The organism is Blastopirellula retiformator, assembly GCF_007859755.1.
GTDB lineage: Bacteria > Planctomycetota > Planctomycetia > Pirellulales > Pirellulaceae > Blastopirellula > Blastopirellula retiformator.
Genome location: NZ_SJPF01000005.1, coordinates 1 through 57,671 on the forward strand (window position 1 = coordinate 1; position 57,671 = coordinate 57,671).

Consider the following 57,671-nt stretch of genomic DNA (forward strand, 5'->3'; position numbering starts at 1 on the left):
TCAACCGAACCAGCAGCGTCCCAAGATCAACCGTTAACCTACAAGCCCCTTCCCCTGCAAAAAAGAAAGAAGGGCGAAGGCCCGGAGAGGGTCTGCCTTGACAGGGGACTTCCTATAGGTGGCGCCAGAGAATTGTCATATGGCAACCCGCTAGTGTCGTACAAATAACTTCCGCTTTCCGCTTTCGGCTCTCCGCTTTTCTGCTCGTCATGCTCGTCGAGCAGATGCGTGATTCCTTTCCCTTCGACGCCGGCGTAGAAGACAAGGATCTCCGCATCGACCTTGCCGTCGTTCTGACCCCAGTGCGGTTTGTCGACTAGCTCGATCAGCGAGTCGCCCTCTTTAATCTTCAACGTCTTTCCTTCCTCGGTATGCACGACCAGTTCCCCTTTCAGCAGCACCCCGGCGTTGATCACGCTATGCGTATGCAGCGCGGTTCGCTCACCAGCCGGGATAATGATCCGCAAGATGGTGATCTCCGGCTGCCCTTCCGGATAAGCGGGCAGCGGCGCGCCGTCCCATTGCTTGGTCGACTTGGCGACCGTCGTGACCTTGAGCACGTCACCATCTTCATGCGCCAAGGCGACGCCAAAACCGACCAGGGCGATCAGGCCAAGAGCGAGCAGAACGGGTAGGGTGAATCGATTCATGAGTCAGCCGCGCCTTTGCAAGGGAGAAACGAACGTTGGGAAAGTCTACGCCACACAATGGGGGCGTCTCTCTGAAGGTAGCATGGTTTTTTGGAAAAGTTGCAACTTGTTGCTCCCAACGGTGATTTGAATGCTATGCGTTCCTCACAACCGTGTGGTCGTTTTCTTCCTCCGCTTTTCTTCCCGCCCGCATTTCCCTCGCTGGCGCGTCGGGCTACGATTGGGGCGGGACTGTTGGAAACGGCGTTTGTCAAGCGAGGGAGAAACATGCCGATTCAAATTCAATGCACGGCGGTCGTGATTCGCAATGATGCATTGGAGCGCGTCTTAGAAGATGGCGCCGCAGGCTTCGCCGCGATTGCGCCCAATGCGATGAGCTATGGCGATGAGAAACTGTCGCAGGCCAGCTTTATGGCGCCGGTCGATGCCGAGGAGTTCGCCAAGCTGCTCGAGTTGCATGGCTTGGACCGCAGCGGCGATTCGCCTGACTTTGTGATCGTGCAGACCCGCAATCAGGCGGTTGAGCCGGAGTGCGATTGGCTGTTTCTGTTTGAGTACGAAGGGCGGCTGATTGCTACCTTGCGGGGCTGGGATTCGCGCAAGGTGATCGCCCCGGCCGACGACTCTCCCTTTAATCCCGATGCGATTCAGCATTACAGCGACGAAGAGATCGCCGAGAAGTTTGAGTTCGTCGAGCGGAAGGATGGGATCGATACCTATCGCGAGAAGGCGACCGGCAAGCTCGTCTATCAGGCCCGGCAGAGCGAGACGCCGGATGAGATCTTCGCTCGCGCGTTTGAAACGGTATGGCAATTGCGCCGTGAGCCGGGAATGCCAGCCAAGACCGGCGACGAAGCGGCGCAGGTTGAAGACGCCATCGATGAACTGCAGCCGCTCGCGGCCAAATATCCGGATGCGGCCAACGTGGCGCTCGCCCTAGGAATGGCCTGGTACACGATTGGCAAAGAGGAAAAGGGGCAGCGGCAACTGGTGCGGGCGGTCGAACTGGAGCCCGAGAACACGATCCTGCACAAAGAGCTGGGAGCGATCTGCCTGGCTCGGAAAGATTATCCAGTCGCCCTCGACACGGCGATCAAAGCGGTCGCCGTGAAACCGGACGACGCCGAATTGCTGGGCAATCTGGCGGTGATTCAGATGCTGAGCGGCTCGGTTGATCAGGCCGAAGCGACGATCGAACATGCAGTGCGACTGTCGCCAGAGGATGTGGTCAATCGCAACGTGCAGGGAATTATCGCCGATGTGGTGAGCGGCAACCGAAAGCGACCCGAAACGCTGGAAGAGATGATGGCGCCGCCGGAGTAAAAAATCTCGCCAGCCGGTGCGGCGGCATTGTGGCTTCTCGGTGGTCTGTCTGGCTAAAATGGGAAGCGTCCCCTCCCCATTTCGCATTCCCTCATGAGATTTGCCATGCGCCGACTTTCTCTCCTTGTGGTCGCTATCTTGTTGGCCCCGATTTCTTTCGGTTCTTCCCTGCTGGCTGAAGAGAAGCGGCCGAACGTGTTGTTTATCGCGGTCGACGACCTGCGGACCGAGCTGGGCTGTTATGGCGACGATTGGATCAAGAGCCCCAACATCGACAAGCTGGCCGCCTCCGGCACCGTCTTCTCGCGGGCCTATTGCCAGCAGGCGGTTTGCTCGCCGTCGCGGACCAGCTTGATGACTGGGCTGCGTCCCGATTCGACCCGGGTGTATGACCTGGTGACCCACTTCCGCAAGAACGCGCCGAACGTGGTGACGCTGGGTCAGCACTTCAAGCAGAACGGCTATTACAGCGTCAGCATGGGGAAGATCTATCACGGCGGCTATGACGACGCGCCGACCTGGAGCGAACCGGCCCGCAAGCCGAAAGGTGGTGGCGGCTATGCGCTGCCTGAGAACCGCGCGATGATCAGCCAGAAACGGGCCGCTGCGAAGAAGCAAGGTTTGACGGGAACCAAGCTGAGCCGCGCCGCTCGTGGTCCGGCGACCGAGATGGCCGACGTCAAGGACAACGCTTACACAGATGGCGCGATCGCTGACCTGGCGGTCAAGTCGCTGCAGGAACTGAGCAAGCGAGACGAGCCGTTCTTTTTGGCGGTTGGTTTCACCAAGCCGCACCTGCCGTTCAACGCGCCGAAAAGGTATTGGGACATGTACGACCCGGCCGAAATCGAACTGGCCGACAATCCTTTTCCACCGAAGAACGTGACCCCCTACTCGCTGACCAGCTGGGGCGAGATGCGAGTCTATGAAGGGATCCCGAAAAAGGGAGACCTGACCGAGGAGAAGGCCCGCGAGTTGAAACATGGCTACTATGCCTGCGTCAGCTTTACCGACGCCAACGTTGGCCAATTGCTGAACGAACTCGACAAGCTTCAGCTTGCGGACGACACGATCGTCGTGCTGTGGGGAGACCATGGTTGGAAGTTGGGAGAGCACAACGGCTGGTGCAAACATACGAACTTTGAAAATGACGCCAACGCCCCGCTGATCATCCGGGCGCCCGGTCAAAAGGCGCCAGGCAAGCCGAGCGACGCGTTGGTCGAGTTTGTCGACATCTACCCGACGCTCTGCGATCTGGCGGGCCTGGACAAGCCGCAGCATTTGGAAGGATCAAGCGCCGCGCCCCTGCTCGACAAACCGGGTGCGAAATGGAAACCGGCCGCGTTCAGCCAATACCCGCGCGGCGCCGTGATGGGCTACACGATGAAGACCGATCGCTATCGCTTCACCGCTTGGAAGAACAAGAAGACGGGCGAAGTGCTGGAGACCGAGCTGTACGATCACCAGGTCGATCCGGCCGAAAATGAAAACGTCGCCGGCGAGGCGAAAAATGCGGAGCTGGTTGCGCAGTTGCAAAAGCAGTTGGACGCTGGTTGGAAGGCTGCACGCCCGGAATGAGAATCGCCGCGTACATTACCGCCGCGTTATTCGTGTTGACCGCCGTTATGATCATTGTGGCGCTGGTCGTCGGGTTTTCCAGCGGCATTGTCCAGATCGACGGTTGGGAGATGACGGTCGCTTGGAATGGAAGCGCCGATGTGGGCGCAATGGGAGGAGATCCCGTTCTGCATCAACACTACTTCTTCGTCACGACGCCGATCTATGTTGTCGCGATTGTGGGGATCGCGCCGCTGGCGATCTTGGCCGCGATTGCCGCCGTATTGTTCGGGCGGAGCGCTAAGCCTGCCGACTCGTAGATCGCCTACGCCGCCAACCGCGGCTTCTCGCTCGGCGGCAAGCCCATGTCGGTCTGAAGATCGTCAAACAGCAACGCCAGCGCCGCGGTGCTCTTGCCCCAGTCGAACCATTGGCCTGGGATGATCGTTTCGGCGCCGACCAGCGTCCCTGTTGGTAGCTGGACGATCGAGACTTTCAGCTCTCCCTTCATCGCCCAGATCGAAGAAGGAAACTCGGCCGTAATCACGCAGCCGCCGTCTCCTTGCTGGACGCTTTCGATCTTCTGGCCATGCTTGGCCAGGCTGCAGACGACCCGGGCGATGGTGCGACCGATCGGGGCCGCGATTTCTTCGACCCGCTCTTGGCCGGTCTTCATTCCCATTTTCGCGTACATCGACTGGGAGATCTCGGCCAGCGCACCGTAGGAGACCGGGGAGTCGACCACCTTTTCGCAGATCGAAAGAAACGTCTCGGCCGACATCCCCTTCGCGGTGCCTTGAGCGCAGCAATCAATCGCCGCCCGAACCTCCGGTACATGGATGATCGCTTCGTAGCGAACGTCGTTTTCCCAGTCGTCTGTCTGCGGCGCAATCTTGTGCCCGCAGTTAGAACAGAATTTACCCTGGGCCTTCGCCCCGCACTCGCAGCAGAACATCCTTGTTCTCCGGTGCTAGCAGTTGTGAGAGAAACGATTCGCGTTGTTCTCATTCCATCGGCAGGGGAGGGGAAAGAAGTGCACCCACAAGAAAAGCCGCCGGCAACTCGCCAGCGGCTTTCCTGTTTTCTCACGATTGTTGGCTCAGTTTCTTAGAACTGATGCCCCTTTTTCGGCCCGTCTTTGGTTTGCGTTAGGATCTCGGGGCCTTCTTCGGTCATCAGGATCGTGTGCTCGAACTGGGCGCTGAGCTGGGCGTCTTTGGTGCGGACCGTCCAGCCGTCGCGGCGGTCGAGGACCGTTTCGTGCGTGCCGAGGTTGATCATCGGCTCGATCGTGAAGCAGACGCCGGCCGGCAAGAAGACGGACTGGGTGGCCCGTGTCGGGACGTGAGGGATCGACGGTTCTTGATGGAAGCGGCGCCCTAAGGCGTGGCCGACATATTCTTCGACGACGCCGTAGCCGTACTTTTTCGCTTCGGCGACGACGGCGCGGCCGATGGTGGCGACGCTGCAGTCGGGCGAGATCGCATCGATCGCGGCGTGCATCGCGTCGAAGGCGCACTGCGTCACGCTGCGGGCTTCGTCCGAGACGTCGCCAATCAAGAACGTCTCGGACTGATCGCCATGCCAGCCGTCGACAATGCTGGTGATGTCGACATTGACGATATCCCCATCGTTAAGGACGTAGCTGCCTGGGATACCGTGACAGATGACTTCGTTAACGCTGGTGCACGAGCTTTTGGGGAATCCGTGGTAACCCAAACAAGCCGGTACGTGTCCATGATCCAGTGTGTACTCATGGATCAGGCGATCGAGTTCGCCGGTCGTGATGCCTGGTTTGACGTACGGACGGATGAAATCCATCAGCTGAGCGTTGAATTTGCCCGCAATTCGCATTGCGTCGCGATCGGTGTCTACCAGTCTCAAGTTCCTTCGACCATCGAGCATGCAGGAAAACCTTCCGAATTCTGCGGTTGGGGGGCGTCTCGTACATCGCAACGACTTGGACAGGCGACGCACGAAGATATGAAGAAGTTTAACAACCGCCCGGCCCGCAGCCTACGCATTGGGCGACAAAACTTCAGCGAAATACGGGGATCAACGAGATGTTTTCGTCCTTTTTTCGGGAACTAGCGGTTGTATCGATCGAGGTGCGTCGATTGCGATAAACCGGGTAAAGAATTAGAATCACGGCTTTCTTGGGGGATGGCGAAAGCCGAACAAAGATAACGGCTTAGGTAGAAATCCGGCCCTCCCCGCTTCACTAAAAACACGATAGACCGATGCCGCGCTACAATCCCGCTGAAATCGAACCGAAATGGCAGCAGTTCTGGCAGCAGAATCGCACCTTCGCGACGCCCGAAATGCCCAGCGGCGAAAAGATGTATGTGCTGGACATGTTCCCCTATCCCAGCGGCGAAGGGCTGCATGTCGGTCACCCCGAAGGGTACACGGCGACCGACATCGTCTGCCGCTTTGCCCGGATGCAGGGCAAGAGCGTGCTGCACCCGATGGGTTTCGACTCGTTTGGCTTGCCGGCCGAAGAGCACGCCATCAAAACGGGCACCCCCCCGCGAGTGCAGACCGAAAAGAACATCGCCAACTTCACCCGACAGCTGAAGATGCTCGGCTTCAGCTACGACTGGGATCGTCAGATCGCGACGACCGACGTCGAGTACTTCCGCTGGACGCAGTGGATCTTTTTGCAGGTCTACGATACCTGGTATGACCGTGAGCAGCAGAAAGGGCGCCCGATCGCCGAGCTGCCGATTCCGGCCGACATCAAAGCGGAAGGCGCCGACGCGGTTCGCCAATATCAAGACGAGCACCGCCTGGCCTATCTCAGCGAAGCTCCGGTTAACTGGTGTCCGGCGCTTGGTACGGTGCTGGCCAACGAAGAAGTCATCGACGGCAAGAGCGAGCGGGGCAGTCACCCGGTGCAGCGGATTCCGCTGAAGCAATGGATGATGCGGATCACTGACTACGCCGACCGCCTGGAGAAAGACCTCGACGGCTTGGATTGGTCGGACGGCATCAAGGCTCGCCAGCGCAACTGGATCGGCCGTAGCACCGGCGCCGAAGTCGACTTCTACATCGGCGCCGCCGACAAGCTGAGCGATTGGAAAAAGACCCGGGCCGCCAGCGGATTCCCCCGCAAGCCCGGCGACGACATCCTGCGGGTCTACACCACCCGCCCCGATACGCTGTTTGGCGCCACGTACATGGTGATTGCGCCGGAGCATCCGCTGGTTGATACCTTGACCACCGCCGAACAAGCGGACGCCGTCAAAGCGTATTGCGACAAGGCGGCCAGCAAGAGCGATCTGGAACGGACCGAGCTGGCCAAGGAAAAGACCGGCGTCTTCAGCGGTTCGTACGCGATCAACCCGGTCAATGACGAGCAGACCCCGATCTGGATCGCCGACTACGTGCTGATCAGCTACGGCACCGGCGCCATCATGGCCGTTCCGGCGCATGACGATCGCGACTTTGAGTTCGCCCAGACGTTCGATATTCCGGTCATCGCCGTCGTCGACCCTGGCGAGTCGAGCGACGTCGACCGGGCCGAAGTCTTGGCGGGCAAGGTTTGCTCGACTAGCGACGGCGTCGCGATCAACTCCGGCAAGTACGACGGCACGCTGACTGCCGAGTTCAAGTCAAAGATCGCGACCGATCTGACCGAAGCCGGACTCGGCCGCACCGCGGTCAACTACAAACTGCGCGATTGGCTCTTCAGCCGTCAGCGCTTCTGGGGCGAGCCGTTCCCGATCCTGAAAGAGCTGGACGAAAACGGCGAGCCGAACGGCAAGATCTTGCCGGTGCCGGTCGATCAATTGCCCGTCAACCTGCCCGAGCTGGAAGACTTCAAGCCGATCGGCCGTCCCGAGCCGCCGCTCGAAAAAGCGGACGACGATTGGCTCTACCCGGTCATCGACGGCGTGAAATACAAGCGCGAAACGAACACCATGCCGCAATGGGCCGGGTCGTGCTGGTACTACCTGCGGTTTATCGATCCGAAAAATGACCAGATGCTGATCGATCGCGAAAAAGAAAAAGCCTGGATGCCGGTCGACCTTTACATCGGCGGCGCCGAGCACGCGGTGCTTCACCTGTTGTATGCCCGGTTCTGGCACAAGGTGCTGTTCGATCGGGGCGTGGTCACCACGGCTGAGCCGTTTCAAAAGCTGGTGAACCAGGGAATGATCCTGGGCGAACTGGAGTACACCGGCTATCAAACGGCCGAAGGTCGCTGGGTTTCGCACAACAAGACCAAGACCAACGTCGACGGAGAGCGGATCGACGCCAAGACCAGCGAACTGGTCAACGCGGTCAAACTGTCGGCCGACGATGTCGAGAAGCAGGGAGACGCCTTCGTCCTGAAGGCCGACGCCAAGGTCAAGATCGACGCCCGGGCGATGAAGATGTCGAAGAGCCGCGGCAACGTGGTGAACCCCGATATCGTGGTAAAGGATTTTGGCGCCGACAGCTTGCGGCTGTACGAGATGTTCATGGGCCCGCTCGAAGCGACCAAACCGTGGAGCATGGCCGGCGTGAGCGGCGTGCGGAACTTCCTGGATCGGGTTTGGCGGTTGGTGGTCGACGATTTCGCCGACCAGGCGACGCTGCTTGACGCGGTGCAAGACGTCGAGCCGACCGCCGAACAAAACAAGGCGCTGCACCGTACGATCGAGGCGGTCACCCGCGACCTGTCGCGGTTAGAGTTCAACACGCCGATCGCCCGGATGATGGAGTTCACCAACTTCTTCACCAAAGAAGAGGTCCGCCCCAAGTCGGCGATGAAATCGCTGGTGCTGATGCTGTCGGCCTATGCCCCGCACATTGCGGAAGAGCTGTGGTCGATCTTGGGAGAGACCGAGTCGCTGGCCTACCACCCTTGGCCGCAATTTGACGAAAAATTCACCAAGGATGACGAAATCGAGATTCCGGTCCAGATCTTGGGGAAGGTTCGCAGCAAGATCGTCGTCGCGGCCGATATTTCTAAGGCCGACCTCGAAAAGGCGGCCCTCGCCGACGAGAAGATCCAGAGCATGATCGCCGGCAAACAGGTGGTCAAAGCGATTGTGGTCCCTGGTCGCATGGTCAATTTTGTCGTCAAATAAACAAGGAGTTCGCCGTCATCGGCGTTCCCCTTTCATGCCCACCGCCCACTTTTCTTGTTTTGATAATTAGGACGAACGATGACGCACTCTTGGCACGACGTCAGCCCGGGCCATCGTATGCCGCTCGAATTTTGCGCGGTGATCGAAATTCCGACCGGTTGCAGCCTGAAATACGAACTGGACAAGCCGACCGGGCTGCTGCGGATGGATCGCATCCTCTACTCGGCGGTCCACTATCCGGCCAACTACGGCTTTATCCCGCAAACGCTGGCCGAAGACGACGATCCGCTCGACGTGCTGGTCCTTTGCCAAGAGTCCGTTTATCCGTTGTGCCTGATCGAGGCCCGCGTCGTGGGTCTGATGACGATGGTCGACAGCGGCAAACTGGACCATAAGATCATCGCCGTCGCGGTGAACGACCCCGAATATTCTTCCTATCGGGAAGCGGTCGACCTGCCGAGCCATCGCCGCAACATGCTTCGCCGCTTTTTCCAGGATTACAAACAACTGGAAGGAAAAACGGTCGAAGTCGACGAAATGCAGCCGGCCGAGACGGCGGTTCCGGTGATTGAGCAGGCGTTGCAGCGGTATAGCGAGCAGCGCCGCCGCGGCTTTTATCAAAAAGCGCCGAGCTAGCTTTCGGGCCAAACGGCAGATCTTCATCGTTGTTCGCTCTGGCGGCGCTTGCCAGAGCGGCGGCGAGACCGTTATGCTAAAAGTCAAAATTCCCGCCCACTGATTATCTTCTTTGAGGAATCTCGGTCGTTATCATGCGCAATGTTATTTCTTTGGTTCTGGGCGGTGGTCGCGGCACGCGTCTCTATCCGTTGACGAAGTATCGCTCGAAGCCGGCCGTGCCGCTGGCCGGTAAGTATCGCCTGATCGATATTCCCCTCTCCAACTGCATCAACAGCGACCTGAATCGCATCTATGTGTTGACGCAGTTCCTGTCGGTCAGCTTGCACCGCCACATTCGCCAGACCTACCGCTTTGACAACTTCCGCGGCGGTTTTGTCGAACTGCTGGCCGCCCAGCAAACCGGCAACGAGTCGACCGACTGGTACCAAGGTACCGCCGACGCCGTTCGTAAAAACCTGAAGTACATCCAGCAGTACGGCACCGACTATGTGCTGATCCTGGCCGGCGACCAGCTGTACCGGATGGACTATCGCAAGATGCTCGACACGCACATCAAGAGCGGCGCCGACGTCACCATCGCCGGCATCCCGGTCTCGCGCGACGACGCCAAGTCGCTGGGCATTATGCGTCTGGACGATACCGGCCGCGTCGTCGGTTTTGTCGAAAAGCCGCAGACCCAGGAAGACCTGGAGCTGGTCACGATGCCGCCCGAGAAGTTGGAAGCCCTGGGTGTGAAGAGCCAGGGCCGCGACTGCCTGGCGAGCATGGGCATTTACCTGTTCAACCGCGACACGCTGGTCGACGTCTTGGAAAAGACCGACTACGAAGACTTCGGTCGCGAGATCTTCCCCGCCGCGATTCGTTCGCGCCACGTGCAACTGCACGCCTTTGACGATTACTGGGAAGATATCGGGACGATCAAAGCCTTCTACGAGGCGAACCTGTCGCTCGCCAGTCCAGAGCCGCCGTTCAGCTTCTCGGACGAAGACGAACCGATTTATTCTCGCGCCCGCTTCCTGCCGCCGACCTTGATGTCGCAGGTTAGCGTCGATCGCAGCCAGATCGCCGACGGTTGCCGCATCGGCGCCGGCTGCACCATCGACAACAGCGTCGTCGGCCTTCGCAGCCTGATCGGCGAAAACGTCACGATCAAAGATTCGGTCCTGATGGGCGCCGACTACTACGAAACCGAAAACGAACTGGAAGATCACCGCAACTGCAAACGCCCGCCGTTGGGCATCGGCTGCGGCTCGGTAATCCAAGGCGCGATCATCGACAAGAACTGCAACATCGGCAAGAACGTCCGGATCGTCAACGATTTGGGATTGGAAGAAAAGGAATACGACGTCGGCGTCACGGTCGTCGACGGAATTCCTTGCGTCGAGAAGGGCGCGCATATTCCGGATGGGTGGAAGCTGACTTAACGGTTTAGCTTTCGCTTGCCACAGATAGAACAAAAAACGCCCTCCACGTTGGAGGGCGTTTTTCTTGTTTGAGGACAGTTTGAGGAGGGTGAAATCAAGGTGAAAAGGCCGACGATTCAGCTGGAAAGCTTGGATAGGCCGTAGAGCTGTCGTTGTATTTCTAGTGAAGTGTGTCGAGAAAATCGCAGCTATCGAGCCGCGCAATAGATGATTCAATTTGTCGAGTTCAGCGTATGGCGTCGACGTTTATTGATTTATCTTGCGGTGCTGCTTGAAGAGAAGGAGTTGATCGGGTAGACAATTCGTACCGCCATCCACGCTTTGGCTTACACTTCGGGACAGAAATGACCGAGCGAATGACGCTTTTAGGGCGAACAATGCGACATCCAAGGAACTATCAAAATGAGCGACGAATCGTCAATCCTCGGCAAATGGACGATATTCAAGGCATTCGTGGCTGGTAGAGAATCAAAATACTTGCCAGGGACAAATATAGTTTTCAATGCGAACCATTCCTGGCGTCAAATTGATGGGGTCGACACCAATTCGGTACGATACGACGTCCACTATTCGCCGAAACCATATCAAATCGACATACACCTTGACGATGGTATCAACCAGGGCATTTTCGAATTCCGAGATAATCTCCTCGTGATTTGTTCTGCTGACGAAGAAAACACGCCAAGGCCAACCGAGTTCAGTTCAACGGCTGAGAACGGACATTCGCTCGTATTTCATCGCCGCATCTGATGATCCGTTGCAATACTTCGAAGCAACAGCCACGAAGAGGGTTTTCTTCCGAGACGTACTTCGCCAGGAATCCGACATGATGTATGCCTGGCTTCAGGAGCACTGCGACTCCTTCCGCCGACTCATTAAATCGTCACAAAGAGCCTGAGTCGCTCTCCGCGGACTGTCATAATTGATTGCGGACAGCGGCGTGCAGTTTAACCTCTGAGTGGTTTCTGCGAGCGAAGTATCGAATTCGCCCAGGTAGATTTTGGCCCCCATGATATGGTCATTCATCGAGCCTGTAACAGTGCGACTGAGCGCTTTGGAAAAGACCACGGTTCTCGCCGCAGGGGCGACAAGTTTCTGAAACGCCAGGCCCAATCCATCTTCTTCAAAAACGCCTGATAACGTACTGAGCATGCAATCCAGAAACCGCCCGTCGTCTGGTATGCCGCGGCCATACAGGACCGCCGAGTAGAGCGTGGCGGTGCTGGTGATCAAGATGAACTGCGTTCGAGAAACGGTGAAAAGATGCGCACTCCAGTCCGCCAAAGGATTGACATCCAGAGGATAGGACTTCGTTGGCGCAACGTGAATCTTTTTCGCCAGCTTTTGGGTCAGTCGCACAATCATGGCAGGCGACTTGGATGAAGGAATTTCTCGGTAAACTTTCCTTGTATTTGATAACGTCCTAATTCCTGCGCACATTTGAGAGCCAGCCCTGGCTCTGGTATGGATTTGATTACCAACATCAACCACCACCAGAACCAAGGACTGACCATGACGAATGTACCAGAAGAACGGACCAGCGAAGAGATCCGGGATGCGATTAAAATTGACGGCGACGCGGTGCGGGGGCATCTTGATGAGCTGGTCCGCTCAACCGTCGAGGAGACGTTGAATCAGATGCTCGATGCCGAAGCGGATCAGATTTGCAAGGCGAAACGCTACGAACGTTCACCAGACCGCGTCGATTCGCGAGCCGGGTCGTATTCGCGGAAGCTGCAGACCAAGGCGGGCGAGGTTTCGCTGAAAGTTCCGCGACTGCGGAGCTTGCCGCTCGAGACGCAGATCATCGAACGCTACAAGCGACGCGAATCGAGCGTCGAAGAGGCGCTCGTTGAGATGTATCTGGCAGGCGTTTCGGTCCGTCGCGTTGAAGACATCACCGAGGCGCTTTGGGGAACGCGAGTCAGCTCCAGCACCGTCAGCGAGCTGAACCAGAAGATCTACGAGCGGATCGAAGCGTGGCGAAATCGGCCGCTGGAAGGCGAACATCCGTACGTGATGCTCGACGGCATCTGGCTGAAACGTAGCTGGGGCGGCGAGGTGAAGAACGTGGCGATCTTAGTGGCGGTCGGCGTCGGCGCTGATGGACATCGCGAGATTCTCGGGGTCGCCGAAGGGAAGAAGGAGGATAGCGAAAGCTGGCGAACGTTCCTGCGTTACCTGAAGGAGCGCGGATTGAAGGGCGTGCGGCTGATCACGAGCGACAAGTGCCTCGGCCTGGTCGAAGCGCTGGGAGACTTCTTCCCAGACGCGGCCTGGCAGCGCTGCATCGTCCACTTTTATCGCAACGTGTTGAAAGACGTGCCGCGAGCGAAGTCAGGCGACGTGGCGGCGATGCTGAAGGCGGTTCACGCGCAAGAGGATCGCGCGGCGGCGGAAGCGAAGGCAGCACTGGTCACCGAGAAGCTGATCTCGCTTCGGCTGGGCGCGGCGGCGAAATGCTTCCGCGACGGCTACCAGGAAACGCTGGCGTACATGGCGTTCCCGCGAGAACACTGGACGCGGCTGCGGAGCAACAACATGCTGGAGCGGATCATGAAAGAGATCCGGCGACGAACACGAGTCGTGGGAGCGTTTCCGGACGGCCAAAGCGCCCTGATGCTGGTCGCAGCCCGGCTGCGCCACATCGCCGGCACGCACTGGGGGACAAGGCGCTACCTCGACATGGACCGCCTCCGCGAACCGGAGGAGCGAGAAGACGGCAAAGTTTAAAAAATTGTTTTTGCCGCGCGCGGCAAAAACAATTTTCCAGAGTCAGGCTGAAAATCAAATGTGCGCAACTTGACGGACGGTACCTTGTATTTTACCAATTTCCGTCGGGCGTAGGGCAAGCCCGCGCTTTCGACGGTCTCCGTCTGGGTCAGTTGCCCCTCTCCAATCCCCCCTGGTCGCCATCAAGAGTCGCCGTCTAGCGGCGTTTCCATCGCTTTACCAGATTGCTTGACTTGCTGAATCGAGCAAAAGCTTCAAAATGGCGGAATATTTACACGCCCCCGAAAATACGAATCTCCCTTTTTTCCCAGCTTGAGAAAAGGTGTCAGGACTCTTTGTTTTCACCAGGCGCTGCCTCGTCCTGTGCAAAAAGTAAATTCGCGATATTTGATCGACTTGAGTAGTCCAAGAACCAGCGATGCAACGGCCGACGAATCGATGTCCCTGCGAGGGTTTTCGGTCGTGCTCCAGTATTTCGATCATTTGTTGGAGCATGAGCGCAGAAGAGCGATTACCGTTGGAAGATTGACGGTCGAAGAAGAAGAGAATGTCGCGAACAACTTCATGCCGCTTGACGATGATAGTGTTTCAGCACACCGCCAAGTCGTTCGCGACAATTGACAGAATCAATCGAGAGGATATCGGGCTGCGGCTCTCCGGGCGTCAGCAGTTCATTTTCCTTCCCCTGATGCGGCCGCTCTTCGTGATAGAAGTCGACGAACTCATTCACCAGATGGTCCATATGCTGCTCGCCAAACACCACGAAATGGTCCAAACATTCCTGCTGCAGAGTCTGGATGAACCGCTCGACGAACGCGTTGGTGTTGGGGGACCGGTAGGCTGATTTCACGACCCGAATGTCCGCGGCCTGGAACGTGGCGTCAACCTTGGCCGTGAGCTTCTTATCCCGATCATGCATCAAGGTTTCGATGGGTAGGTCAACTGACTTCACGTGCTCCAAGAACGCTTCAGCTTGCTGCATGGCCCACTCTTCATTGGGATGAAACTCGACGGCGCGATCCGCGAGAGTCGCGACTAACGCGCGAAGTCGCTGGCTTCGAGGGGCAAGAACTGCTCGCCGTCAAAGAAGGTCACCAGCGGCATTTGCTCGGCGATCTCCAACTCTTCGAGTTCAAAGCGAACTTGCGGTGCGTAAGGCGTTTGCTTGCCGCCGATGACCGCCACCGCGGCGCCATTGTCGCCTGGCGAGATCTGCGAATGATGAATCCGCACGTTGGCGGTGAACGGCAGATCGCGGGCCGCTTGAAAGTGATGCCACAGCATCCCACCGACCGTCGTTAGCTTGTCGCCTTGCAGGTGAAATCGCAGCGGAGTCGCGCTGGCCTGGGTCCGTACCATTCCGCCGACCCCTTCGTAGCGACAGTCGTCCAGGCGAAGGGCCGCATCGCCCGAGGCGACGACGTCAACGCCGATCAGCACGCCGGTAAAGCGACAGTCGACCAGGCGCGCTTCGGGCAACGAACGAAGTCCGGCCGCCGCTTGGGCCGGAGGGCGCCAACCGACGGCGATCGACTCACCGCCTGAGGCGACGCCTTGAAACGTGCAGTCCCGCAGCGTCATCGACGACGCAGCGACTTCCAGCAGCACTTGTCTGGCGGCTGGCGACGTCGCCACAAAGTCGATCCGCTGGAGCGTCAGCTTGTCAGCCGTTAGCCGCAGCGGCTGCGTCCCGATTTCCATCGTTGTACGCTTGCCGGGCGGGGCGCTGATCGTCGACTCGGCAGCGACCTCTTGGGGAAACTCAGCCGCCGTCAATTTCATCGGCAGTTCGATTCGCCGAGACGTGGCGGTAGGCACTTCGATCGACGCCAAATGGATATCGCTGCGCTGCTTGTTCGTCTTGGTCGGCATTAGCGGTTTGGCGGCCAGCGGGGTGAGTGGCGCCGGCAACTCGGGCGAAGTTGACGTTGGCGCGGCCCGGTCAGGCCAGAACATGCTGCCGCCGATCAACAGCAACGCGACGCTGGCGGCCGACGCCAGGTTGCGCCGGCGGCGGTGGGCGGCTTCTTGGCGAAGATGGACATGCAGGTTCGGCAGGACCAGCGGCGGCTCGATCAAGTAGCTTTGCAGCTGCCGGGCGTCCGCTTCGTCGGCTGGGCCAAGCAGGGCGAACCAGTCAGCCAGGCGAGTTTCTGGTTTCGTTTGCCGGGCATGCAGTTCGCGCAACAGCGGATCATCAGTGAGCGAGTCGAAGGGAACGCGCGGCGGGGCTCCATGAGGGACGCCGCAGAGCAACTGCCGCATCAATTGCGACAGCCGCTGTACGTCGCTGATCTTGCGCAACGGACTGGCCGATGGCCAGCGAATGCCGGGTAGGGGAGCGCTGGCGACGCCGTCGGCGCCAAGAAAGATTGTCTCCGGGGCGACGCGGCCATGCGTGCGACTGGCCGTTTCGAGCGACAACAATTGATGAACCACTTGCCGCAGTAGTGCGGTCACCGTGCTGGCCGGCATCCGGCCGTAGCGGGTAAGCAGTTCGGCGATCGTCTGGCCCGACGGCAAGATCGCGGCGACCCAGTGCCTTTGGCCAACTTGGCCGGCGTCGACGATCCGCCCGCGATAGCCGGCGATCGGCGTCTGGCTGCGCTCTTGTAGCGGCTGATCGCCGACCGCGACCAGATAGCCAGGCTGTCCTTCGCTGGTCGCTTCGTACCAATCGACGCCGTCGATGGTGACCCTCTTGCGAGCCAGCAGGTACAAGCCGCAGGTTAGTTCCGCTTCGCGCTGGGCGTAGAAGAATTCGGCTTGGGTCGGCGTCAACAGGCTGAGTTGTTGCAGGGCGTCGATCCAGACGATGTCCATTTCGCGCAAAGAAGCCGGCGCCGAATCGAGAAACTCCTCCGCCGCCGTCAGCGCAATCGGCTCGATCCAGCCGCAGGCGGCCAGCCGCTGAGAAATTCTGGCGGGGATCGATTTTGCCATGTGACGTTGAATGGTGCGTGATTTGGATAGCCCCGAAAGCTCCGCTTTCGGGGCCGACGAAGTCGGCAGGAAGCATCAGGCCGAGGTGCGTTGTCGGCCGGCGGACTGCTGGCTCAAACGGCTTGAACGCCGCCGATTTGCCGGTGACCTCGGGCGGATGCTTCCTATGGCTGCGCCGCCCTGATAGCAAAGCTATTAGGGCTAATCCTGACAATTTTGGCGCTGCGAATACCGTTGCTATCAGAATCCCGCTATTTGGGCAATCGAGAACTGCCGCTCAGAATTGGAGACGGGGGTTGCGGTAGAGCAGTTCTTGGATCTGCTGGGCGCCGCGCAGTTCGTCGGCGGGGCGCTCGTAGTGCCACTCATCGTGGGTTGGCATCCAGCAGTCATGCAAGGGCCACGGATCGAATGGATCGTACCCGAGTTCATCCGCCAGCTTGGTCGAGTCCATCGTGACGTCGCCGGCCCGCGGCGGCATCGGCCCAGCCTCGACTCGCATGCACCCCATCAGGTTGTTAGGGTCATAGTCGCCGACGCGATTGATGATCTGGGCGATCTGGTACAGGCTTAGGCGTCGCGGTCCGCCGGCGTGGAAGATGCCGGCCGCGTCGCGCCCCAGCATGTCGTCAATGACGCGGTTCAAACAGTCGGTGTAGGTGGGGGTGCGAACTTCGTCGTAGTAGAGCGTCGCCGGTTTGTTTTTGGCGAAGCGCGACTGGATCCAGTCGATCGCGCCGGCATGGCCGTTGAAACTGATCCCCATCGGCAGCGAAATTCGCAAGACCGCCGTTTCGGGTCGCTCGAGCTGAATCAGGTTTTCCGACGCCGCCATCGTTTTGCCGTAGATGGTGACCGGATCGGTCGGCTCATGCTCGAAGTAGCCGCCGCCGTTCTTGTCGGAATAGACCAGGTCGATCGACAGCTGAACGAGCCGGGTGTCGGTTCCTTCCAGCACATGCAGCAGATTGCGGACGCTTTCAAAGTTGATCCGCCACGCCATCGACGGGTCCATCTCGCACGACTTTAGAGCGCAGCTGCCGCCGCAGTTGAGGACCGCCTTGAATTGGTACTGATCGAACAGGCGTTTCAGCCCGTCGACATCTTCCACATCGCAGGCGACGATGTTTTCGCCCAGCATCCGCCAATTGTTGACCTGACGTACCCCGACGACCTGGCCGGGATACTTGGAAGAGAAGTAGGGGAGAGCATTGTAGCCGGGTACGCCCGCGACGCCGGTAATCAGCAGCGGCAGGCGAGTCTCGCGGCGCGGCGCGTCAGCGGACAAATTTCGTACTTGTTCGGTTGTCGTGTGTTGAATCATTACCAGCGAGGTTGCGCTCCCAGCAAGCGGCGGAGGAGCCCAATTTGCCCGGCGTGCAGCATCTCGTGCTGGGCGCTCCAAAGCAGACTGTCAAGTTTCGTATTAAACAGGGCGTGAGGCTCTTCGGGAGGTTCGGTTAGGCGAGACAGGGGAAACTGCGGCAGTTCTTCCAGCACGCGACGATGGACGTGGTGAAAGACAGACACGATTTCGTCTCGGCTGGGGTAAACTTCAGGCTGAGGAACCGGGCTCGACCCTTTGCCGAAAATACGAAGGAATTCGGAGGAAATGAAACTTCTATCCTCGGCGAGTTCTCCCCGCAACCGGACCAGCGCCAGACGATACTGGGCCATCGCGAGATGCCCCACTTGCCAGGCGACATGCGAGACTCCCTCGTCGGGCATGTGGTACCAATCGGCGTGGTCGATCGACTCGACTAAGCCGGTCGCGTACCGCCGAACCGACTCGATCTGATGGAGCGCCAGTTCCAGCGAATTCATCTCTCGTCTCCCAGCCCAGCATTCTAGGCATAAATATTTTTGCGATCGCCCCTCTCTGGGAATCCATTTGGGGAAATTCGGGGATCCGTAGCCCAGAAACTTTATAAATGCCCCCTCATGACTGGAGTATTCGCAGCCAATGGACTAATTCCCCGTCTGCAGGGAGGGTGAAGATGATTGTAGCGGAGAATCCGGATCATTTGAGGGAGAAGGGACCCAGAGTGGGGCTTGATTCTTATGTGCCACGGATGGGGTGAGAGGATTGTTTGGAAGCGAATCATGACTCGTAAATTGCCGCAACCTCTTAACTGACCTATGTTTCACGAGGAAATAATGCCCACACGTGTGGGGACGCTGTCCGTAAGTTCCGTTCGAGTATGGGGTTTGACTATGTCCACCCTGCCAGGCGCTCCTGCCCTGCCGACAAAAACGCTAGAACGTCACGCCAATCTGCATCGCCTTGAGTTGGTCAACCGAGAGCTGCAGAACTGGTTCGGCGTCGACTTCACGTTCTGGGATGGCGAAACCGGGGAGATGATGCGCGCCGCGGAAATGCAGCCCCCCGGCGATGACAACTATCTCTCACCGATGATTCGCACCATCGCCGCCAAGAAAAAGCCGGAGATCGTCGCCGAACAAGCGGGCGCTTGCATTCTGGCGATGCCGATGGCGATGGATGGGGGTTTGATCGTCGCGACCTGCCCGTTTGTAACCGGCGAGTCGTACGATTGTTGCGAGGATGAGGAAGGTTTGGCTCGGCTGCTGGGAACGACCTCGGACCGCGCCACGAGTTGGTGGAGAGAACAAAACCGCTGGACGACGCAAAGCCTGGAGCGCATGGCCCGCTTGCAGTTGTCCAAGCTGAACGTGGACGACGAAGCGCGTCGCCTGTCGAACGAAATCGACAAGATCTCGGATAGCCTGTCGTCGACCTACGAAGAAATCAGCCTGCTCTATGGGCTGACGCAAAACTTGCGGATTTCCAGCAGCGACGAACAACTGGGCGATTTGGCGCTTAATTGGCTGTTGGAAGTGCTGCCGTGCGAAGGCCTGGCGATTCAATTTTTGCCAACCGACGGCGATAACGTTTCGTCGAAGGGACGCCGCGAAACGAAGACGCTGAGCGTCGGCGTTTGCCCGCTTGAATCGGAACAGCTGTCGCAGTTGGTCTCGCACTTGAATCTGGGCGAAAAAGGCGCCCCGTTCGTCGCCAATCAGCGCATCACCGCCCGCGAAGAATGGCCTTTTCCGAAGGTCCGCCAATTGATCGTCGTGCCGCTGGCCGAAGGGGATAACATCTTCGGTTGGATCATGGCCTTCAACCACTGCGAGAACAAAGGCTTTGGCACGGTCGAAGCCAGTCTGCTCAGCAGCGTGGGCGCCATCCTCGGCATTCACAGCGGCAATATCGAACTCTATCGCCAGCAATCGGAGTTTGTGACCAGCGTCGTCCAGGCCCTGACTTCGGCGATCGACGCGAAAGATCCTTACACTTGCGGTCATAGCGATCGGGTCGCCCGGTTGTCGGTTTGCCTGGCTCGCCAGATGGGACAAGATACGGACTCGCTCAACCTGCTGTACATGGCGGGGCTGTTGCACGACGTCGGCAAGATCGGCATCGACGACAGCGTACTGCGAAAGCCGGGACGTCTGACCGATGCTGAATATGAGCACATTAAGCTACATCCCGAATTGGGTTTCAATATTCTCAAGGGACTGAAGCAGATCGAGAAGGTTTTGCCGGTCGTCCTGCACCACCACGAACAGTGGGACGGCAAGGGCTATCCGCACGGGCTGAAAGCGACCGATACGCCGCTTCTGGCCCGAATCACCGCGGTGGCCGACGCTTACGACGCGATGTCGAGCGATCGTCCCTACCGCAAAGGGATGCCGGAAGAGAAGGTTGATGCGATCTTCCGCGAAGGCGCCGGCCAGCAGTGGGATCCGGCGGTGATCAACGCCTTCTTCGCCGCTCGTGACGAACTTCGCGATATCCTGGGCGAAGAGCGTGCCGATATCCGCTTTGATGTGCGAGACTGGTTGAAGTAAGACCGGTATCGAGCCAACCGCGCGAGCCTCTATAATAGAGGACATGGCTACAAGCGAAGAAGACCGCGAAGATTTGATGCGCGAGGCGACCGCATTGGTCCGCCGCGGCGAGTACGTTGCGCCGCAAGAGATTGACGTCGTGACGATCGGGTATCGCCGCAATGGCGCTCTCAGCATCTTCTTTGGCCAAGATCCGGTCTATCAATTCAACGATGTGGGCCAGTTTCGTCGCGGCTTTGTCGACGGCGATCTCTTGAAGGCCGATGGCGGCCGTCTGGTTCAAATGCGACGCGAGCGCGATGCAGCGCAAATGACCCTGGTCTCGACGCCGCTCGGCGATGTGGCGCAAGCCGAATTGATCGTCAAAATGGAATGGCGACTGAGCGAACTGGCCGAGTCGATCGAAGAGGATGTCGCCACTTGTAGCGCCGTGATTCCTGAAGACGCGAATCCGGCCAGCGAGTTTCTCGCATGGTGGCGCGACACGCAGATGAAAATCGAGATCGCCTCGGCGCCCAATGTCGTTGCGCCGAAGGCGTAGGCGTTTCTTACGCAGAGAAGGAGAGGGGGGCAATCTCAACCGGTCCGCTTGACGTCTCTAGCGTTTGCCCGGGCTTGTCAAACCCACGCCGGACCATCGCCAGTCCAATCCAACGATTGAGCGACGGCGAGTACGTGGTCGAGGTGACCTGCAACGCCGGTTTGCCGTCGACTTCATAGACCGCGTCGGGGCTCGGCTCGGCGGCGAACTTCACACCCAGTAGACGTCGATTGACATGCCCGAGCGCATCGATCCGGGCGATCGTTTCTTGCCCCAGATAGCACCCCTTGGTGAAGCTGATCGCCAACGCGTCGCGGGCCGCCTCTTGGCAGAGATTGTCGATCGTCAGATCGCGTCCGTAGAAAGGGAAGCCCGCTTCGACGCGCAGCGCCTCGAGCGCTTCGTCACTACCCATCGCTTGATCGTCGCTGGAGAGCGACGGCAAGGGGTCGCCGCTCGTAATGAGTCCCCATGCCGGTTGATCGACGTAGGTCGTCCGGTACAGGATCGTCCCCTGGGGAAAGCTTGGGTGGTCGAGTTCGACGACTTCCAGCGGAGACTGCGGCGGCGTGATTGACCACGACTCGGCGATGAGCTTCTCCATCGGCTCGCCGACCAACAGGAACTCTTGAGTGTCGGACGTGCGATCGACGACTTCGACGTCCTCGATCACCGCATACTTTTGAAAGTGGGGGAGCAGCGCCTCAACTTGATTGGGTACGCCGGTCAAGTAGATCGAGTCAGTCGTCGGCAGCGCGAAAAAGTGCCCAAGGATCTTCCCTTGCAGCGTCGGGATGAACGTTTCGCAGCCTTGCCCCGGCGGCAGCTTCTTGATCTCGGCGGTCGACAGGTTGTGCAGGAACTTCACGCGATCGTCGCCGGTCATTTGCAGACGCGTGCGGGCCGACAGATCGAAGCAAAGTCCAGTTCGACGCAGCTTTTCAAATTGCTCAGCGAGTGGGGCGACTTCCGGCGTACTCATAGTGCGTATTGATCCCAATCGATATCGCGGGAAATCTCTTCTCCCTCGACCGCCACTTCCGAAAGTTGCCCATTGGCTATGAAGGTGCACGACTCGTAGTATTCGCACACCTTGCGGGCTTCTTCCAGGTTGGCGACCGGCGACATGTTCAGTTCGTCGACGATCGCTTCGGGTAGATTGCTCAACAAGTAGATCTTGTTCCGATCGAGCGTCGTCGCCAACTGCAGCGCTGCGGCGGCGTCGGCGGTTCGTTCGCGACGAATGCGGCGGCGTTGTTCGTCCAGGTCGTCATGCTCGCCCAACTGCATCATCGTCGCCGAGGGATGCGTCGCAAGCTCGCTGCAGACGAGAATTGCGCCATTGTCGTCGACCGCATTGGCGGCGACGGCCAGCGAGCGGGCGAAGTTCGCCCAGGTTTGCTGTTGCTGTCCGCCGTTGACGGCGATCACGGTCAGCGCCGATCGCTTGGCCGGTTGATGCCGCCAGGTGTTGGCCAGCTCTTGCTGAATCGACTCGGCGATTTGGTCGATGGCGCCGGCGCGAATGGCGCTGATCGTCTCGGGACCGTTCGCTTCGATCACCAGGCCGAACAAGACGCCCAGCAAGTGGCCCGCTTCAGTCGCTTCGCCGGCGCGACGTTTCCGCAGCACCGGTTGTTCGACAAAGGTGGGCGCGGATAACCGCAGCATCGTTTCGCGATCGGTGAACGTGGGGTAGACCGCTTCGTAAGGGCCAAAGTAGTCGAGCGATGAGTCAAGCCGCGCTAGGCCGACCGGAATTACCATGTCGGCGTCGCTGAGCAGCCGATTGATCATGATCGGTCGGTTTTCTTTCGACGCGCCGATGAAGGCGAGCTTGTTGCGATCGTCCGGATCGTGACGCTCGATGGTGACGTCGGTTCGCTTTCCGCCCATCGTGGTGATGGTCGCCTTGAGTTGTTCGGAGACGTCGTTGGGAAGCACGATCGCGATGCGGCGATCCGCGAACTCGGCCCGGGCGGTCACTTCCAGGATGGTCGCGATAATCTGATCGACCTGCGGGACGTGCCGCCCGATCGCGAATGCGATCAAATCGTCCGGTACGGTCGCTTCGGCAAGACCGGGAAACTGCGGCGGGTTGGTGAGGGCCGTCTCGACCTCACTGCGGACCGACTCCAGCGTTGAGCCCGCCCCATCACAGAGGGCGACGATCTTCTCGTCCGGCAGTTCGAGTTCAAATTTTTGGCTTTCGCCGAACGGCAATGAAATCTGCATGGGCAACTGCGTAGGCTGGGATAGCGAATCGATTCCTGCAATCTTAGAAGGGATTGTCGCTGAGGGTCAACGAGTCGAGGTTTACGCCGAGACGCCAAATCGATGATAATGCGTCTTTCTGCGGTGTGGTTTCGTTTGTCGGAAGGGAAGTCGTCATGCGAGTTTGGATCGTTCTGTTGGCCTTGGCGGCTGGCCTGATGCTGGGGTGCGAAAAATCAGCCGATCTGGCCGAAAAATCTCCGTCCGGTTCCCCCGGTCCGGCGGTGGAGCCAGAATCGACGCCCGCCAAGTCGCCGATCGAATTGCTGCAAGCGATGGCTTCGGCGTACGCCCAGGCCGACAGTTACTTTGATCAAGGCAAATTGCGGCTCAGCCGGACGCTGGCGGGGGAAACGACCTTCGATGATGTTCCCTTTGCGGTCAAGCTGCAGCGTCCCAACCAGTTGCGGGTAGACGCCTACCAGGTGACGATCGCCTGCGACGGCAACCGACTGGTCGCCAAAATCTTTGATGAAGCGACCGACGAGATGGATCATCAGGCGCTGGTTCGACCGGCGCCAGAACAGATTGACGCCGCAACGCTCTACATCGATCCGCAGCAAAGCGACCCGATCTTGTCGGAGATTCTGGTGGGCGGCATCGTCGGTCCGCCCCCGACGCTGGAGATGCTGTTGGCGAAGGAAATGCCCGACTTCTCGCAAGAGGCGGACAATTACGTGGTGGGCGTCGACGATACGATCAACGGGCGTCGGTGCCATCGTCTGATCTGCCAAACGCCCAATGGTCCGCTGACGATGTATGTCGATGCTGAGAATTTTTTGTTGCGGCGGATCGAATATCCCCAGGAACCGATGCTTTCGGCCCTGAAGCAAAGCGATCCCAACGCCAAGATCTCGCTGGTCGCCGACTTCGTCAACGCATCGATCAACGACCCGATTCATGAAAACGAGTTTCTGTACAACATTCATGGCGGCGACAAGCAAGTCGCCTACTTTGTCCGTCCGGCGCAAGCGACCGCTAGTCCGTTGTTGGGAGAAAAGCCGCAGCCATTTTCGCTTGAGCGTCTGAGCGGCGAGAAAATCGCTTCGACCGAATTGCTTGCCGCGCCGACGGTGTTGGCCTGGATCAACGATCATCCTTCCAGCCGTTTGATGACCGATCAGCTGACCCGCTTTGCGGCCGACGCATCGACCGGCGTCGAAGTGAAACTGGTCTCGGTCGATCCGCACGAGACGCCGGGGGCACAGGTGCTGCAGCGGCTCGAGCAATGGGGCGCCAACTTTCCGGTCTATCGCGACGCCGATGCCGTCGGGCAAATGCAGTTTCGGATTCCTGGCGCTCCGACCGTCGTCTTGTTGGATGATCAAGGGCGGGTTCAGTTTTACGAGGCGGGCGCTTCGCCTGACCTGGCAGAGCGACTGTGGGACATTTCCAAGCGTTTGACCGGCGGAGAGAACGTCGCCGAGACGACGCTGGCGGCCGTCCAGGCGGAGAAGAAGCTGTATCAAGCGGCGCTGGCCGCATCGATGGCGGGCAAGAATCCGTACCGCGATTTGCCGCTACCCTCGGTAAGCGCGGCGGCGGCTCGCGAGTTTGACAAGTTTGCGGCCGAAACGGTCTGGTCGACTAGCGACGTGGAAAGTCCTGGGGCAGTTGCGGTACTGCGGACCGGCGACGCCGAGCGGATTTTTGTGCTGGACGGCGGGAAAGCGATTTGCGAACTCGACGCCGAGGGGAAATTGGTCTCGCGGCATGTATTGAGTCTGGGGGAAGACGTCGTCGTCGACCGAATGCGGGTCGCAGCCAGCGACAAAGGGCTGCGGGTAGCGCTGTTTCAGCCCAACGGCCAACGCCTGTGGCTGTTGGATGAGAACTTGGAGCCGCTGTTCCGTTATCCAACCAGCGACGCCGTGCATGCCGGGATCGCCGACGCTCAACTGCTGAGCGGGTTCGAGCAAACGACGCTGGTGGTGGCGTTTCAGGGAGAAATTGGCGCCCATGGCATCGACGAGAGCGGGAAGCGGCTGTGGAGTTTTCGCGAGATGTTGCAGCTGCGCGATCTGGCGCCGGTTGGTCCGGGAGAGATCGCGGTGATGGATGCGTCAAGTCGAGCCTTGGTGATCGATCGGCAGGGAAAAGTCCGCCGCGAGATCGGTCTGCCGCAGCGGTCGTTGTTGTCGCTCTGCCACGATCCGGTCTCAGGGCAGCTGTTGGCGCTGGCCTTGGCCGAGATCGAGATGCTGGAGTTTGACGCGCTGGCGAAAGACGGAGCGCAGGTCTGGAGCTATCCGCTGCCGGCGGCCGAATTGCCGCAGGTGTCGCCGAAGATGGCGGCCGTTTCGATTGGCGAGCTGCGGGGGTGGTGCGGACTGGGGCCTGACGGCACCGTGCACGTGATGCAGGCCGATGGCGCTGCGACCGATCGAATGGCGTTTGGCGAGATGCCCCTCGGGCTGGGAACGGTCGGCAGCGGCGATCTGATTATCGCGCTGCCTGATCGCGTGGTGCGGTTACGTCTGGCGCCGAGACGCTAGTCGGCGCAATGTTGACGATTGCGACGGTTAGGCGGGCGCGCCGCTGCGGATGCGGCGGCAGATGCTGGCCAGCTCGCGAAACGAGTTGATCATCTGTTGTTCGCCGGTGTCGTTGCGACAGTCGTGCTCTAACTGGGCGGCGTACGGGGTAATCTGACCAAAGCCGTAGCTGCCGGCCGCTCCCTTCAGCTGGTGCGCGATGCGTCCCAGGCCTTCCCAGTCGTTCTGATCAACGCAGCGAAGCATCGATTCGATTCGATCGGGCATTTCTGAGACGAACATATCGACGATTTCGGCCAAATCGGGGTCGTCCCCCAAATCGGAGAAGAGTGGCTGCGTAGCGGACTGCGTCGACATAAGGCGCTCCTGTTTACGACCGGATGTCTGGAGGTATACGGGTGTTAGAAAGAATAGGGCGCATTCTTGCGCGGTTTCTGCAAGAAGGCCTTTTGGGTGGCGAAGTCACGGGGAACCGTGAGCTGAAATAGCGTTTGTGAGGGGGCGCGGAGCGCATAATCGGCCCCTTCGGCACGTCCGGACCTGGAAATTCTTTCCACGTGGGAAAAAGGAAACGGCTGGTTAACCTGGGAGCCCTGGGATGACGATAGCGTGTGATAGCGTTCGTCAAATAGACGAGTTAGGTGGTCTATGCAAGTTGGCGGATCTCGTAGTTTGTATGCTCGCGAGACGCTGGCGCCGCAAGAGCCGTTTTAGTTTTATTGTCGAGACATTTGGAGTTCTCACAGATGAAGAGCCGTCTTGTTCTCCCGGCGTTTTTGGTTGTCGCTTCGATCTTTGCCGTCGTCGCCGCCAACGCCGAAGCTGGCCTGTTTGGCCACGGTTGCGGTTGCGAGCCGACCTGCTGCGCGCCGGAACCGACCTGTTGTGCCCCGGAACCGAGCTGTTGCGCTCCGGAACCGAGCTGCTGTGATCCCTGTGGTTCGTGCTGCCGTCCCGGCCTGTTCGCTCGCCTGAAGGCGAAGCTGGCCAGCTGCTGCAAGAAGAGCTGCTGCGAACCGACCTGCTGCGCTCCGGAACCGACCTGCTGCGCGCCGGAACCGACCTGCTGCGCGCCGGAACCGACCTGCTGCGCGCCGGAACCGACCTGCTGCGCCCCGGAACCGACCTGCTGCGCCCCGGAACCGTCGTGCTGCGAACCGTGCTGCAAGAAGCCCTGCTTCCTGAAGCGTCTGTTCCACAAGTGCTGTGCTCCCAGCTGCTGCGAGCCGACCTGCTGTGCTCCGGAACCGACCTGCTGTGGCTAATTGCCAAACAGTAGATCCCGTCCGTTAAAATGAAAGAACCGCTTGCCGCTTGGCAAGCGGTTCTTTATTTCTTGACCCCGAAATTGGGGCCGATTGATTGACGCGGCAGCCAAACGATCGACAATGAAGAGATGTCGCGATTCTCCCTCTATTGGGCCAGGATGTGACGCAGTCTCCTCCTTTTCCGGCTATTTAGCCGCTTTCGCTCGCTTGGTTCTGATCCAAAGAGAAACGCCATGTCGCGGCTTTTTCGCATCGTATCGCCTGTCGTTCTATTGGCCCTGTTGGCCTTATCGCCTGTGGCCTGGGGACAAGGGCCCGACTCGGGGACCAACGATTTTGACGCCCTGTTGGCGGCTGGCGAGTTTCCTCCGGCGATCCAACTGGCCAAACAAGCGCAGACCGCCGAGCAGCGTGATCAGATGTTCGCCCGACTGGCGCGAGCCCAAGCGGCCGGCGGCGCCAAACAAGCAGCCCTGGCCAGCGTGCGTTCGATCTCGAGTGATCAATACCGCACCGAAACCCTGATTGGCCTCGAAAAGCCGCTTACCACGCGACCCGGTGCGATGGGGGGCGGCGTCGAGCCCGACTTTGATCAACTGATTGACCTGATTACCACTACGATCCAGCCGGAGTCATGGGAAGAGTTGGGCGGACCAGGCGCCATCGCGCCGTTTGAAAGTGGCGTCTACGTCGACTCGAAGGGAACGTTGCAGCGGGCTCAGCTCGAAGATCATTCGGGCCGTTTGGAAATGCTGCGCAAGTCGACGGCCGCCGACTCTGGTAATCGCCGCGTGGCGGTTAGTTCGCCGCTTCGCAAAATCTCGCTCAATCGCTTAGAGCGAGAAGTCCACCTGCGAATGGCGGCCGGAGAACCGCTCGATGACGAGATGAAGCGACTCGCGGGAATCTACAAAATTAAATACGTGATGGTCTACCCGGCCACCGGCGATGTGGTGATCGCCGGCCCAGCGAGCGGCTGGACCCCCAACGCGGAAGGGCGGATCGTAAGTACCGAAACGGAGCGACCTACGTTGCGCTTGGACGACCTGGTCGTCGTGATGCGTAACGCCCAACGCGACGGCGGCCGTTACGGTTGTTCGATCACTCCCTATCAAGAGAAGCTGGCCGCGACGAAGGAGTTCTTGGCTAAATCGGCGGAGAAAAATATTAATCCGCGGCAACGCGACAAGTGGCTCGAAGATTTGCGGCAGACGCTCGGTAAGCAGGAGATCGAGGTCTACGGCGTCGATCCTGACACGCATGTCGCCCGGATCCTGGTCGAGGCCGATTATCACATGAAGCGGATCGGCATGGGGCTGGAAGAGGGAACGCTGGGCGTCCCCAGCTATCTGTCGATGATCAAGGTAGAGCCTGGGCAATCGCCGCCGCCGATGGACGTTTTGCGGTGGTGGTTCGCCCTCAATTACACGGCGGTCGCGACCACCGAAGGCCGCAATATCTTTGAGCTGCGCGGCCCCGGCGTCCAAGTGCTGAGCGAGAACGAACTGCTGGCCCAAGATGGCGAACGCATCCATACCGGCAAGAGTACCCAGCTGAACGAGAACTTCGCCCACAACTTCACGAAACATTACGAAGAGCTGGCGAAGAAATATCCCGTCTACGCCGAACTAGAAAACATCTTCGACCTGACGCTGATCGCCGCCGTGATTCAAAAGGAACACCTGGCCGCCAAGGGAGATTGGGGCCAGACCTACTTTGGCGCCGGGGGACGCTATCGCCCCGAACGACTGCTAGTGGCCAAGGAAGTCGAAACGATCATGAATCATCGTGTGTTCGACAAAAAGCATATCATCGCCGGCGTCAGCGGCGGCGTGAGCGTCGACGCTTCGTCGCTGTTGAAGGACAACTTCATTCACGAAGACGAATATGGCCTGATGGACGCCGATCTAAAGGGGAGCGTGACGCCGAAGGACCTGGCGCCGGAAGCCTGGTGGTGGGACTAGTCGACAGCCTTGCCCGCCACGTTCTAAGAAGGTTCTTCCGTGTCGCTGCCGACGGATATGGTTCCGCCGGCAGCGACTCTGCTCTGTCGTTGCCCTGACTGGCGAGCAGGCACGATAAATAAATTGCAATGCAAGATAAGAGCCTGCCCATGCCGACGGAAATTGTTCCGTTTTGTGAAGAAGAGCTGCAGCAGCTTCGGGAGTTAAAGATTGCGATCTTTCGCAATAAGATTATTCTCGATGCGCAGCCGCCGATTACCGCCGAGCAGTTGACGGAAGTGAAGCGCAAAGTCGACGGAGAGCTTCCGCTGGGGTTGATCGAACTCTGGAAAATCTCCTTCGGCGGCATGTTGGACTACGACTACCAAATCAACTTTGACGGCCATCTGTTTGCCGCCAGCTTGCGCGAGCTCTACTATCCCGGCAGCCGCCACTACGACGACCTGCATGGCTGGATTGATCACGAGATCGAGACGCTACAGGAGGTCGCGGAAGAAGACGAGACGGAGCCGCCGACCCGAACGCCGTTCGTCCCGTTTGGCGGTTTTGAATATCTGGAGCGGTTCTATGTGTCGCTCGAGCCGGACGAGTATGGTGCAGTGATCGCCTATGCGAAGGGAATTCCCTGGAAAGGCCGCTTGAACGTCGACTCGGTCGCGACTGTCGAGGACTCGGTCGCCGCTTTGTTCGATCAACTGTCGCTGTTTGAAAATCCGCAAGACCCGAAGGCCAGCGCGTTCGCTCATGGCAAGGACATGGCACAACGGATTCAGCACATCGCTGGCCAATATCCAGAGCTTGCGGCGAAGCTAACCAAGTTGATGCAGGCCAGCGTCGTTGATTGGCGTGAGACGCTGCAGGATGTCGATCTGGCGAACGAATTGACGCACGGTCAGCAGTTGGCGCTGCGGCTTGCGCTGAGGTACGCGATCGATCATCAAGACCTGAAGCTGCTCGATCAACTTAGGCGGAACGGCGTGCCGCTCGCTACGACGCTGTACGGCACGCAAGAAATGCTGGGCTATGCGATGATCAAGCAATCGTACGACGTTGTTGAGCGTTTGCTGGCCTTTGACTCTGATCTGGGCGACAAGCCGATCCTCGCCGCGACCGATTGCCCCGACAAGCTGCTGCTAGAGTTGGTCGGTCGAGGCGCCTGGTTTGATGATGGGGTCGTCTACGAGGCGGCCGAAACCGGGGCGACCGGCGGAGCGCTGATGGTGGTGCGGTCAGGCAACATGAAGGATCGGCCGGCGGACCAAACGTTTGCGGAAACGGCGATGCAGCGGGCCGAGAAATGCGAGCAAGACGCCGCCTCGGTCGAGCTTGACGATCTCAGCTCGTATCTGACGCCGGAACAATATCGGGAGCGAGCCGAAAGGCTGCGGCATTTCGCTTCCTTCCTGACAAGTGAGCAGGAACCGCCGCAAGCGGACTAAGAGAGCGACATTGGCTCGCTCTACCAAAACGAGTCATCCTCGCGTGCGGCGACCACCTCGACGCAATGTTCGGCCATCCGGCGAATCAAGTCTTCCGGCACGTCGTCGGTATAGCCAACCTGCAAATAGTTCTTGGTCGTCCGGTAGTTCTTCAACTCTTTCTGGAAATGTGCCAGCGTCGCCGCCGTCGGCGCAAAGGTGCAGTGCGACTTGAATGCTGCAAAGGCGAACAGAAACCGCGGTTCGACAAAGAACGGCGTGTTCCACTTGATCGCCTCTTCGGCATCGGGAGCGACGCTCTTGAGGATGGCGTAGATCTGCTTCAGGTGCGACTTCCCGGCAGGCGGTGCAGCCGCGATGTACTGGGCGATTGTCGTTGGCTTTTGCTTGGCTGTCATCAACCGATCGCCTACTCCGTCTTCCGCAGTCGGACCGCCGTTCCATATGCCAAGACTTCGGTCGAGCCCTGCATGAACTCGGTTGCGTCGTAACGCATGCCGATGATCGCGTCGCCGCCCGCCTCGTGGGCATGTTGCAACATCAGTTGAAACGCGTGCCCGCGGGCTTCTTCGCAGACCGCGACATATTCTGGAATGTTGCCGCCGCCAATCGAACGCAAACCGCCAATCAGCCCGCGACCGATGCCGGTCGAGCGAACGACGATGCCGCGAACGACGCCGAGGTATTCCGAGATTTCGTGGCCGGCGACTTCGTTGCCTGTGGTGACGATCATGGTTGGTCTTTCTGGGAATAGTCCATAACTGGGTCAGGGACCCAGGCGGACCGAAAAATCTGGGTTGGGATGCAGGTCGCGTTGGAAAGCGATCACTCGACAATCGGGGAGACGTCGTTCGAACGCGACGATCGCTTCGTCAGAAATGCCGTCGCAATCCAAGAATACATAGTTTAGGTCATCAAACGTGGCGACGTCGTTCAGGCAGTCGTCCGTCAGTAGGCTGTTTTCCAAGTAGAGATCGGTGATTTGGTCGAGCCCATCGGTTTGTAAGATTTCCCGCAACGCTTGATCGTCGATGCCCGGACCGATCGAGAGTTGATAAACATAGGGCAGAGGAAATAGGTCTCGGCTGACGCTTGCGCTGGGGTAGTCGGAAAGTTCCGCGAGAAGCTGCTGATGTTGGCGTTCGGCGGAGTAGATCAAGACCACATAACTACACGCGGCGATCGCGATCATCGTCGTCAACGAAATGCCGAGCGTTCGATTGAGACGCCAAAGACGTCGCACGAGCCAGAGGCCCGCTACCAGCGCCAGAATGGGCAACGCGTAAAGACGCAAGGTAAACAACAAGAGCAGGAGGACGACGATCCCGGTGTTTCGAAGTGCCTTGCTGCCGCTATTGTCGACGCCAAGTTCTGGAGAGGCTTCGGCCATGCTGATGAGCAGAATTGGTGAATAGTAGGAACGGAACAGGCGGCATCAGGAAGCAATTAACTTACTTGAACTAGCTTGCCTCCGGAACAAACTTCTCTTCAATATTCCCACAAAACCGCAGCTCAAACGTATTCCGCCGCGAACCTTCCATCGCAAACAACACGCCGATCTCGGGATGCGCCTCGCAATACTTGGCCGTTCGGTCAGGGCCCATCACAAAGCAGGCGGTCGACAGCGCGTCCGACAGCGTCGCGGTCGGGGCGACGATCGTGGTCGACAGGACGCCGGCGGCGGGCCAGCCGGTGCGTGGGTCAAGCACGTGTCCGTAGCGTTTGCCTCCTTCGACAAACGTTTGATGGGCGGCGCCGGAGGTTCCGAGCGCTTCGTCCTGCAGCACCACCTCGCCGATTCGCTTGCCAGGCAAATAAGGATGGGGAACGCCGATTCGCCAGCCGACCGCGCCATCGCCGCGCATCCGTGACCCGCGAGCCAACACGCTGCTGGCGCCGCCATGAAAGAGAAAGTTGGTGATCCCTTGGTTCACCAGAAAGTCGGCGACCTTGTCCAGCGCGTACCCTTTGCCGATCCCGCCCAGGTTGATCTCCATCTCTTCTTGTTCATAGAAGACCGAATGATCGTCGGCACTGAGCGTTAGGTTTTGGCTGCCGACTTTGGCGAGCGCCTCGGCTAGTTCTTCCTGGCTCGGCACGCGTCCTTTCCGCTGATAGAAGCCCCAGATCTTGGCGAGCGGTCCGGCGGTGACGTCGAAGGCGCCGTCGGTTTCGGCATGGATCTGCTTGGCCAGGGTTAAGAGGTTGAAGAAGCCTGGCTCGATCTTGATCGGCGCGTAATCGGCGGCGGCGTTCAGTTTGCTCGCTTCGCTGTCGCTGCGATATATCGAAAGCTGCTGTTCCAGGTCGTCGATCAGGTCGAGCCCGGCGACCGCCGCTTCGGCCCCCAGCCGATGTTGCCCGGCGTTCAGGAAGATGGCGAACGTGCAGGCCATCGCCTGGCGGCTGACTTCAATCAGGTAGGTCGAATCGGGCTCTTCCGGTTCGCGGGGCGCTGCGGCTTCGGGCGATATTGGTTTCGCTAGTTCGCCAGCGGGGCGGGCGGCCGGTTTTATCGATGATGGGGGCGGAAGGGGCTCGGCCGTAATGTCATGCAGCGCGTCGACGGCCGATTTTCCCCGTAAAAAGTCGCGTCGGTTCGATTTACGAGCACTCATCTGGGCCGTTTTAGGTTCGATTGCTTGCCGAAAACTGTTTCGTCGTCGATACTTCGATTATAGCGCTCCTCGCAGGCGACGTATGCCTGCCCCCCAGCGAAAAGGATCTCTCTCGTCATGCCAGTTGCCCGATTTCTCGCTTTAACGCTTACGATCGCCGCCGTCGGAACGGCCTCCGCTCAACAACCCGAGCGACGGGCGAAGTTGCCGGACAATTTTGACAACACCGGCGCATCGTTCGTTTTCTCCCGCGACGTGTTTGGCGAATTGCTGACCGGCGAGCGCCCCGCGGCGCTCAGCCAAAAAGCGGCCGCGCCAGCGATGGTCGCGAGTGGAGGGGGAATGTCAGGCGGCACAGCGGCGCCGGGCGACGAGCCGGCATCTGGCGGCAGCGACTGGAGCTTTATCACCGCCGAAGTGATCCAGGACGAGGTGAAGGCGCTCAATCTGGAGTTGGCCCCAATCGCGATGAACATCCGCGAGTTCAAAGGGGGCGGCTATGCTGTTTGCCGCCGCAACTTTACCGAACTGGCGATGCTGTTCGAGATCATCAACAAAACGTCGCAAGACGTGCGCTGGAAAGAATCGTCCCTGGCCGCGCGCGACGCGTTTTGGAAGACGGCCGACGTTTGCAAGGTCGGTACCGATCAGTCGTTCGCTTCGGTCAAAGATCGGGCCCTGATTCTCGACGACATGGTGCGCGGCAGCACGCCCAAATTCAATGACGATGGTAACCCGGAAGCGACCTGGGAAACGATCGCCGATCGCCCGCCGCTGATGCAGCGATTGGAGACCGGCTTCGACAAGAAGCTGAAGAAATGGGTCGCCAGCGAATCGGAGTTCCGCAGCAACAAGTCGGAGATCCTGCACGAAGCGCAGATCATCGCCGCCATCGGTCAGGCGATGAAGCAAGAAGGCTTTGACTACTACGACGACGAAGACTACGTCGGCTACTGCGATCAGATGCACAACGCCGCGCTCGACATCATCAAGGCGGTCCGGAATGACGATCCGGCGCTCGCCCGAGAAGCGGGCGGACAGGTCGCGGCCGCTTGTTCCGATTGCCACGGCAGCTATCGCTAATTTTTCTACTTGGCGGCGAAGCGGGGGAGCAAGATGATTTCATCCTCCCCGCCATCGACGGCCGCCACGACAACCCGCTGCGGTTCGATCCGTATTTGATACGGCTGGCCGGTCAGCAGATTGGTTGGCGGCGATTGCGGCGGCTCTTCGCCGGTCGCCAGGTCGAGGGCCAGACTCCACGCGATCGATAGCGCGTGGTCGCGGGCCGCGATTCGCTGTTGTTTGTCGATATCGACCAACAGCCACCGGGCGGCGACAGTTGGGTAGTCGTTCGTGCCTTCAAACGCGGCCAATTGAGCATGGAGCTGCGCCAACAATTCTGCTCGTTGGTAAAACGGCAGGCGGCAGCTTTCGATGATCGCCCGCATCTGTTTCAGGTAGACCGTTTCGTCGTAGTTCAGGCTGCGGGTGACGGCCCGGGTGATCGCTTCCAGCTCGTTCTCGTTCTTCAGCTCCAGGTATTCCTCGCGCGAGAGGGTCGAGAGAAACTGGCCGTCGCGAATCAATTCGTACTGATGCAGTCCGCAGGCGCGATCGGCGATCCAGGCGTCGGCGTCATCCGGCCAGGCGGCGGCATGGCTAGAGAGCGTCTTGCCGACGGTCGACAACTGCTCGCGGGTGACGTCGGGCTGCTGGGCGAGAGCCGCCACGGCCGTGAACGCTTCTTCTCGCAGTTCGGCCGCGGTCCGACGAGCGTAAACATGATTGACTTGGCCGAGTCGCGATGCGAATTCGAGCGCGAACGCGGCGTGGATCGAGGCGGCCTCCAGGTCTTGATCAGCGATCGCCACCGCAGCCGCCAATGTCTCTAGTCGAGCGGCTGCCTTGGTGCATTCCACGAAATGGACGTCGGCCAGATAGCCGGCCGTCGGTTGCCAGAAATATTTCCACTGCGGCATTTGCAGCGCCGCGCGGCCCAGGTCGATCTTCTGGCGATGCCGCACAACGTAAGCATGCACCTTTTCCAGCGTCAGCGGCGGAAACTGGAAGTCTTTGTTGGGTAGCCAGGCGTCGGTGCTGTTGACCACCTGGTCGGCGACCGGCCCCGGGTAGATCTTCATCAGCGCCACGACGCCGTTTTGAGGCGGGTTTTGATTCGCAGCGAGCGCTTCTTCCAAAGCGAGCGGCGACTGTTCGGCGTCGATGATCGGCGTGACCAGCTGCGACAGCTCGGGGTGATTCACCTGGCGGGTCAGCGTCAGCCGGCCATAGTCGGTCGGCTTGTTCGGATCGTGCACAATTTTGCGTTCACCGCAGCCGCAGAGCAGCAGCGCGGCGAAGGCGACAAGCGCATTTTGCAACGAACGCATGAACATCGATCAGCCAAAGACGCCGGGCATGGGGAAGGCGATTACGGGACGGTTCCGCCGATCGTAGCAAAACCGGCTCAGAAAAGCTCGATCAATTCGGCCAGCCCGGCTTCGACCATCTCGGGCCCGGTGACAAACCGGCCGGGATGGGTCCAGTTGCTGATCATCTTCTCGTCAGCGTCAAACAAGCGTGCTAGCAGAGCGTCCATTTCCTCATGCAGGAACTTGTAATGCCGTACCCACTCGCTGGCTTCGACCAACTGGATGTTCTCTTCGCTTTGCCACTTCATCGGGTGGAAGAGGAGGACGCTCCACTTGGTGACGTAGCGGCGACGACAGGCGGCGAACGGCCAGATCGCCGCTGAAGAACATTCGCCAATCACGATGCCGGTGGCGTCGAGGCGGCGGAGCTTGATCAGCGAAACGAGGGCCGCTGCGGCGTACGAACTGCCGCCGGGAGAATCGAAATAGAGCGTACATTCGTCCCCCTCAGGCACTGCCAGGAGCTTTTCGTACAGGTCTCCGATATCTTCGCCCAGCTCGCCGGAGATCGCGATTTCGTAGGTTTCGGGCTCTTGGTCGTCCTCATCGTGGTCGTTCACGCGGCGTTCTCGCTAGAAAGTGGGAAAATCGGAGCGTCACGGCGCAAATCTCCGCGGCAGCTCGGCGATCGCCCCGTTTCGACCTGAATTCAGGCCAGGGGAGGCGAACCGCCAGTCTGGCATTGTATGATAAAGAGATGTCTTGTCGGTTTGAGCCCGGCAGACTCCGCTACGAAAAATTCCTTCCCCCCTTAGACCAACAAGAGGTATTCCGTGCGACAACATCAAATTCTGGCCGCTGTGGCCGCCGTTCTTGTGCTGGGGACCGCCACTTTCGCCGCCGAACCGACGAAGCTGGACCTATCCGACGGCAAGATGACGCTGGTCGCTCCTGAAAGCTGGAAAAAGGTGGAGCCAGCGGTGCGAATCATCGACTATGAATTCTCGGCGCCCCCCGCCGATGACAGCGGCCAACCGGGACGCATCACCGTGATGGGCGCCGGCGGCAGCATCGAAGCGAACGTTGATCGTTGGGTCGGCCAGTTCAACGGCGCCGTCAAACAGCCGATGAAAGAAGAGAAAATCGCCGGTCAGACGGTTTATATCGTTGACATCTCGGGCGATTTCCGCGATCAGCGCGGTCCGTTCGCCCAAGCGACCGTCAAAAAGGACTACCGCATGTTGGGGGCGATCATTAAGAGCGAAAAAGCGGGCCAATACTTCATTAAGTTCACCGGTCCAAAAGCGACGGTCGAGCACAATGAAAAGGCGTTCAAATCGATGGTCGATAGCCTCGAAGTGAAGTAACATCGCTTCAAAACCGCAACCGTCAGAAAAGCGGGCGAGAAATCGCCCGCTTTTTTATTGCGCTGTTGAGCAAGGAGATTTCGCCCCACGAATCTCGCCGACCCTCCTTTTGCTTAGCTGAGAGCTATATTAGCTTGGTCAATTCTAGCGGACCGGGCAGATTGTAAGCACTTTGACGACAGTAGCGATCGTAACGGCAGTTGCGTTCGCCCGAAAATCGGCGAGGCGAATCGATGAAGGTTGAACAGTTTCTCAAGCATCACGGCATCCACTCGAATCCGTTTGCGGTCGAAGACGCGCAGACCGATACGTTGTTTAAGACCGGCTGCATTGACAGTACCTATCACCCCGCGTGGCAAAAGGTGTATGGCGATCCCCGCGATCCCTCGACGTCGATCGTCTTTGGCGAAAAGGGCGCCGGCAAGACTGCGCTGCGCTTGCAGATTGTCGAGCACGTCGCCAAGCACAACGAAGAGCAGCCTGACTCGCGCGTCTACATCATCGAGTACGACGACTTCAATCCGCATCTCGATCGTTTCCGCGATCGGATGTTCGGCCGCAATCGCTATCCCGAAAAAGCGCTGAAGCAGTGGAAGCTGTGGGATCACATGGACTCGATCCTGTCGATCGGCGTCACGCAACTGGTCGACCAGATCCTGGAGACCCGCAACGCCAAGCCGTCGGCCTGCAAAATCGCCGCCGCCGACGCCAGCAAGCTCGACCGCAGCCAGGCTCGTGATCTGCTGCTGTTGGCCGCTTGCTACGATCAATCGACGGCCGAGACCTTCAAAGAACGGTGGTCGCACCTCCGCCGCAAGTTGCGGTTCTGGAATCCCAAGTCATGGTGGCAGTTCGCCACCGGCGCCGTCGTCTCGGTGGCGACGATCGCGCTGCTGACCGCGATGCTTTCGCGCGGCAGCGAAGCGGCGCAACCGCCCTGGTGGCTGTACTTGGTCATTCTGCTGGCAGGTTGGAGCCCGTGGTTGTGGAAAGCGCTTTGCGCGACTTGGAAAGCGTGGGGAATCGTGAAGCATGTCCGCACCGGCAATCGCGAGTGTTTCTCGCTGAGCCGGTTGCTGATGAACTTCACCTTGCCCGAGGTGTCGTCGCAGCCGCTGCCGACCCATGATCGTACCGACGACCGCTACGAAATGTTCGACAAGTTTTTCGGCGTGCTCCGTTCGCTCGGCTGCGCCGGCATCGTGGTGATCGTCGACCGGGTCGATGAACCGCACCTGATCAATGGTTCGCCCGAGCTGATGCGGCTGCTGCTGTGGCCGATGCTCGACAACAAATTTCTGAAGCAGCCAGGAATCGGCTTCAAATTGCTGCTGCCGATCGAACTGACGCAATTCGTCGATCGCGAGACCAAAGAGTTCTATCAGCGGGCCCGGCTCGACAAGCAGAACATGATCCCGTCGCTGCAGTGGTCGAGCGAAGCGCTGCAGGACGTCGCCAACGCACGGCTCGCGGCTGTTTCGGACAAGAAACCGGCCCCGACGCTGCGGGATTTGATCGAGCCGACCGTGTCGGACCAGCGGCTGCTCGAGGCGCTCCGCTCGCTGCGGGTGCCGCGGCACTTGTTCAAGTTTTTGTACCGGCTGATGGTCGCCCATGCGAACGCCTATACCGATCAGGCGCCGCAGTGGCAGGTCTCAAGCCAGACGTTTGATTCGACGCTAGCTGTATATCAGCGCGAGCAAGACGCGTTTGATCGCGGTCTGGGCGCCGGTTAATCCCGGGTCCTGTCGATCGCAGGTCGGCGATTGACATTGACTCATGTCGACAGCTTTGCAAGATTTGCGCCTGCGAAGCGAGTTTTCCAAGGAGGGAAAAGAAATCATGCTCTATTCACGTTGTGCCCTGGTTCTGTCGGCCGCCCTGTTGTTGGTCGGCTGCAATCAACAAAACGCCCCCGAAACTGCCGAAAACAACGGGGAAAACGTCGAAGTCAACCCGATTCAAGATCCGTTGGCGCTCGCGTCAGTGGATCCGAAGACGGCGGTCGAATCCTTCCTGGCGGCGCTGCGTGACGGCGATAAAACGCTGACCTCAAAACTGTTGACGCAAAAAGCGCGACAGGAAACCCGCAAGCACAACCTGGCGATCGACCCGGTCGGAGCGACCGGCGCCAAGTTTGAAGTGGGCGAGACGATCTACATCACTTCCGAAAAACGGGGCGCCCACGTCGAGAGCCATTGGTTTGACGTCGACCCGCAAGGGAAAGCGGTCTCCTACGAAATCGTCTGGATCATGCGTCGCGAATCAGGCGGCTGGCGCGTGGCCGGCATGGCGACCGAACTGTTCGCAGGCGAACCGCCGCTGGTCCTGCCGTTTGAGAACCCGGCCGAAATGTTCGAGGCTCAAAAGCTGGCCGAACGAGAAATTCAGCGTCGTGGGGGGGCCAGCACTTCTGAGGTAATGCCGGCCAGTCACACCGCTCGACCGGGCGAAGGCGCCGGAAGTCAGTACTTCCAGCGATAGCAATTCCGGGGGGATAGGCGAGAATTCGCCACTCCAATCGGTAAATTACGGTGCAAACTAAAGCAAGCCCTCCTTTTTGGAGGGCTTTTTTCGTGCGCCCTTAACACTCACAACGGATGTAACCTGTAAATCTCCATGATCTTACGTGGGTGACTTAATTTTACTAAATTCCGGCTTGGCTGGTTGACTTCGTTTTTGGAGTTGATAATTTAACGGCCTATGCTGCGTAGTGCATGCGACCTGCGTATTCGGCAAACTTTATCACAGGATGTTCGCTGAATAAGCAGTCTGTAGAGCTGGGGTCGATTACGAACTGTCCTCGCAGAGGACGCGACCTACGGCTCTTGCGTTGTGGCGTGAAGGTTCCCCCCTTACGCTTCAAGTACTGTAGAGTTTCTTGGAGGATTCTGACATGAATCGCATTTTTGGACTTGGCATCGCGATCTTCTTCGCGATCGTCGGAATTTCCTTGGTCGGTGGTGAGCGTGAGGCGACCGCCGCCCTGGGTTGCAATGGTTGCAGCGAAGCTCCGGCTTGCTGTGGCGTCAAAGATTGCTGTGGTCTGTTCGGCCTGAAGTGCCGCCCGAAGTGCCACTGCGGTGGTCTGCTGAAGCACCGCAAGAAGTGCTGCGGACTGTTCGGCTGGAAGTGCAAGTGCAGCTGCTCGGCTGAGCCGACCTGCTGCGCTCCGGAACCGGCCTGCTGCGCTCCGGAACCGGCCTGCTGCGCTCCGGTGCCGACCTGCTGCGCCCCGGAACCGACCTGCTGCGCCCCGGAAACGAGCTGGGCCGCCCCGGAAGCTGCCCCGGCCGCTCCGGAAGCCAGCCCGAGCGATGAAGCTCCGGCCCCGCCGGCCGAAGCCAGCATCCGCATGCCGGTTCGCGTCCACACCGTCAGCTTCCGTCGCTAGTCGACCGGAAAGGCATGCACCCGGCGGTCGCCCTGTGACGGCCACCCGCATTGCCTGACGTTGGGTTCAAAGATCGGGCTCCCACTTGGGAGCCCGATTTTTTTATGCGCTTCCCCAATTTATCGCGACCTACCTTTGATTAAACTAGAAAACGCTGCATCTTCGCCGGCTTTCCTAGATTGGCCAATATGACCACGCCCCAACCCTCCACTCCCGATCCGCAGCCTCTTTCGAGCAACGTGCGATCGATTCTCTCCCTTGCCCTGATTCCCTATCTGTTTGGACTTTGGGTGTTGCTCAGTTGCCCGCTGGGGAATGAGTACATGTCAGGTTTGCATCGGCGGTTGGGGGGACTCTTCCAGTCGACGATGGGAGAGATGCTCGGCATTAGCGTTACCGGCAGTCCCTACTACGTCCATAGCGGCGATCCCTTCAGCGACGACCACCTGCTGGAATTGGAAGTGACCGAAGGACCGGGCAAAGGCGAAACGATTGTCTTCAACGACGCGTTCGTCAGCGGATCGCAAGCGGAGACGCGTCTCCGCACGCTCGCCGCGTTCATTGCGGTGCAGGCTCGCATGGGAGAAGACGGCATTCCGGCCCAGTTCGCCAAGTCGCTTGCCGCCCAGGCGTTTGCCGACAGCGGCGCCAAGCGGGGCGTCTTTCGCGTTCGTCGTCACATGTTCCAACCGATGGAACTGGAAGTGGGCGCCGCGACCGATCCCAATGCTCTTGGCTACTTTGAACAAATCTATGAAGCCGACGTCTGGTTGGATCGAGACGGTCAGGTGCAAGTGTTGAAACGCGACTCGCTGGAACATGTCGCCCCCGCCGTGGAGAGCCAATCGTGATCGACGCAATCAAAGCCTATTTCGCCGACCTGGCTCGCCAAACGACCGATGCGTGGACCTACTTTTGGTTCAAGGCTTCCGAAGCCAAAACGCTAAGCATCCTCCGGATCGGACTGGCGTGCGTGGCGCTGTTGTACGTGTTGGGATACACTTCGGATCTAACCTTCTGGTTTGCCGGCGACGGCGTGCTGCCGGTGTCGCGGGTCTACGAGATCACCGGCGTTACCGATCCCGAGTACAGCGCGTCGTACTGGTCGTTGCTCTACTTTTTTCAAGATCCGACCGATCTCTGGATCTTGCATGTCGTTACCATTTTGACGTTGCTGGCGCTCGCCTGCGGATTGTTCTCCCGCGTCACCGCGGTGATGGCTTTCGTCTTGGTGTTGTCGTACGCTCAGCGTTCGCCGATCATTTTAAGCGAACTTAGCGAACCGCTCCTTTGCCCACTGCTGCTCTACCTTTGCCTCGGACCATGCGGGGCCCATTACTCGGTCGACGCCATCTGGCGACGCCGCCAAGGTAAGCCGGCGATCGGCAAGACGTACGCCGCCAACATCGCGACCCGATTGACGCAGGTTCATGTGTCGATGTTCTTCGTCATGATGGGGCTCAGCAAACTGGGGGCAAGCTATGTCTGGTGGAATGGCGCCGGGATGTGGAACGTGTTGGCCCGGCCCGATTCGCCGCTGGTCGACTTCAAGTTTCTGCGGTCGAGCCCGCTGCTGGTCTACGCCTGGACGCATGTGATGGTGTTGTTCGAGATCGGCTATCCGGTCGGAATCTGGATCCGTCCGCTCCGTCCGCTATTGATCGCAGTTTCCATCCCGATTTGGATCCTGTACGCTTTAGCGAGCGGCAATTGGTTATTCGCCTTGCTGATGTTGGTGATGAACCTGGCGTTCTTCACGCCGCTGTCGGCGAAACCAAAGTCGGAACAGGTCGCAACCGGCGACCAGGCCGAACCTGCCGCTGATCGCATTCCCGCCCACGTCTAGCAGTCCGTTGATTTTCTCGACGGACTGCGTGATCGCACGGATGCGATCCCGAAATAACGACGTAAGTCGTTATTTTGCGAGCCGCGAAGAGCTATGCTCTGAGCCTGGCGAGGTTGAAAAATGCCACGAGGGCATTTTTCAACAGGCAGCTAACGTGCGCTAGACGTACCCATACCCATCCAAATAGCAGGTAGGAGACCTTCCTGTGAATCGAACCACGCTGAACCGTCGTCAATGGATCACGGCCTCGGGGGCCATCGCCGCCGCCATCGGCACGCCGCAAATGGCGACCGCCGCCGAGCCGATCTCTAGTCGAACCTCGCCCCACTTCAAGTTGAGCCTGGCCGCGTATAGCTATCGCCGGCTCTTGCAGGGGGACAAGCCGCAACTGACGTTGGCCGACTTTATCGACGACTGCGCCAAGATGCAGCTCGACGGTACCGAGTTGACCTCCTACTACTTCCCGCCGAACGTTACGACGGACCAACTGCTGGAATTGAAGCGGCAGGCGTTTCTGCTTGGTCTCAGCATCAGCGGCACCGCAGTCGGCAACGACTTTGGGCATCCGGCCGGTAAAGAGCGCGAACAGCAAATCGCCGACGTCAAACGCTGGATCGACAACGCGGCGGTTTTGACCGCGCCGGTAATTCGCATCTTCGCCGGCCATGCGAAGAAAGGCGTTCCGGCCGATCAATCGCATCGCTTGATGGTCGAAGGGATGCAGGAAGTTTGCGACTACGCCGGCAAGCTGGGCGTGTTCCTGGCGCTCGAAAATCATGGCGGCCCCACCGCGACGGCCGACGGATTGCTGAAGCTGGTCAAAGATGTCGATAGCCCCTGGTTTGGCGTTAATCTCGACACCGGCAACTTCCATAGTGACGACATCTACGCTGAGCTGGAGCAAGTTGCTCCGTACGCACTGAACGTTCAGGTGAAGGTTGTCGTCTCGGGCCCCGACAAGAAGAAGGTCCCGACCGACTTTGCCCGCATCGCAAAGATCCTCCGCGACGCCAACTACCGCGGCTTCGCCGTGCTCGAATACGAAGAGAACGAAGACCCGCGGGTAGAATGCCCGAAGTACGTCGAGATTCTTCGCGAAGCGCTGGCGTAAACGAAACCGGACCACAGCCCGCACGTTTTTTGATCCCCCATCCTCGTAGGGTCCGCTGTGCGGACCAAGAACCTGCCCCAACGCCCGTTTGGCAAACAACCCCAACCGGACCGCCACGTTCCAAAATTTCCCAATTGCCAAACACCGCCCGCATCTTCATCAGCCCTACCGGGGCGATCTAATAGCGGTGCCGTTTATCGGTTCGTATCCTGCCATGGACTGGACCAACGGTTTGCATTTTTTTGCTGGCCGACGTCGATCGGGACTGGACCGCAGTGCACGTTTTTTTCGAGCCCCCATCCGCGTAGGGTCCGCTGTGCGGACCAAGAGCCTGCCACATCGGTCATTTGGCGCCCGTTGCTCATGCTTGTTGAGCAGGTTCGTGGTCCGCACAGCGGACCCTACGACTGGATCGCCCCGTTTCATTTTTTTCGTTCTCCGGCGGCAACGTATATCGCTTGAGCGTCGAATGGGGTTCTTTCGGCATCTCGACAATCTTCCCCGCGGTCATCATCCGGTCCCAGGTCGGGCCGAACTTGCTGCCGCTCATGCCGCTGTTGCTGCGGATGTTGTATTTGCAGAGGCCGTTTTCACCAGCGTCGAGCAGGACGCGGCGAAGTTGCGACTCGAGCTTTTCGAATTTCACGTCTTCTTTCGCCTGCTTCGCGGCGGCTTCGATCTCGGTCGCTTCGCGCAAGCGGACATTCCAGCGGCGGCCCCCCTCATCGGTCAGTTTGCCTTCGTCGATATCGACGCCCCATTCGCCACCTTGCCCGGCGTAGCCGCCGATCGACAGCCACAGCTTGTGTTGCCCGCTGCCACTTTGAAACGTTTCGCGGCGATTCACCAGCAGCCATTGCTGGGCGAAGTCGAGACTGCCGGCCAAGATCGAGGCGTCGAGTTTGCCCGGTTTCATTTCTTTGCGAGTTTGCACGCAGAGAATCGGCGTGGCGCCGGCATTCGAAATGGTTTTCACCAGCGTTTGAATTGCTTCGGCCTGCTTCCGTTTGTTGGTGGAGCCAAGACGCAGTGGATCGATCACGACGACTTCCAGTTCAAACTTCTCGATCCACTCCCTCAGGCTCTCCAGGTTCTCTGGAGCTGCCGGCTCCTCGACCGCCATGAACCACTGCAGGTTGTCGAGCGTTGGGTTTTCCTCGCGGGCAGCGCTCCACCGGACCGCCAAGTCGGTGAGCTGCGATTGCTTGTTGTCGGCGCCAACAAAGCCGACGCGGAACACCTTTTCGGCGGCGAACTCCCCCAAAAACTTGCCGCCGGTCGCGAGCGCCGCGCACAGATCGACCGCCAGCGACGACTTTAATGTCTTGCTCGGGCCAACGATCACCGCCGGTTCGTTCTTGGTGAGCAAATTCGGGAAGAGCCATTCTTGCGGCTTTTTCTCGGCGAGCATTTCGGCAGTCGAGAGCGTGCGATGAGTCTCTTTCGCTTCTTCGCCGTCGCCGACGTCGATGCGGAAGAAGTCAATATCTTTGGAAGCGGAATCGTCACTGGTCAGCGCGTCGAGCCGCTCGATGATTTTCGTTCGGTCGGCGGCGAGTTGTTCGGCAGTTTCCTTCGCTCGCAGCTCTTTCCGCAACTGACGCATCCGGGTTTGGAACTTCTGAATTTGGGCTCGGCGCATGAGATTTCCCTTGGTTTGTGAAAACAAAATCTGGGTGCCACTGGCCTTCAGCCAGTGTCTTCCGTGAATCGATATCCAGCTCCGTACTTCGACCGCGTCACTTCGATCTGAAGAGCACTGGCTGAAGGCCAGTGGCGCCCGGCGAGTGAGATCTGCTGGGTCTTGACCCAGCCTACGGACCGATGCGCGGCTCACTTGCGTTGCCACGCGGTGAGAGAAAATTGCGTGTGGGCAGGTTTTTGGTCCGCACAGCGGACCCTACGCCGGAGGTGGTTTTGGCCGCTTTCGGCGTTACTCCGCGGCCTGCCCTACCTCGGACTAGCGGCCGAGCATTTTTTGCATGTCGGCCCAACTGCGGGTGTTGGCGACATCCGACTTGGTTAGCCCGCCGCGGCGGGCTTGGAGGATGCCGTACCTTACTTGCAACAGACCTTCGGTCCGGTGGGCGTCGGTGTTGATCACGATCGGGATGCCACGTTGTTTGGCGGCGGCGCAGTAGACGTCGTTCAGGTCGAGACGTTTCGACGCCGCGTTCAGCTCTAGGAACTTTTTGTTGGCGATCGCCGCCTGAAAGACTTCCTCCAGGTCGACCTCGTACGGCGGCCGCACGTTGATCAACCGTCCGGTCGGGTGGGCGATCATGCAGACGTGTGGGTTCTCCAGGGCGCCGACGATGCGATCGGTGATCTGCCGCTTCGATTGGTTCTGGCCGTAGTGGACGCTGCCGATGACCCAATCGGCTTGGGCTAAGACCTCGTCGGGCAGATCCATGCCACCTTGTTCAAGGATGTCGCACTCGATTCCTTTAAGAACCTGGAAGTCGTCGTCGATCGTCTTACGAAACTCGTCGATCATCTTCCATTGCTCCAGCAGTCGATCGCCGTCGAGCCCGTTGGCCATCGATACCCGCTGCGAGTGGTCGGTGATCGCAATGTACTTCAGCCCTCTCTCGCGAGCCGCGGCGACCATCTCTTCGAGGCTGTTCGATCCATCGCTGGCATGCGTGTGCATGTGCAGGTCTCCCTGCAGGTCGCTTTCGACGATCAGATCGGGCAGCTTGCCGGACTCGGCCCAGCGAAACTCTTCACGATCTTCACGCAGTTCGGGCGGGAACCAGGGGAGATCGAGCGCGGCATAGACCTCCGCTTCTTCCTGGCCGACGACGTAGGTTTCTTCCCCGTTATCGGCGACGCGGAAGACGCCCCATTCGTTGACCTTCAGCCCCTTTTGTTTCGCGATGCTACGCACGCGGACGTTGTGTTCTTTCGAGCCGGTGAAGTACTGCATCGCAGCGCCAAACGACTCGGCCGGGACGACGCGCAAGTCGACCTGCAGACCGGTATCGAGCCGGACCGACATTTTGGTGTCGCCGCGGGCGATCGTCTCTTCGACCAGGGGGAACTCGGCGAAGCGGTCCATCACCTCTTGGGCGTCGGTCGAAACGCTCAGCAGGTCAATATCGCCGATCGTCTCTTTGCCGCGACGATAGCTGCCGGCCGGTTCGAGCCGCTCGATGCTCTTGCATCCCTTAAGATGCTTCAGCAAGTCTTGCACGACCAGATCGGCTTTCGCCCAGTAGGTGCGATCGTCGGCCGCCGCAGCGATTTTGATCCCTTTCAGGATCGTCTCTTCGGTCTTGGCGCCAAACCCTTTCAGCTCTTTAACGCGGTGGGCGACGCAGGCTCTTTCCAATTGATCGAGACTGGTCACCTTCAACTCTTTGTACAGCACGGCCGCCTTTTTGGGGCCGAGGCCTGGCACGCGCAAGATTGCCAATACCGACGCCGGGATTTTTTCGAGCATGTCGTCGAGCTGTTGTAGCTTGCCGGTGTTGACCATCGCGACGATCTTCTTCGCTAAGTCGTCGCCGATGCCGTCGAGCTTGGTCAGGTCCTCGTTCTGGTCGACCATCGTCGCCAGCGGATCGCCCATGTCGCGAATCGTGCGGGCCGCATTGCGATAGGCCCGCACGCGAAACGAATTCGCCCCGTCGAATTCCAGCAGATCGGCGAGGGTATCAAAGCGGTTGGCGATTTGTTCGTTGGTCATTCTCGGTTCCTGCGCAGCGGCGGCGTTTGGGGTCAGCCTAGCCGACGCGACCGAGGATGATCAACACCCCGCTCAGGGAATGACGAAGGACGAATGTCGAATGACGAATTCGAAAGAAAAAGCGGGGCGGACTTGGGTCGCGCCCCGCTGGGGAATTTTGGATTAGGACGCCGCAATTAGCGACCGATTTGATGCCAGCTGCTTTTCTTTTTGGCCGGGATCGAAACGGTCGGCGTTTCGTAGCTGACTTCGCGGGCATGCGGCTTGGCGACGTCGTCCCACGCGATCGGCACAATCTTGGCCGTCGGGATCAGGGCTGACTTGTCGTTCGGGTTGAGCAAGGCCGGGGCCTGATCTTGCGGCTCGGTGCGAGTCGGGAAGTAGTCAGGGTCCGGAATCGGTTTGATCAACGGGTTGATCTGCGGACGCGCGACCGTCGAAGGAGGCGTCTGCGTGGACGGAGCGGACGAAGGAGCGTACGGCGTGAAGGTCGATCCGAGCGACCGCGGCGCGGCCGGCGTGGTTGCGCCCTGCGTCGTGCTGGGGGTGGAAGTCGCTGGCGGCGGACCGAGTCGCATCATGGCGCCGGAGTTGGTCGACGGCGCCGGAGTCGGCTGCGGCGACGGTTTGATGATCGTCGCGCCCGGCGTTGGGCTCAGAACCGAGTTCCCTTCCGGAGCGACCCGCAGCGCGTTCTGGCTGCCGTAGTTGGGCTGCGTCGCTTCGCCAGGACGGAGCGCCGGCGCTTGATCGGCAGGCGAACCTCCCTGATACGGAGCGGCCTGCGGCGAGGCGCCTTGGTAAGGAGCGACCTGGTACTGCGAACTCGGCATCGGCTGGGACGTCCCCTGCGGATAGACGCCGGGTGGGTTGATCATCGAACTGGCGCCGCCACCCTGGGCCGGAACCCATTGGCCAGGCGTGCCTGGCATCGATTGGATCGGCGCCGCTTGATACGGTGACGGTGCGCCGCCGCAGCTGTTGCACGATCCCATCACCGCCGGAGCGGCTTGCATCGCGGGGGCCGATTGCATGTAGCCGACGGTGGCGCAGCTGTTGATTTGCGTCTGGACGTTTTGGATGACCGGTTTGTAGGTCGTAAACGGCACGCGCTGCGTTTCCCAGCGATAGGTCGTGCAGCCGTTGTAGGCGAGCGTCGGCGTGTTGCTGCCAGGCAGGTAGACCGAGGTCGGCTTGTAGACGGTGACCGGAACCGGCTTGTACGTGGTCGTGTACTGCGTCTCAGGGATATACCGGACCGAAGTCTGGTTTTGATAAACCGGCGCGCAACTGGTGGGCGCCGGAGGCTGGATGTAATTGACCTGATACGGCTGCGGAGGTTGGCAAGCGGTCGGCGCATAGCCGGTGGTGATGACCGGCTGAGGGGGGGCTTCGTCTTTGCCGGTTATCCAGTCGGTCAGCCAGCAGCCGGCATGAGCGGCGTCGCCGATCGACATCAGCAAAATCAGGGCCAGGATAGGGGCTCGCGACATGAGAAAGCCTTTTCTTTCGCACACATGTTTCTTGTCGCAGATCCATCGCGTTTGCTGGGGGCCAAGTCCGTGCCGCCCTGGATCGCCCAAAACACGATCCAGGGAAAGGTAGATCAGAAACCTAAGCCAGAACAGGAATTGCAGCCTGATTTCGGCGGAATTTCGCCACTTTCGGGGCGGTTGAGCCGCAGAGGAAACGAGCGCCGCTTGGGGATCTTTCGCCACATGCGAGAACTTTAGCGGTTGTGAAAAAACCGCGGAGACTTTTTGCGTCAAACGGGGCGCTGCGCCGTTACGCTCGCCGCGACTCGTACAGGTGATACAACTGGAACAACGTCTCGCGAAGGTCGCCCTGATGGCGGCGGCACATCATTCGCGCGTCGTCGGCAGTAACCAGAGGATCGACATCACGCTGTAACATCTCGGCAAGCTGAACCGCCATCTCTTCGGACGGCTGCGTGCGGTAGACGACCGGTAGGCCGATTTCTGCGTGGGCCGTTACCAAGATTCGCCGGTTCGTTAACTCTCGGATACGAGGAGCGCTCCGCCACAGGAACCAGCGTCGCTTGAGCCAAGAGAGTTGTTCAAACCCGTCGACGACTAAAATCTCGAGGTCGTCAGGCGGACTTAATGTTCCGGTAGATGGAGCGCTGCGGTGGAACGTGACCCGTCGTTCGGTCAGGCCGTACTTACGCCACAGTGGAGATAGCGTATCTAACAGCGTCGACTTGCCCGAGCCGTGCGGACCGAGGATGGCGCCCCGCCAACCGACGTCGCGGAGTCCCTCGACGATCTGCTCGGCCGACGGGTCTGAGGAGAATTGAAACGGGATCGCCCCCGGACGAACCTGCCGACTGGCGAACGGGTTCGTGCTAACCACGCGAAGCCCCGGCGCCGTTGTCGGCAGTCACGTCGCGATTGCCGCCGGCCGCCGAGGCGAGTTCAAACTCCAGCTCTTCGACCAGGTCGCGTCCCTTGCCAACGAAAACGCGAACCCGCACGACCCAGTGGATTTTGACGATCTTGCCGTTGTACGAGAGAGGACTTCGGGGCAGTCGGGTCGTCAGCGTTTGCAGACGCGTCAAATCGCCGTCGGCCTCTTCGCCGGGGACCAGCCGCACAAACTCGTGGGCCGACAGGTCTTCTTCACCGGTTCCCTCGGTATGCCAGACCACCGAGGCTTCGATCGCCGAGATGTTGACTGCCGGCAGGTTGCTGATTTCAAACCGCGCAGTCAGTTCGTCGTCGGCCGCGTATTGTCGCGAAGGCCGATCGAGCGAGATCGTGATGTGCGGTTCGTCCGTCATGCGCGTTGTTAGACCGGCGGATAAACGATGATCGGAAAGCTGCGCACCTGGCGACCGGCGCCTTTGGCGTCGAGATCGACCAGCAGCTTCCAGTGGACGGCGTTGTGGCTCGATTTAAACGAGTGCATCGCCGCAGGGGGTATCTGAAAGTGTAATTGCTCTTCAAACGGGGCGCCGGGACGAACCACCAACCCGCGGAAATTCGCGACTTCGGCGTCGTAGACCTTGGCGGTCTCGGTCCGGACGTCGGTCCCATGCAGAAAAGTCGCCTCCTCTTCGCAGACCAGCGTAACCCGCATCTTCTTGATGTGCATCCGTCCCGCTTGCGACAGGTGCAGTTTGTAGTCGCGTCCCGGCAAAAGCGGATGGTTGGAGATTTCGATATACGTCGGGCCGACGCGGGTATGCAGCGCGATCTGGCGGAGGAAATGGTAGATCGACCAGACGCCGACCGCGATCGCCGCAATCGTCAGCAAGATCAGAAACCAGTTCGGCTCGCGGCGCTCGAGATCGGCGATCGCCGCCAGGGCGAAAACCGCCGTCATGCCGCTCCAGATCAAACTGAATAGCAGCGTGGCGAACAACCACCACGCCGGCGAAACTTCGATCGGCAAGCGATAGGCCAAGCGAACGCCGGGGCTGTTGGTCAGGTTGTCGCCGCTAGGAATATTGGGATAGGCGGACGGGGGCAACAGATCGCCGATCAATTCGATCTTCTGCGCACTTTTCGCAAGGGCCGATCGCCGCTCGGCCGAAGCGCCAAACAGCAGCAGCGTATAGAACATGCCGATCGCGCCGATCGTTGCAAACGAGGCGAAGACGAGCAGCACGATCCATAGGGCGAAACTGGTCGAACGCCGCAGGATCACCGTCGACGGATCATACGATGCGTACCAACAAGGATATTCCCAGCCCGGACGGAAGCCGGCGACGATCTGCTCGGCCGTTTCGCGATCGGAGTACCAGGTCGGATTGCGGCGATAGGTCCAGCCGTAATAGTCGTCCTTTTTGGTGTGGACATGGACCAGGATCATCGGCTGATAGCGAACTTCGCCGCCATCCAGCTGTTTCTCGCCGAGATTGGTCTCCATTACGACGCATTTTCCCGAGACGTAGGTCGCTTCCGGAAACAGATAGGTCGCCACGACCGATTCGAACGCAATCGACGCCACCACCGCGACCAGGCCAATCGAGCCCAGAAACAGCAGTGAAGCGAAAAACATCGCCTCACCCACGCTTCCGATAAGCTTGGAGCCTGTGCGACGTTTGCCTCGTTTTTTCTCCCACAGTCGGGGCCAGCGGGCCATGCGCGAGTCGGTCCTCAAAGATTGGCAGCAAGTCGAATGCTGGGTGGAGTCGTTCCGGTACGCTAAAATATAGTCCTACTGACCCTTTCGCTACAGGATGCCGGGCCGATGATCTGCTTACGAAACGCGCTATTTTTCCTTACGATCCCCCTAATCGCCGCGGTCAGCCAAGCTGGCGAATGGCCGCAGATCCTGGGTCCGACCCGCAATGGCGTCGCCGAAGGGGAAAAATTGGACGATACTTGGCCGGCTGACGGGCCGCCGCTGGTCTGGAAAAAATCGGTCGGCGCCGGTTACGCCGGGCCGGTCCTCTCCGAGGGGCAGGTCATCTTGTTCCATCGGGTCGGCAATCTCGAGGTGGTCGAGTCGCTCGATCTGCAAACCGGCGACAAGAAGTGGAGCACCAGCTTTGACGCAACCTATCAGGGATCGATCGTGCGGGACAATGGGCCCCGCTGCACGCCGCTGATCGTGGGCGACGCCGTGGTGCTATTGGGCGCCGGCGGCAATCTGTACTGCGTCGATTTCGCCACCGGCAAACGCCTCTGGGATGTTGACCTGGTCGAGAACTATGGCGCCCAGGAGGGATACTTCGGATTTGGCAGTACGCCGATTGCTATCGACGGCGCCCTGCTGGTCAACGTCGGCGGTCGTAATGGCGCCGGCATCGTCGCGTTCGATTTGCAATCCGGGCGAGAAAAATGGAGGGCGACCAACTTCGCCGCCAGTTACGCGGCCCCGTCGTCGGTCAAGATTGGCGACAAGACCTGGGCGATCTTCGTGACGCGGCTCGACGCCTGTTTGATCGATCCGCAAACGGGCGCGATTGGCTTTCAGTTTCCCTTTGGGATGCGGGGGCCGACGGTTAACGGCGCGACGCCGATCACTTGGGGCGATCATCTCTTCGTCACCTCCAGCTATGGCGTGGGGGCAAAGCTGGTCAAGTTTACCGACCGCAATGCGCAGGTGCTGTGGGCCAGCGACAGTTCGCTCTCGAGTCAGTACAACACGCCGATTTATCTGGATGGCGCCTTGTATGGAATTAACGGCCGCGAAGACGTTGGCGCCGCTTCATTGACATGCGTTGATGCGATGACCGGCAAAGTCCACTGGACGCAGCAAGATTTTGGGACGGCGCATTTGATCTTGGCCGACGGCAAGTTGATTGCGATCGCCAATGACGGCGTCGTCTATTTATTGAAACCCGATACGAAACAGTTTCGACAGTTGGCCCGCTTTGACGGTTTCCGCGATGTGCCGCGGGCTGTGCCGGCGCTCTCTGGCGGACTATTGGTCGCCCGCGATACGGCAGACGCAGGACGTGGGCAGCTGAAGTGCTTTCGCGTCGGCAAGAAATAAAGGAAGCCCGCGGTCGAGGACGATCGACCGCGGGCTTTGTACGCTTCTCTGAATGAATTGTGCGCTCCTCGCGCGGGCTGGTCGACTAGACCGCCATCGCTTGACGAGCTTTGCGGTAAAAACCGATGCTCTCCAGCGAGGCGTAGACTTCTTCAAGCGTCTTCTCACCGAAGTTCGAGATGCTGAGGAGGTCTGCACGCGTGCAGTTGAGGAGGTCTCGAACGGTGAAAATGCCACGTTCTTCGAGACAATTCGTCGTGCGAACCGTGAGGCCGATTTCCGCGGTGCTCATTTCGAGCTTGGACATCAAGCTTTCGGATTCTTGAGCAGCAGCATTCAGAGGAATTCGCGTCATGGGTTCCCTCCCAGGCAATAGAGTGGAGAATGGTTACGGTTCTTCCCTGGAACCGTTATTTGGGTCATTCGATGGCGGCGACTGCGGCGCCACGTCCCTCGAACTTGAGTTAATATACTCGTCGCGCCAGGTTTGCACAGGACTTTACAAAAGATTTACGGGAACAACACCCGTAGTGCTAGCACTTGGTCGTCAACCAATCACCTCCTTTCAGCACGTAACGGATGACAGCAGATCCCCATCAATCGCTTACCGATCCGCAGCGCGAAGCGGTGTTGCACGTCGACGGACCGCTGCTGGTCTTGGCAGGTCCTGGTAGCGGCAAGACGCGAGTTATTACGCATCGAATCGCCAATTTGTTGTCCTGTGGGGTTCGCGCTTCCAACATCGCAGCGCTTACCTTCACCAACAAAGCGGCCGACGAAATGCGGTCTCGGCTGGATCGCTTGGCGCCGGGCGAACATGTTTCGATCGGAACGTTCCACCGTTTTTGCGCGCGACTCTTGCGGCAATACGCAGAGTATCGGGGCCTGCAGCCGAACTACACGATCTACGACGCCAGCGACTCTTTGTCGCTGCTGAAGCGAACGATTCGCGAGACCGACGTCCAGCTGACGCACGCCACTCCGGAGCAGGTCGCCTCGGCGATCAGCTGGGCCAAGAACCATCTGATCACCGCCGATCGCTACACCGGCGGGGTAAACGCGACCGGCTCGATCGTCGAGCGGGTTTATCCCAAGTACCAAGCGGCCCTGCAGCAGGCCAACGCGGTCGACTTCGACGATCTGTTGATGCATGTGACGTTGCTGCTAAAAGAAAACGAAGAGCTGCGGTCTTCGCTCGACGATCGCTTTCGCTACATCCTGGTTGACGAATACCAAGACACCAACCTGCCGCAGTACGCCATCGTGCGGGCCCTGTCGATCAATCACCCGAACTTGGGCGTGACCGGCGATCCCGACCAATCGATCTATGGCTGGCGCGGCGCCAATCTGAAGAACATTCTGGAGTTTGAAAGCGACTTCCCTGATGTGAAGGTCGTCCGGCTTGAGCAGAACTACCGCAGCACGCCCAACATCTTGTCGGTCGCCGACGCCCTGATCGCCAACAACAAGCAGCGAAAGAAGAAGTCGCTGTTTACCGACAATCCGCCCGGCAAGGCGGTCCGCCTGATCCAATACTCGACGCACAAAGAAGAAGCCCAGGCGATCGCCGCTCGGATTTCGGCCAACGTCGCGCAAGGCAAACGGCGACCGCGCGACTACGCCATCTTCTATCGCATCAACGCGTTGTCACGGACCTTTGAAGATGCGCTGCGTCAGCAAGGGGTGCCGTACAAGATCGTCAGCGGGGTCGAGTTCTATCACCGCAAAGAGATCAAGGATCTGCTCGCTTACGCGCTGCTAATGAACAATCCCCGCGACGACGTGGCGTTTGAACGAATCGTCAACGTCCCGCGGCGGGCGATTGGCAAAGCGACGCTGCTGAAGCTGCGGGTGCACGCAGCGATGGAAGGGATTTCGATGCTCGACGCGGCTCGCGAAGCGGGCATGGTCGACGGGCTCGGCAATCGCGGCGCGGTGGCGCTGGCGAAATTTGTCGCCCTGTTCGATCGACTGTCGACGAAGATCAACGATCCGGTCGAAGAGATCCTTGGGTTCATCCTTTCCGAGACCGAGTTCAAAAAGCAGTACGAAGATTCGGACGACGTCGAAGACCAGAGCCGGCTCGAAAATATCGAAGAGCTCCTTTCTTCAGCCCGCGAGTACGACGCCGAGCATCCGCATGACGGTACGCTGGAGCACTACCTGGAAGAAAAGACGCTGGTCAACGAGACCGACGACTTTGACGCCGAACTCGACCGCGTCACCCTGATGACGCTGCATGCGGCAAAGGGGCTGGAGTTTCCGGTCGTCCATATTGTGGCGATCGAGCAAGGGCTGCTGCCGCACGAGCGATCCCGCGAGAATCCGGACCAGTTGGAAGAAGAGCGGCGGTTGTTGTTTGTGGGGATCACCCGGGCCGAAGAAGAGCTCGACATCAGTCTGGCCCGGTATCGCGACTTCCGCGGGAAGCGGAATATGACGATTCCGAGTCCGTTTTTGATGGAATTGCCGCGGGAGGAGATGGAAGTCACCGAAGAGCAGACCGCCTTTGGAGGGGATTTGAGCTACGAAGAGACTTACTTCCCCGAATTTCCCATATCGGGCCAAACGTCACTCGATCCGCCAAGACCGACGCCGCCGCTCGGGATTACAAATATACGTACGGCCGCTGATCTGTTAGGCGATCGAGGAGACGAGGCGAAACCGCGCGTCGAACCGAACGCTTTTGTACAGGGAATGGTCGTCACCCACGACGAGTATGGACTTGGCAAGATCGTCGCCCTGAGCGGCGAAGGCGCCAAGCGAACCGCGACGGTGCGGTTTGCCGGAGGGGCAGGGGAGAAGAAGTTCCGCCTGGCCTACAGTCCGCTCCGACCTGCCAACTCCAACCGGCCGTAGTCGCACGGCGTCGTCCCGAAGAGAGTTTTGTGAAGTACGAAAAGATCGCCCAGCTGAAATCGGTAGAAACGTTTCGCCAGCGGCTGCAGACCCTGGGGATCTCGCTGCCCTGTGACGATCAAATCTTGACGGCCGAAGCGGGTTCGCCGCTCGCCGAGCCGGTGAAGTGGGGAAACCTGACTGCCGGAAATCGCTGGACGATTCATCCGATGGAAGGTTGGGACGCCAACCACGACGGCTCGCCGACCGAACTGACGCTCCGCCGCTGGCACAACTTTGGGCTCTCGGGCGCCAAGATGATCTGGGGAGGCGAAGCGGCGGCCGTTCAGCCGGATGGTCGCGCCAATCCTCGTCAAACGATGGCGATCGATAGCAACATTGACGGACTCGCCCAGCTGCGCGGCGCCGCGCTAAACGCTCATCACGAAGCGTTCGGCTCAACCGACGATCTGATCATCGGTTTGCAACTGACGCACTCGGGCCGCTTTTGTCGCCCCAGTCCTGACAACCAATTGCGTCCCCGGATCGCCTATCACCATCCGCTGCTCGACCCGAAGTTTCATATCGAACCGGGCGACGACTCCGTCGTTTGGACCGACGACGAGATCGAAGGTTTAATCGACAGCTACGTCAATGCGGCGCGGCTGGCCCGCGAAGTTGGCTATCAGTTTGTCGACGTCAAGGCGTGTCACGGCTATCTACTGCACGAGTTCCTGGGAGCGCGGCTGCGGCCAGGCAAATTCGGCGGCGACTTTGAGGGGCGGACCCGCGTGCTGAAGACGATTATTCAGCGGGTCAAGTCAGAACTGCCTGGCATCGAAGTCGGCGTTCGCTTGAGTGCGTTCGATTTCGTCCCGTATCAACAGGGAGACGCGGTTGGCCAGCCGATGGACTTCACTGGCTGTCTGCCGTACCAATGCGGATTCGGATCCAGTCCCGACAACCCGCTGGAGATCGACCTGACCGAGCCGATTCGCTTGATTCGCGAACTGGGAGAACTGGGCGTCATCGGCGTCAACATCAGCTGCGGCAGTCCCTACTACAATCCGCACATCCAGCGGCCGGCGATCTTCCCGCCGAGCGACGGTTATCAGCCGCCCGAGGATCCGCTGGTGGGCGTCGCGCGAATGATCGACGTTGCCCGGCAATGTAAAGAAGCGGCGCCTGACGTGACGATGGTCGCGACTGGTTTCACCTACTTGCAAGATTATTTGCCGCATGTCGCCCAAGCGGTGGTCCGCGAAGGTTGGGTCGACAGCGTCGGCCTAGGCCGAATGGTTCTATCGTTCCCCGATCTGCCGGCAGCGACGCTGTTGGAAGGGGAAATGAAGCGGAAGAAGGTGTGCCGGACCTTCAGCGACTGCACCACCGCGCCGCGCAACGGGATGGTCTCGGGCTGCTATCCGCTCGATCCGTTCTACAAAGATCGGGACGAAGCGAAGAAGATGCGCGAGTTGAAGAAGGCGCAAGTTCCGACTGGCGCTTAGCAAGCGATCGGACGCGTCAACAGCGGCGAACGACTTTTCTCAATAGATCTAGCGACGGCGATGTTGGAAACAGTGCCGCTGGGAGTCGCCGTAGAGCGTAACTGCCTGTTGAAAAATGCCATCGTGGCATTTTCCAACCTCGCCAGGCTCAGAGCATAGCTCTTCGCGGCTCGCAAAATAACGACGTAAGTCGTTATTTTGGGATCGCATCCGTGCGATCACGCAGTCCGTCGAGAAAATCAACGGACTGGTAAGGAATCAAACGATCCTGGGCTGCTGCGCACAGAGGTTATCAGTTGGCCGGCGTATTCGGCATGAATTGTGTAGTTTTTCGGTTTACGATGCGCCTGAAACATCTTTTGGGCTCATTTTATTTCTAGGAACTCCGCTTATGGTCAAGAAATCTGGTTTCACACTTGTTGAATTGCTAGTGGTGATCGCCATCATCGGCGTCTTAATCGCGTTATTGCTACCGGCAGTACAGCAGGCGCGTGAATCGGCTCGGCGAATGCAGTGCTCGAATAATCTCAAACAATTGTCGCTCGCACTGCACAATTACCACGACGTGCACCAAGTCTTTCCGCCGGCGGCGCTAATGCCTTCCTCCGACCGGAAAGGGGGCGCCTCATGGTTGACGCGCCTGTTGCCGCAAATGGAGCAAAACGCCGCCTACGACCAGATGACCTTTGTTGACACCGACTGGACCGATCAGATCGGGCCGAACCGGAACTGGCAGGTTACCAGCACCCTGCGAGTCCCAGCGCTGAATTGTCCGTCGAGTCCCATGGAGACGACCCGGAAGCGAGCGACCTCTGCCGGTACCCAGGCCCTGGGCGCCCCGACCGAAATCGAATACCAGGTCGCTGACTATGTCGGCAACGGCGGCAGCTATTTCAGCGGCGCCAACGTGAATCAAGACGTCCAACCGGGTGAGTGGGGCATCTACGGCTATGTGACTTGGAACGGAACGCTCGTTTCCATCGACGAAAAGAATTCGCAGGCGATCGGGTTCCGCGATATCGTCGACGGAACCAGCAACACCATTACCATCGGCGAGCAGTCCAGCTTCTACAATGGGCCATCGTGTGCTGCAGGAAACTGCGACTGGCGCGGCGGCAACTGGGATGGCGGAGCATGGTCTTGCGGCGTCGGAGGTTGGGACGAATGGTGGCTGAACGTCGCCACGATTCGACATGGCATCAACTGGAACGGGACCGGTATCGGCCACAATCAGCCTTACTATCGTCATACGATTT

Annotated in this window: 50 protein-coding genes (1 of these 50 running past the window's edge); 26 read left to right on the forward strand and 24 right to left on the reverse strand. The window is 59.4% G+C overall.

Annotated elements, in window-relative coordinates; all coding sequences use genetic code 11:
• Window positions 1-38 precede the first annotated feature (38 nt).
• Window positions 39-650, reverse strand: a complete 612-nt coding sequence (locus Enr8_RS20080) for a cupin domain-containing protein (protein WP_146435036.1) — start codon at window positions 648-650, stop codon at window positions 39-41.
• 267 nt (window positions 651-917) lie between these two features.
• Between Enr8_RS20080 and Enr8_RS20085 the strand changes: the two genes are divergently transcribed.
• From Enr8_RS20085 to Enr8_RS20095, 3 genes are all read left to right on the forward strand, one after another.
• On the forward strand, window positions 918-1,973 hold the full coding sequence (locus Enr8_RS20085; protein WP_186767761.1) for a tetratricopeptide repeat protein: 1,056 nt from the start codon (window positions 918-920) through the stop codon (window positions 1,971-1,973).
• A gap of 105 nt (window positions 1,974-2,078) precedes the next feature.
• Entirely contained in the window at window positions 2,079-3,551 is a 1,473-nt protein-coding gene (locus Enr8_RS20090; protein WP_146435042.1) for a sulfatase, read from the forward strand.
• Complete coding sequence (locus Enr8_RS20095; RefSeq protein WP_146435044.1) at window positions 3,548-3,850, forward strand: hypothetical protein; 303 nt, start codon at window positions 3,548-3,550, stop codon at window positions 3,848-3,850. Before Enr8_RS20090 ends, Enr8_RS20095 begins: the two co-directional genes overlap by 4 nt.
• Window positions 3,851-3,855: 5 nt before the next feature.
• Here the strand turns inward: Enr8_RS20095 and Enr8_RS20100 are convergent, their stop codons facing one another.
• Together Enr8_RS20100 and map are read right to left on the reverse strand one after the other, a co-directional pair.
• Window positions 3,856-4,485 (reverse strand): hypothetical protein, encoded by a 630-nt coding sequence (locus Enr8_RS20100; RefSeq protein WP_146435047.1) that lies wholly within the window; start codon window positions 4,483-4,485, stop codon window positions 3,856-3,858.
• Between the two features lie 152 nt (window positions 4,486-4,637).
• The gene (gene map / locus Enr8_RS20105; RefSeq protein ID WP_146435050.1) at window positions 4,638-5,435 is read right to left on the reverse strand and encodes a type I methionyl aminopeptidase; all 798 of its coding nucleotides are present in this window, start codon (window positions 5,433-5,435) and stop codon (window positions 4,638-4,640) included.
• Between the two features lie 335 nt (window positions 5,436-5,770).
• Between map and leuS the strand changes: the two genes are divergently transcribed.
• The 4 genes from leuS (at window position 5,771) to Enr8_RS20125 (ending at window position 11,421) form a co-directional block, all read left to right on the forward strand.
• Entirely contained in the window at window positions 5,771-8,608 is a 2,838-nt protein-coding gene (leuS, locus tag Enr8_RS20110) for a leucine--tRNA ligase (RefSeq protein WP_146435053.1), read from the forward strand.
• Between the two features lie 78 nt (window positions 8,609-8,686).
• Window positions 8,687-9,244 carry an inorganic diphosphatase gene (locus Enr8_RS20115; RefSeq protein WP_146435056.1) on the forward strand — a complete coding sequence of 186 codons (558 nt, stop codon included), beginning with the start codon at window positions 8,687-8,689 and terminating at the stop codon, window positions 9,242-9,244.
• Window positions 9,245-9,378: 134 nt separating this feature from the next.
• Window positions 9,379-10,671 carry a glucose-1-phosphate adenylyltransferase gene (locus Enr8_RS20120; protein ID WP_146435059.1) on the forward strand — a complete coding sequence of 431 codons (1,293 nt, stop codon included), beginning with the start codon at window positions 9,379-9,381 and terminating at the stop codon, window positions 10,669-10,671.
• A gap of 402 nt (window positions 10,672-11,073) precedes the next feature.
• Window positions 11,074-11,421: a hypothetical protein gene (locus Enr8_RS20125; RefSeq protein ID WP_146435063.1), complete on the forward strand. Its 348-nt coding sequence runs from the start codon at window positions 11,074-11,076 to the stop codon at window positions 11,419-11,421.
• A 93-nt stretch (window positions 11,422-11,514) separates the two neighbouring features.
• On the opposite strand, the gene Enr8_RS20130 is transcribed toward Enr8_RS20125, so the two are convergent.
• Complete coding sequence (locus Enr8_RS20130; protein ID WP_146435065.1) at window positions 11,515-12,036, reverse strand: DUF6933 domain-containing protein; 522 nt, start codon at window positions 12,034-12,036, stop codon at window positions 11,515-11,517.
• A 147-nt stretch (window positions 12,037-12,183) separates the two neighbouring features.
• Here Enr8_RS20130 and Enr8_RS20135 point away from each other — a divergent pair, with 147 nt between their 5' ends.
• On the forward strand, window positions 12,184-13,404 hold the full coding sequence (locus Enr8_RS20135; RefSeq protein WP_146429411.1) for an IS256 family transposase: 1,221 nt from the start codon (window positions 12,184-12,186) through the stop codon (window positions 13,402-13,404).
• A gap of 562 nt (window positions 13,405-13,966) precedes the next feature.
• Here Enr8_RS20135 and Enr8_RS20140 read toward each other — a convergent pair.
• The 4 genes from Enr8_RS20140 to Enr8_RS20155 form a co-directional block, all read right to left on the reverse strand.
• On the reverse strand, window positions 13,967-14,386 hold the full coding sequence (locus tag Enr8_RS20140) for an integrase core domain-containing protein (RefSeq protein ID WP_146435068.1): 420 nt from the start codon (window positions 14,384-14,386) through the stop codon (window positions 13,967-13,969).
• Window positions 14,387-14,439: 53 nt separating this feature from the next.
• The gene (locus Enr8_RS20145; protein WP_146435071.1) at window positions 14,440-16,347 is read right to left on the reverse strand and encodes a hypothetical protein; all 1,908 of its coding nucleotides are present in this window, start codon (window positions 16,345-16,347) and stop codon (window positions 14,440-14,442) included.
• A 277-nt stretch (window positions 16,348-16,624) separates the two neighbouring features.
• On the reverse strand, window positions 16,625-17,635 hold the full coding sequence (locus Enr8_RS20150; RefSeq protein WP_246120174.1) for an SDR family oxidoreductase: 1,011 nt from the start codon (window positions 17,633-17,635) through the stop codon (window positions 16,625-16,627).
• Window positions 17,636-17,670: 35 nt separating this feature from the next.
• Window positions 17,671-18,171 (reverse strand): DinB family protein, encoded by a 501-nt coding sequence (locus Enr8_RS20155; protein ID WP_146435077.1) that lies wholly within the window; start codon window positions 18,169-18,171, stop codon window positions 17,671-17,673.
• A gap of 390 nt (window positions 18,172-18,561) precedes the next feature.
• On the opposite strand from Enr8_RS20155, the gene Enr8_RS20160 reads away from it, so the two are divergent.
• Together Enr8_RS20160 and Enr8_RS20165 are read left to right on the forward strand one after the other, a co-directional pair.
• Window positions 18,562-20,220, forward strand: a complete 1,659-nt coding sequence (locus Enr8_RS20160; RefSeq protein WP_246120175.1) for an HD-GYP domain-containing protein — start codon at window positions 18,562-18,564, stop codon at window positions 20,218-20,220.
• A gap of 43 nt (window positions 20,221-20,263) precedes the next feature.
• On the forward strand, window positions 20,264-20,761 hold the full coding sequence (locus tag Enr8_RS20165) for a hypothetical protein (protein WP_146435080.1): 498 nt from the start codon (window positions 20,264-20,266) through the stop codon (window positions 20,759-20,761).
• Window positions 20,762-20,768: 7 nt separating this feature from the next.
• Here the strand turns inward: Enr8_RS20165 and ygfZ are convergent, their stop codons facing one another.
• The gene (gene ygfZ, locus Enr8_RS20170) at window positions 20,769-21,743 is read right to left on the reverse strand and encodes a CAF17-like 4Fe-4S cluster assembly/insertion protein YgfZ (protein ID WP_146435083.1); all 975 of its coding nucleotides are present in this window, start codon (window positions 21,741-21,743) and stop codon (window positions 20,769-20,771) included.
• Window positions 21,740-22,996, reverse strand: a complete 1,257-nt coding sequence (locus Enr8_RS20175; RefSeq protein ID WP_146435086.1) for a lactate racemase domain-containing protein — start codon at window positions 22,994-22,996, stop codon at window positions 21,740-21,742. The genes ygfZ and Enr8_RS20175 overlap by 4 nt, the downstream gene beginning before the upstream one ends.
• A gap of 155 nt (window positions 22,997-23,151) precedes the next feature.
• Here Enr8_RS20175 and Enr8_RS20180 point away from each other — a divergent pair, with 155 nt between their 5' ends.
• On the forward strand, window positions 23,152-25,530 hold the full coding sequence (locus Enr8_RS20180) for an outer membrane protein assembly factor BamB family protein (protein WP_146435088.1): 2,379 nt from the start codon (window positions 23,152-23,154) through the stop codon (window positions 25,528-25,530).
• Between the two features lie 27 nt (window positions 25,531-25,557).
• Here the strand turns inward: Enr8_RS20180 and Enr8_RS20185 are convergent, their stop codons facing one another.
• A complete protein-coding gene (locus tag Enr8_RS20185; protein WP_146435091.1) occupies window positions 25,558-25,887 on the reverse strand; it encodes an Hpt domain-containing protein in 330 nt (109 codons plus the stop codon).
• A 389-nt stretch (window positions 25,888-26,276) separates the two neighbouring features.
• Here Enr8_RS20185 and Enr8_RS20190 point away from each other — a divergent pair, with 389 nt between their 5' ends.
• The 3 genes from Enr8_RS20190 (at window position 26,277) to Enr8_RS20200 (ending at window position 30,201) form a co-directional block, all read left to right on the forward strand.
• The gene (locus Enr8_RS20190) at window positions 26,277-26,795 is read left to right on the forward strand and encodes a hypothetical protein (protein WP_146435094.1); all 519 of its coding nucleotides are present in this window, start codon (window positions 26,277-26,279) and stop codon (window positions 26,793-26,795) included.
• 236 nt (window positions 26,796-27,031) lie between these two features.
• Window positions 27,032-28,762 (forward strand): DUF1598 domain-containing protein, encoded by a 1,731-nt coding sequence (locus Enr8_RS20195; protein ID WP_146435096.1) that lies wholly within the window; start codon window positions 27,032-27,034, stop codon window positions 28,760-28,762.
• Window positions 28,763-28,911: 149 nt separating this feature from the next.
• On the forward strand, window positions 28,912-30,201 hold the full coding sequence (locus tag Enr8_RS20200; RefSeq protein ID WP_146435099.1) for an SMI1/KNR4 family protein: 1,290 nt from the start codon (window positions 28,912-28,914) through the stop codon (window positions 30,199-30,201).
• Between the two features lie 20 nt (window positions 30,202-30,221).
• Here Enr8_RS20200 and Enr8_RS20205 read toward each other — a convergent pair whose 3' ends face one another.
• From Enr8_RS20205 to Enr8_RS20220, 4 genes are all read right to left on the reverse strand, one after another.
• Window positions 30,222-30,599: an iron chaperone gene (locus Enr8_RS20205; protein WP_146435102.1), complete on the reverse strand. Its 378-nt coding sequence runs from the start codon at window positions 30,597-30,599 to the stop codon at window positions 30,222-30,224.
• 11 nt (window positions 30,600-30,610) lie between these two features.
• The gene (locus Enr8_RS20210; protein WP_146435105.1) at window positions 30,611-30,934 is read right to left on the reverse strand and encodes a YbjQ family protein; all 324 of its coding nucleotides are present in this window, start codon (window positions 30,932-30,934) and stop codon (window positions 30,611-30,613) included.
• 33 nt (window positions 30,935-30,967) lie between these two features.
• On the reverse strand, window positions 30,968-31,591 hold the full coding sequence (locus Enr8_RS20215) for a hypothetical protein (RefSeq protein ID WP_146435109.1): 624 nt from the start codon (window positions 31,589-31,591) through the stop codon (window positions 30,968-30,970).
• Window positions 31,592-31,661: 70 nt separating this feature from the next.
• Complete coding sequence (locus Enr8_RS20220) at window positions 31,662-32,819, reverse strand: FAD:protein FMN transferase (protein ID WP_146435112.1); 1,158 nt, start codon at window positions 32,817-32,819, stop codon at window positions 31,662-31,664.
• A 117-nt stretch (window positions 32,820-32,936) separates the two neighbouring features.
• Between Enr8_RS20220 and Enr8_RS20225 the strand changes: the two genes are divergently transcribed.
• Window positions 32,937-33,902 (forward strand): cytochrome c, encoded by a 966-nt coding sequence (locus tag Enr8_RS20225; RefSeq protein WP_146435114.1) that lies wholly within the window; start codon window positions 32,937-32,939, stop codon window positions 33,900-33,902.
• A 5-nt stretch (window positions 33,903-33,907) separates the two neighbouring features.
• On the opposite strand, the gene Enr8_RS20230 is transcribed toward Enr8_RS20225, so the two are convergent.
• Complete coding sequence (locus tag Enr8_RS20230; protein ID WP_146435116.1) at window positions 33,908-35,212, reverse strand: hypothetical protein; 1,305 nt, start codon at window positions 35,210-35,212, stop codon at window positions 33,908-33,910.
• Window positions 35,213-35,289: 77 nt separating this feature from the next.
• Complete coding sequence (locus Enr8_RS20235) at window positions 35,290-35,814, reverse strand: ATP-dependent Clp protease proteolytic subunit (protein WP_146435119.1); 525 nt, start codon at window positions 35,812-35,814, stop codon at window positions 35,290-35,292.
• A gap of 213 nt (window positions 35,815-36,027) precedes the next feature.
• On the opposite strand from Enr8_RS20235, the gene Enr8_RS20240 reads away from it, so the two are divergent.
• The 7 genes from Enr8_RS20240 (at window position 36,028) to Enr8_RS20270 (ending at window position 42,912) form a co-directional block, all read left to right on the forward strand.
• A complete protein-coding gene (locus tag Enr8_RS20240) occupies window positions 36,028-36,561 on the forward strand; it encodes a hypothetical protein (RefSeq protein WP_146435121.1) in 534 nt (177 codons plus the stop codon).
• A gap of 233 nt (window positions 36,562-36,794) precedes the next feature.
• Window positions 36,795-38,297, forward strand: coding sequence for a hypothetical protein (locus Enr8_RS20245; protein ID WP_146435124.1), 1,503 nt, complete (start codon window positions 36,795-36,797; stop codon window positions 38,295-38,297).
• A gap of 106 nt (window positions 38,298-38,403) precedes the next feature.
• Window positions 38,404-39,045, forward strand: a complete 642-nt coding sequence (locus Enr8_RS20250; RefSeq protein ID WP_146435126.1) for a hypothetical protein — start codon at window positions 38,404-38,406, stop codon at window positions 39,043-39,045.
• 412 nt (window positions 39,046-39,457) lie between these two features.
• On the forward strand, window positions 39,458-39,955 hold the full coding sequence (locus Enr8_RS20255; RefSeq protein WP_146435130.1) for a hypothetical protein: 498 nt from the start codon (window positions 39,458-39,460) through the stop codon (window positions 39,953-39,955).
• Window positions 39,956-40,143: 188 nt separating this feature from the next.
• On the forward strand, window positions 40,144-40,806 hold the full coding sequence (locus Enr8_RS20260; RefSeq protein WP_146435132.1) for a hypothetical protein: 663 nt from the start codon (window positions 40,144-40,146) through the stop codon (window positions 40,804-40,806).
• A complete protein-coding gene (locus tag Enr8_RS20265; protein ID WP_146435135.1) occupies window positions 40,803-41,801 on the forward strand; it encodes a hypothetical protein in 999 nt (332 codons plus the stop codon). The genes Enr8_RS20260 and Enr8_RS20265 overlap by 4 nt, the downstream gene beginning before the upstream one ends.
• 205 nt (window positions 41,802-42,006) lie before the next feature.
• Entirely contained in the window at window positions 42,007-42,912 is a 906-nt protein-coding gene (locus Enr8_RS20270) for a sugar phosphate isomerase/epimerase family protein (protein WP_146435138.1), read from the forward strand.
• 361 nt (window positions 42,913-43,273) lie between these two features.
• Here Enr8_RS20270 and Enr8_RS20275 read toward each other — a convergent pair whose 3' ends face one another.
• From Enr8_RS20275 to Enr8_RS20300, 6 genes are all read right to left on the reverse strand, one after another.
• Window positions 43,274-44,554 (reverse strand): AAA family ATPase, encoded by a 1,281-nt coding sequence (locus tag Enr8_RS20275; RefSeq protein ID WP_146435141.1) that lies wholly within the window; start codon window positions 44,552-44,554, stop codon window positions 43,274-43,276.
• Between the two features lie 318 nt (window positions 44,555-44,872).
• Complete coding sequence (gene polX, locus Enr8_RS20280; protein ID WP_146435144.1) at window positions 44,873-46,603, reverse strand: DNA polymerase/3'-5' exonuclease PolX; 1,731 nt, start codon at window positions 46,601-46,603, stop codon at window positions 44,873-44,875.
• A gap of 176 nt (window positions 46,604-46,779) precedes the next feature.
• Complete coding sequence (locus tag Enr8_RS20285; RefSeq protein ID WP_146435147.1) at window positions 46,780-48,096, reverse strand: hypothetical protein; 1,317 nt, start codon at window positions 48,094-48,096, stop codon at window positions 46,780-46,782.
• Window positions 48,097-48,388: 292 nt separating this feature from the next.
• The gene (locus tag Enr8_RS20290) at window positions 48,389-48,976 is read right to left on the reverse strand and encodes a P-loop NTPase family protein (RefSeq protein ID WP_146435150.1); all 588 of its coding nucleotides are present in this window, start codon (window positions 48,974-48,976) and stop codon (window positions 48,389-48,391) included.
• The gene (locus Enr8_RS20295) at window positions 48,969-49,403 is read right to left on the reverse strand and encodes a hypothetical protein (RefSeq protein ID WP_146435153.1); all 435 of its coding nucleotides are present in this window, start codon (window positions 49,401-49,403) and stop codon (window positions 48,969-48,971) included. Before Enr8_RS20295 ends, Enr8_RS20290 begins: the two co-directional genes overlap by 8 nt.
• An 8-nt stretch (window positions 49,404-49,411) precedes the next feature.
• Entirely contained in the window at window positions 49,412-50,626 is a 1,215-nt protein-coding gene (locus tag Enr8_RS20300; RefSeq protein ID WP_146435156.1) for an ABC transporter ATP-binding protein, read from the reverse strand.
• 192 nt (window positions 50,627-50,818) lie between these two features.
• Here Enr8_RS20300 and Enr8_RS20305 point away from each other — a divergent pair, with 192 nt between their 5' ends.
• Entirely contained in the window at window positions 50,819-52,069 is a 1,251-nt protein-coding gene (locus tag Enr8_RS20305; RefSeq protein ID WP_146435159.1) for an outer membrane protein assembly factor BamB family protein, read from the forward strand.
• 85 nt (window positions 52,070-52,154) lie between these two features.
• On the opposite strand, the gene Enr8_RS20310 is transcribed toward Enr8_RS20305, so the two are convergent.
• On the reverse strand, window positions 52,155-52,424 hold the full coding sequence (locus Enr8_RS20310; RefSeq protein ID WP_146435162.1) for a DNA-directed RNA polymerase subunit alpha C-terminal domain-containing protein: 270 nt from the start codon (window positions 52,422-52,424) through the stop codon (window positions 52,155-52,157).
• Between the two features lie 224 nt (window positions 52,425-52,648).
• Between Enr8_RS20310 and Enr8_RS20315 the strand changes: the two genes are divergently transcribed.
• The 3 genes from Enr8_RS20315 to Enr8_RS20325 form a co-directional block, all read left to right on the forward strand.
• Window positions 52,649-54,928, forward strand: a complete 2,280-nt coding sequence (locus tag Enr8_RS20315) for an ATP-dependent helicase (protein WP_146435165.1) — start codon at window positions 52,649-52,651, stop codon at window positions 54,926-54,928.
• A gap of 29 nt (window positions 54,929-54,957) precedes the next feature.
• Window positions 54,958-56,415 (forward strand): NADH:flavin oxidoreductase, encoded by a 1,458-nt coding sequence (locus tag Enr8_RS20320; RefSeq protein WP_146435168.1) that lies wholly within the window; start codon window positions 54,958-54,960, stop codon window positions 56,413-56,415.
• Window positions 56,416-56,806: 391 nt separating this feature from the next.
• On the forward strand, window positions 56,807-57,671 hold the 5' portion of the coding sequence (locus tag Enr8_RS20325; RefSeq protein ID WP_146435172.1) for a DUF1559 domain-containing protein. The gene runs 137 nt beyond the window's last position; 865 of the gene's 1,002 nt are visible here — the first part of the coding sequence; the start codon lies at window positions 56,807-56,809; the stop codon falls past the right edge of the window.

Bases quoted from the DNA above. Each gene is read 5' to 3' on its own strand.
- Enr8_RS20245 (WP_146435124.1), top strand. From the start codon at position 36,795: ATGAAGGTTGAACAGTTTCTCAAGCATCACGGCATCCACTCGAATCCG.
- Enr8_RS20115 (WP_146435056.1), top strand. From the start codon at position 8,687: ATGACGCACTCTTGGCACGACGTCAGCCCGGGCCATCGTATGCCGCTC.
- Enr8_RS20190 (WP_146435094.1), top strand. From the start codon at position 26,277: ATGAAGAGCCGTCTTGTTCTCCCGGCGTTTTTGGTTGTCGCTTCGATC.
- Enr8_RS20315 (WP_146435165.1), top strand. From the start codon at position 52,649: ATGACAGCAGATCCCCATCAATCGCTTACCGATCCGCAGCGCGAAGCG.
- Enr8_RS20160 (WP_246120175.1), top strand. From the start codon at position 18,562: ATGTCCACCCTGCCAGGCGCTCCTGCCCTGCCGACAAAAACGCTAGAA.
- Enr8_RS20130 (WP_146435065.1), bottom strand. From the start codon at position 12,036: ATGATTGTGCGACTGACCCAAAAGCTGGCGAAAAAGATTCACGTTGCG.
- Enr8_RS20165 (WP_146435080.1), top strand. From the start codon at position 20,264: ATGGCTACAAGCGAAGAAGACCGCGAAGATTTGATGCGCGAGGCGACC.
- leuS (WP_146435053.1), top strand. From the start codon at position 5,771: ATGCCGCGCTACAATCCCGCTGAAATCGAACCGAAATGGCAGCAGTTC.
- Enr8_RS20305 (WP_146435159.1), top strand. From the start codon at position 50,819: ATGATCTGCTTACGAAACGCGCTATTTTTCCTTACGATCCCCCTAATC.
- Enr8_RS20250 (WP_146435126.1), top strand. From the start codon at position 38,404: ATGCTCTATTCACGTTGTGCCCTGGTTCTGTCGGCCGCCCTGTTGTTG.
- Enr8_RS20275 (WP_146435141.1), bottom strand. From the start codon at position 44,554: ATGCGCCGAGCCCAAATTCAGAAGTTCCAAACCCGGATGCGTCAGTTG.
- Enr8_RS20255 (WP_146435130.1), top strand. From the start codon at position 39,458: ATGAATCGCATTTTTGGACTTGGCATCGCGATCTTCTTCGCGATCGTC.
- Enr8_RS20080 (WP_146435036.1), bottom strand. From the start codon at position 650: ATGAATCGATTCACCCTACCCGTTCTGCTCGCTCTTGGCCTGATCGCC.
- Enr8_RS20185 (WP_146435091.1), bottom strand. From the start codon at position 25,887: ATGTCGACGCAGTCCGCTACGCAGCCACTCTTCTCCGATTTGGGGGAC.
- Enr8_RS20195 (WP_146435096.1), top strand. From the start codon at position 27,032: ATGTCGCGGCTTTTTCGCATCGTATCGCCTGTCGTTCTATTGGCCCTG.
- Enr8_RS20140 (WP_146435068.1), bottom strand. From the start codon at position 14,386: ATGCAGCAAGCTGAAGCGTTCTTGGAGCACGTGAAGTCAGTTGACCTA.
- Enr8_RS20300 (WP_146435156.1), bottom strand. From the start codon at position 50,626: ATGTTTTTCGCTTCACTGCTGTTTCTGGGCTCGATTGGCCTGGTCGCG.
- polX (WP_146435144.1), bottom strand. From the start codon at position 46,603: ATGACCAACGAACAAATCGCCAACCGCTTTGATACCCTCGCCGATCTG.
- Enr8_RS20125 (WP_146435063.1), top strand. From the start codon at position 11,074: ATGAGCGACGAATCGTCAATCCTCGGCAAATGGACGATATTCAAGGCA.
- Enr8_RS20095 (WP_146435044.1), top strand. From the start codon at position 3,548: ATGAGAATCGCCGCGTACATTACCGCCGCGTTATTCGTGTTGACCGCC.
- Enr8_RS20180 (WP_146435088.1), top strand. From the start codon at position 23,152: ATGCGAGTTTGGATCGTTCTGTTGGCCTTGGCGGCTGGCCTGATGCTG.
- Enr8_RS20310 (WP_146435162.1), bottom strand. From the start codon at position 52,424: ATGACGCGAATTCCTCTGAATGCTGCTGCTCAAGAATCCGAAAGCTTG.
- ygfZ (WP_146435083.1), bottom strand. From the start codon at position 21,743: ATGAGTACGCCGGAAGTCGCCCCACTCGCTGAGCAATTTGAAAAGCTG.
- Enr8_RS20260 (WP_146435132.1), top strand. From the start codon at position 40,144: ATGACCACGCCCCAACCCTCCACTCCCGATCCGCAGCCTCTTTCGAGC.
- Enr8_RS20120 (WP_146435059.1), top strand. From the start codon at position 9,379: ATGCGCAATGTTATTTCTTTGGTTCTGGGCGGTGGTCGCGGCACGCGT.
- Enr8_RS20135 (WP_146429411.1), top strand. From the start codon at position 12,184: ATGACGAATGTACCAGAAGAACGGACCAGCGAAGAGATCCGGGATGCG.
- Enr8_RS20090 (WP_146435042.1), top strand. From the start codon at position 2,079: ATGCGCCGACTTTCTCTCCTTGTGGTCGCTATCTTGTTGGCCCCGATT.
- Enr8_RS20225 (WP_146435114.1), top strand. From the start codon at position 32,937: ATGCCAGTTGCCCGATTTCTCGCTTTAACGCTTACGATCGCCGCCGTC.
- Enr8_RS20230 (WP_146435116.1), bottom strand. From the start codon at position 35,212: ATGCGTTCGTTGCAAAATGCGCTTGTCGCCTTCGCCGCGCTGCTGCTC.
- Enr8_RS20215 (WP_146435109.1), bottom strand. From the start codon at position 31,591: ATGGCCGAAGCCTCTCCAGAACTTGGCGTCGACAATAGCGGCAGCAAG.
- Enr8_RS20145 (WP_146435071.1), bottom strand. From the start codon at position 16,347: ATGGCAAAATCGATCCCCGCCAGAATTTCTCAGCGGCTGGCCGCCTGC.
- Enr8_RS20205 (WP_146435102.1), bottom strand. From the start codon at position 30,599: ATGACAGCCAAGCAAAAGCCAACGACAATCGCCCAGTACATCGCGGCT.
- map (WP_146435050.1), bottom strand. From the start codon at position 5,435: ATGCTCGATGGTCGAAGGAACTTGAGACTGGTAGACACCGATCGCGAC.
- Enr8_RS20175 (WP_146435086.1), bottom strand. From the start codon at position 22,996: ATGCAGATTTCATTGCCGTTCGGCGAAAGCCAAAAATTTGAACTCGAA.
- Enr8_RS20295 (WP_146435153.1), bottom strand. From the start codon at position 49,403: ATGACGGACGAACCGCACATCACGATCTCGCTCGATCGGCCTTCGCGA.
- Enr8_RS20210 (WP_146435105.1), bottom strand. From the start codon at position 30,934: ATGATCGTCACCACAGGCAACGAAGTCGCCGGCCACGAAATCTCGGAA.
- Enr8_RS20200 (WP_146435099.1), top strand. From the start codon at position 28,912: ATGCCGACGGAAATTGTTCCGTTTTGTGAAGAAGAGCTGCAGCAGCTT.
- Enr8_RS20220 (WP_146435112.1), bottom strand. From the start codon at position 32,819: ATGAGTGCTCGTAAATCGAACCGACGCGACTTTTTACGGGGAAAATCG.
- Enr8_RS20085 (WP_186767761.1), top strand. From the start codon at position 918: ATGCCGATTCAAATTCAATGCACGGCGGTCGTGATTCGCAATGATGCA.
- Enr8_RS20100 (WP_146435047.1), bottom strand. From the start codon at position 4,485: ATGTTCTGCTGCGAGTGCGGGGCGAAGGCCCAGGGTAAATTCTGTTCT.
- Enr8_RS20285 (WP_146435147.1), bottom strand. From the start codon at position 48,096: ATGTCGCGAGCCCCTATCCTGGCCCTGATTTTGCTGATGTCGATCGGC.
- Enr8_RS20155 (WP_146435077.1), bottom strand. From the start codon at position 18,171: ATGAATTCGCTGGAACTGGCGCTCCATCAGATCGAGTCGGTTCGGCGG.